Raw genomic sequence first — 57,671 nt, 5'->3', positions numbered from 1 at the left:
GTCCCCGGTCCGCCGAACATCGGGTTGATGCCGAGCACGAGCGCGACCAGGGCGAGCCTGGCCCTCAGCTCGGTGGCGGGATCCTGGTCCTCGGCGGTGATCAGCTGGAAGAGCTCCCTGACCTTCGCGCCGAGCGGGTGCATGACGCCGAACTTCTTCAGCGTCGGAACGTTCTGCTGGATGAACTGCATCTCCGGCCCGTGCTCGTCGTTGACGAGCGCGGAGAACCGGCGCAGGACCTCCTCCGTGGTCCCCTGTGACCTCGGCTGTTCCTTCGCCCACGCGAGCAGTTCGTCGAGGCCGTCGACCAGGTTCTCGACGAGGCTGTGGACGATGTCCTCTTTGGTCTTGAAGTGGTAGTACAGCGCGGCCTTCGTCACGGCGAGGCGCTCGGCGATCTCGCGCAGGGACGTCTTCTCGTACCCGTGCTCGGCGAACAGCTCCAGCGCGACCTGCTGGATGCGCTCTCTCGTGTCGCTGCGCCGCCCCGCCATGTCCAGCCCTTCCTGAGACCCTCTCAAACTTACTTGACGCCCGACTAGCAATCACTTACCGTTCCACCATACAAGATAACTAGCCGACCGGTAAGCAATCGGCGAACCGGGTGCTTTCCGGCCATTTCGGGCCTCCACACAGTCTCACAAGGGGAAATCATGACAACGACCGCTCCTGCGCCGGTGGGGCAACCCACCGACCGGCGCAGATGGTGGGCACTCGCGGTGATCGGACTGGCCCAGCTGCTGGTGATCATCGACATGACGATCATGACGATCGCGCTGCCGTCGGCGCAGCGGGAGCTGGGCATGTCCGACGCTGCCCGGCAGTGGGCGATCACGGGCTACACGGTGGCGTTCGGCGGCCTGCTGCTGCTCGGCGGACGGCTGGCCGACCGGCTCGGCCGCAAGAACACGCTGCTCGTGGGCGCCATCGGCTTCGCGCTCGCCTCGGCCGTCGGCGGTGCGGCGACGAGCACGGAGATGCTGATCGCGGCGAGAGCGGGCCAGGGTGTGTTCGCAGCACTGCTCGCGCCGTCGACGATCTCGCTGCTGACCACGACGTTCACCGAACCGCGCGAGCGGGCGCAGGTGTTCGGCATCTTCAGCGCGATCATGATGTCGGGCGCCGCGCTGGGTCTCGTCGCGGGCGGGGCGCTCGCGGAGTACCTCGACTGGCGCTGGTGCCTGTACGTCAACCTGCCGATCGCGGCGGTGGCCGCGGTGCTGGGCGTGTTCGTGCTGCCGAAGGTCGAGGGGCATCGCGACACCCCGCTCGACTGGATCAGCGCCGTGCTCGGCGGCGGCGCGATCGTCTCGCTCGTCTACGCGCTGTCGGAGGCGGCGGAACGCGGCTTCGGCTCGGGGCTGGTGCTCGGGTTGCTCGCGGCCGCGCTGGTGCTCGTGGCGGTGTTCGTGGCGAGGCAGGCGCGGGTGAAGGGACCGTTGCTGCCGCTGAGCGTCGTGACCGAGCGGTCGCGGGCGGCGGCGTTCCTCGGGGTGGCGTTCGCGGCGTTCGGCATGTTCGGGATGTTCCTGTTCCTGACGTTCCAGCTGCAGGCGATCATGGGCTACGGCGCGCTGCTGGCCGGGGTGGCGTTCCTGCCGTTCGTCGGGGCCAACGTGCTGATGTCGACGCAGGTGACGAGCAGGCTCGCGCCGAGGCTCGGGCCCAGGCCGCTGCTGGTGGGCGGGCTGCTCCTGCTGGCGGTGAGCATGGCGCTGCTGACGCGGCTGACGCCGGAGAGTTCCTATGCCGGCCTGCTGCTGCCCGCGGAGATGCTGCTCGGCGCGGGCGCGGGCCTGGTGATGCCCACGGTGGTGAACGCGGCGACGCAGGGGGTACGGCCGAAGGACGCGGGGGTGGCTTCGGCGTTCATCACGACGTCGCAGCAGGTGGGAGCCTCGCTCGGCACGGCGACGCTGAACACCATCGCGGCGAGCGCCACGGCCTCGGTCGTCGCGGGCGGAGCCGCCGCGACGGTGCACGGCTACGCGACGGCGAGCGGCTGGGCGGCCGGCGTCCTCGCGGTGGGCGCCGTGCTGGCCGGCGTCCTCTTCCGCCGTCCCTCACCCGTGCCCCAGCCGTCCCAGTAGCCACATCCAGGGGGTAGCAAGGGAGCTTTACTCCCGTTTTCCGGGAGCAAAGCTCCCTTGCTCACTTCGTGGCGGCCAGGGGTGGGCCCGACCGCAGTGAAGGCCACCTTCACTGCGTTGAACGCAGGCATGGTGGCCTTCACTGCAGAAGGGGCTCCCCCGGACGCTGCAGAAGGGGCTCCCCCCGGAGCTCAGGCGGCGACGTTGCGCAGGCCGTAGAGGGTGTGGGTGACGTGGGCACCGCGCTCGGCGATCCACGCCAGCGCCGCGTCGGCGCGCTGGCCTCGCACGCCGAGCCGGAAGCGCGCCACCGGGGTGTCACCGAAGCGCGTCAGGCCGCCGCCGATCGTCGCCAGCTCCACGTCGAAGCGGCCCGCCGCTTCGGGCAGGAGCGCACCGACCGCCGCGAAGCCCACCAGCACCACGTCCACGGCCAGGTCGTACTGCGCCACCTCCGCCCGCGATGTCTCGATCGCGGGCAGCAGCTGGTTGGCGATCTTGCTGCCGTGCTTGCCGAGCAGGCCCAGCACGTTGCCGCTCTCCAGCACCGCGCCGCGCTCCAGCAGGGCCACGTCGTCGCAGACGCGCCGCGCCACACTCGCGTCCGGCGTCGTCACCAGCACCGTCGCGCCCAGCTCGGCCCGCGCGCGATCCAGGACGGCCAGCACCGAGCCCGATTCCTCGGACTCCACGCCGCCCGTCGGGTCGTCGGCGAGCAGCACCGACGGACCCGCCGCGAGCGCCCTCGCGACGGCGACCCGGCGCCGCTGCCCCTCGGACAGGTCGCCGGGCAGCTGCGTGGCGCGCCGGGTCAGGCCGATGAGGTCGAGCAGGGTGCCCACCCGGTTGCGGCGCTGCGGGCCTTCGACGCCGAGCCGCTCCAGCGGCGCGGCCACGTTCCCGGCGACCGTGCGTTCCGGCTGCAGCCGGGTGTCGACGATCCCGAGCTGACGGCGCGCGTCCCGCAGCTTGCGGCCGTCCAGTGCGGCGGTGTTGAGCCCGTCGAACCGCACGACCCCGCGGTCCGGACGCTCCTGCAGCGCGATGCAACGTGCCAGCGTCGACTTACCGGCACCCGAAGGGCCGACCACGCCGTACAGCGAGCCCGCCTCCACGGCCAGGCTCACGTCGCGCAGCGCGACCACGGGCGCCCCGGTACTGCCGGCGGCGAACGACTTGCTGATGTTTTCGACGGTGATCACGACAAGCTCCAAGGCGACTCGAGGCACAGCGACACCCCGTCCGGATCTCAGACGGTCGCTGGAAAAGGGGTTGAGCGAGTGGGAAACGATCAGGCGGCAGCGGTGTGGCGACGACACGCGCTGACGGTGCGGCGGCCCTGATCGACGACTCGGCGCCTGGTGAGCATTCGCGAGCGATACACGGATCCTCCATCGCTCCTGGCGTTAGCACCTGCCCGCGGTGGGCGGTTGCTGCGACTTCGGCGAGCCAGGTCTCTCAGTCGCTCGGGATGGATGCCCTCAAAGTAGACCTGAATCGACCACGCGAACGCAAGCTCGCCGGTGTAGATCACACCTTTGCCGCAATAGCCGCGAACTGATCGACATCCAGCTGCTCCCCGCGCGTGCGGGGGTCGATCCCGGCGGCCGTCAGCAGCTCTTCCGCCCGGCCGGCGGAGCCTGCCCACGAGGCGAGTGCGGCGCGGAGTGTCTTGCGGCGCTGGGAGAACGCGGCGTCGACGAGTGCGAAGACCACGTCGCGATCGGCGTTCTCGGGCGGCTCTCCGCGTTCGAAGGCCACGAGCGAGGAGTCGACGTTGGGCACCGGCCAGAACACCGACCTCGGCACCGCGGCCACCTTGCGCGCCCTGCCGTACCAGGCGAGCTTGACGCTCGGCACGCCGTAGACACGGCTGCCCGGCCCGGCAGCCATGCGGTCGGCCACCTCGGTCTGGACCATCACGAGGCCACGGCGCAACGACGGCAGCTCGGCGAGCAGGTGCAGGACGACGGGAACGGCGACGTTGTACGGCAGGTTCGCGACGAGCGCGGTCGGCGCCTCGGCCAGGTCGTCCACCCGCACCCGCAGTGCGTCGGCGCCGAGCACGGTGAGCCGCTCCCGGGCGTCGGGCAGGTGGTGCCGCACGGTCTCGGGCAGGCGCCCGGCGAGCACGGGATCGATCTCCACGGCGATCACGCGCGCACCGGAGGCCAGCAGCCCGAGCGTGAGCGAGCCGAGCCCTGGCCCGACCTCCAGCACCACGTCGTCGGCACCGACCTCGGCCAGCTCGACGATGCGGCGCACGGTGTTGGCGTCGTGCACGAAGTTCTGGCCGAGCTTCTTGGTCGGCCGGACATCGAGCTCGCCCGCCAGCCCGCGGATCTCAGCAGGGCCGAGCAAGCCCGATGTCTCCGTCACCGGGTCAGTCTAGAACGGCTACGGGAGGCCCAGCTGCGACTGGCAGCTCGGCCACGCGCTGTAGCCGCCGCGGTCGTCGCGCACCTTCGTGGCGATGGCGATCTGCTGCTCGCGGGTGGCCTCGTGCGGGTAGGCCGCGTACTGGTCGCCGCCGTAGGCGTCCCACGTGCTCTTGTCGAACTGCAGGCCGCCGTAGTAGCCGTTGCCGGTGTTGATGGCCCAGTTGCCGGTGGACTCGCACTGTGCGAGCGCGTCCCACACGGCGCCGTCAGAGATCACGGGCTGCGGGGGCTCCTTGGTGCCCACCCGGATGACCCGGTCCTTCGCCGCCTTGATGATCTTGCTGGAGAGCTCCTCGCGAGCGATCTCGCGGTCGTTCTCCTTGGTGATGCGGTAGGTGACGATCTCCTCGCCGGGAACGCCCTCTTCCTCGACGATCTCGGTGCCCTGCTCGAGCTCCGGGTCCTCGATGGTGCGGACCTCGGGCTCGATGACCTCGGTCTCGTTGATCACCGAGACACCGGTGCGGCTGATGTGCACCGAGGCGCCGTCACGGATCTTGAACTCGAGCCCGCCCTCGATCTTGTCCTTGGGGCCGAGCGAGAGGTTGAGCTCCTTGAGCAGCTCCTCCGCGGTCACGGCGGTGGTGGAGAGCTCGCGCGGCTGGTTGCCACCGTCGAAGAGCGTGATGTTCTTGAGGGTCTTGACCTCGAGGGTCATGCCGTCGAGCGGTACCTCGCCGCCGACCGGCGTGGAGAACCAGGTGCCCTTCTGGTTGAGGTCCTGGAGGCCGAGCTGCTCCAGCGCCTCGCCGACGGTGGTGGCGCGGACCCAGGCCTCGCGCTGCTCGCCGTCGACGATCAGGTTGAGCTGGCGGCCACGCTCGAGCGTGATGACGCCGCCGTCGCCGACCGCAGCCTGCGGGGAGGGCGAGAGCGCGTCGTGGGCACCGACGGTGATGCCGGCGTCCTCCAGCACCTCGCCGACGGTGCCGCCGAAGCTGCGGACGGTCTGGCGCTCGCCGTCGACGTCGAGGGTGACGCTCTTGTTCATCGCGAGCGCCGCGGCGCCACCGCCCGTGAGCGTGATCATCACGGCGAGGACGGCGCCCTTGAGGAAGCGCTTCTTCCACGTCTTGACCGCGGTGGCGAGCCCGTCCTCGGGCTCCTCCTTCGCCTCGGCGGTGCGGTCGGCGCTCGCCTCGTCGGGAATGACGATCGGCGGCAGCATCGTGGTCTCGGCGTTGATCAGCTGGATGAGCTCGTCGACATCGATGTCCGCTTCGGACATGAGGCTGTCGGCGTCGGGGCCGAGTGCCGTCAGGACGTCGTGACGGGTGACGTGCGGGTCCGGCGAGAACTCGAAGTCGTCCAAGTCGCTCGGCCGGTCGAGCAGGGCTGTCGAGGCGCCCCCGGATCTCGGAGATGCGTCGAGACCCGCGTCAGCGCGCCCGTAGCTACCAGTCACAGGGTCGATCCCTTTCGCGTAAGGCCAGGACTCCCGCAGTCAGCGCCGTCCCTCACGTCCCGGAGGACGCTTCCCCGACGTACACCGACGTGACTGTGGGCCAACCGGCTGGCGGTTCGAAAACCACCACCCAGCACGGTCACGGGACAATAACGAAGGCTCGGGGGTTGTGCAAACACCCCTCGGAGTGTCGTGAGCTTCGTCACTCGGCCGGTTGATGTAGGCGCTTGCACGAATGTCGCAGTCCGTTCAACTCGAAGTAACGGACGGCAGTCGAAACACGCGTTCTGCGTTGGTACGTACGGCATTCGCGACCTCGTCGAGCGACTCGCCGCGCAGCTCGGCGAGTCCCCGCACGGTGTACGCCGCGCAGTACGGCTCGTTGGGCCTTCCCCGGAACGGGTGGGGCGTGAGGAACGGCGCGTCGGTCTCCACGAGGTACTGCTCCGAAGGGACCAGCCGCGCCGCCTCGTGCAGTGCCTTGGCGTTGCGGAAGGTCACGGTGCCCGCGAAGGACAGCACGTAGCCCGCGTCGGCGCAGCGCCGCGCCATCTCGGCGTCGCCGGAGAAGCAGTGGAACACCACGGTGTCCGGCGCACCCTCCTCCTCGAGGATGCGCAGCACGTCGTCGTGGGCCTCGCGGTCGTGGATCATCAGCGGCTTACCGATGCGCTTGGCGAGGTCGATGTGCCAGCGGAACGCCTCCTGCTGCGCCTCCGGTGGCGAGTAGTCCCAGTAGTAGTCGAGGCCGGTCTCCCCGACCGCCACCACGCGCTCACGCTGCACCAGCCGCTCCACTTCGGACCGGTCCGCGTCGCCGAAGTCCTTGGTGCGCGTGGGATGGATCGCCACGGCGGCGAACACGCGATCGTCCCACGTGGACGCCTCGGCGGCCCACCGCGCGGCGGCGAGGTCGTCGGCGACCGTCACCACGCGCTCGATCCCGGCTGCCTCCGCGCGAGCGAGCACAGTGGACAACTCGGCGGGCGTCTCCACCCCACAGGCGTCCAGGTGCGTGTGCGAGTCGATCGCGGGTGCCGGAAGTTTCTCCGGCACCGGCGGGCGCTCACGACTCAATGGGAGCCCAGTCCGGGCCGGTTTCGCCGAGCTTCGGGTCGAGCTTGGCGAACAGCGGCGTCGGCTTGGCCAGCGGGCGGCCCGCCTCGATCGGCACCGACTCCCAGCGCGCCTGCTCTGCCGCGTAGTCGCCGGTGAGGACGGGGTTCATCCGGCCGGCGATGTCGAGGTCCTCGACCTCCTTCAGCTCCGGCTGGGCCGCCCACACACCGGTGCCGCCGAGTGCCTCGTGCACCTTCTGCGCCGCGTGCGGCAGGAACGGCGTCAGCAGCGTGTTGGCGTCGGAGACCACCTGCAGCGCCGTGTGAAGCACGGTGTCCCGCCGCTCGGGGTCGTCCTTGAGCTTCCACGGCTCCTGGTCGGACAGGTACCGGTTGGCGGCCGACACCACGCGCATGGCCTCACTCGCGGCCTGCTTGAACCGCGACCGGCCCAGGTGCGCGCCCACGGTGTCGAACGCGGCACGGGAGAGCGCCTTGAGGTCCTCGTCGGCCTGCTTCGGCGTGTTCGGCACCGGCACGCCGCCGTTGTTCTTGTGCGCCATCGAGATCGAGCGGTTGACGAGGTTGCCCCACTCGTTGGCGAGCTCGAAGTTCGTGCGGCGCACGAACTCGTCCCACGTGAAGTCGGTGTCCTGGGTCTCGGGGCCGGCGACGCTGATGAAGTAGCGCAGCGTGTCGGGGCCGAACTCGCGCAGGAAGTCGTTGACGTAGATGACCGTGCCGCGCGAGGTGGAGAACTTCGAGCCGCTCATGGTGAGGAACTCGCTGGACACGATCTCGCCGGGCAGCGAGAGCCTGCCGTACGGGCCGGTCTCGCCGCCGTGGTCGCCCTCGCCGTTGTGGCCGAGCAGGAACGTCGGCCACAGCTGGGCGTGGAACGTGATGTTGTCCTTGCCCATGAAGTAGTAGGAGCGGGCGTCCGGGTTGTTCCACCACTCCTGCCACGCGTCCGGGTTCCCGGAGCGGCGCGCCCACTCGACGCTCGCGGAGAAGTAGCCGATCACGGCGTCGAACCACACGTAGAACCGCTTGAGCGGCTGGTCGCGCCAGCGGTCGAGCGGCACCTTGACGCCCCAGTCCAGGTCACGCGTGATGGGGCGCGGCCGCATGTCCTCGACGAGGTTGCGGGTGAAGTTGAGGACGTTGGGCCGCCAGTCGGTCTTGGTGGCCAGCCACTTGCCGAGCGACTCGGTGAACGCGGGCAGGTCGATGAACAGGTGCTCGGTCTCCACGAACTCCGGCTTCTCGCCGTTGATGCGCGAGCGGGGGTTGATCAGTTCGGCGGCGTCGAGCTGGTTGCCGCAGTTGTCGCACTGGTCGCCGCGCGCGCCGTCGTAGCCGCAGATGGGGCACGTGCCCTCGATGTAGCGGTCGGGCAGCGTGCGGCCGGTCGACGGGCTCACCGCGCCGGTGGTGGTGCGCGGCACGACGTAGCCGTTGCGGTGCAGCGCGAGGAAGATCTGCTGCACCACTTCGGCGTGGTTGCCGGTGGTGGTGCGGGTGAACAGGTCGTAGCTGAGCCCGAGGCCGCGCAGGTCCTCGCCGATCTGGCGGGTGTACTTGTCGGCGGTCTCCTGCGGCGTCAGCCCCTCCTTGTCGGCCTGGACGAGGATCGGGGTGCCGTGTTCGTCCGTACCGGACACCATGAGCACGCGGTTGCCGGCCATTCGCTGGTAACGGGAGAAGACGTCCGAGGGGACACCGAAACCGGACACGTGACCGATGTGGCGGGGCCCGTTGGCGTAGGGCCAGGCCACCGCTGTCAACACAGGGGTGCTCATACCCGTTTAGCCTACGGATGGCGTCTCAGTGATTTTCGCCAGGGAGTGGAGGCGAGGCCGGTGTCCGCGACGCGGTTGCTGGTGCTCGGTGTCGTGCGGATGTACGGCAGTGCGCACGGCTACCAGGTGCGGCGCGAGCTGCTGTCGTGGTCAGCCGACAAGTGGGCCAACGTCCAGCCCGGCTCGATCTACCACGCGCTCAAGAAGATGGCCGCCGAAGGCCTGCTGGAACAGGTGCGGACGGAGCCGTCGGGCGTGGGGCCCGACCGGGTCGGCTACCGGCTGACGGGCGAGGGCGAGTCGGAGTTCCTGAGGACGCTGCAGCAGCAGCTGGCGGACGTCGGCGACGACGTGAACGCGAGCGCGGGCTTCCTCGCGGCCGTGGCGTTCCTCCCCGCGCTCGACCGCGAGCGGGCGGTGAGCCTGCTGAAGTACCGGCTCACGCAGCTCAAGGGCAACGAGGCGAGCATCGCCGGACTGCTGGCACACGGCACGCAGTGGGGGCAGCCCCAGCACGTCAACGCCCTCTACCGGCTGTGGCAGGCGCAGCTCGAGACGGCCGTGAGCTGGACGAGGGACCTCATCGAGCGCTTGCGGGCCGGCGAATACGTGATGGCCGACGAGGGCCCGTCGTTCGGCTCGCCGGGACCAGGCCGCCCCGCCGTAATCAAATTTGACTAACCGCCGATGCTTGGGGAAGAGTGCGCGTGTTCCGCTAGTCAAATTTGAATAGCTAGGGGGTTCCATGATCAGGGCACGCGGCCTGGCGAGGCGGTTCACCGCCCGAGGCCGCACCGTCGACGCAGTGAAAGGCGTCGACATCGACGTCGCCGAGGGAGAGCTCGTCGGCTTCCTCGGCCCCAACGGCGCGGGCAAGACCACCACGCTGCGCATGCTCACCACGCTGCTGCGCCCGACGGCGGGCGAGGCCACCATCGGCGGCTGCGACCTGCGCAAGGACCCGCTCGGCGTGCGCAAGCGCATCGGCTACGTCGCGCAGGGCGGCGGCACCCATCCCGAATGCCGCGTCGGCGAGGAGATCGAACTACAGGGCAGGCTCTACGGGCTGTCGAAGGCCGGTGCTCTGCGGCGCGGCGCCGAGCTCACCGAGCAGCTCGACCTCGCCGGGCTGGACCACCGGCTCACCAAGACGCTGTCCGGGGGCCAGCGGCGCAGGCTCGACATCGCACTGGGCCTCATCCACGAACCAAAGCTGGTGTTCTTCGACGAGCCCACCACCGGACTCGACCCGCAGAGCCGCGCCAACCTCTGGGAGCACATCCGCCGCCTGCGCGCCGAGCAGGGCGTGACGCTCTTCCTCACGACCCACTACCTCGACGAGGCCGACTCCCTCTGCGACCGGATCCTCGTGATCGACAACGGGGAGATCGTCGCCGAGGGCACGCCCGACTCGCTCAAGGCCAGCGTGTCCGGCGACGGCGTGGTGATCGGTGTCGCCGAGGACTCCGCGCCGGCGGCCGCCGAGATCGCGGGCAGGCTCGACGGCGCCCACGAGGTGACGGTGACCGAGGACCTCGTGCGCTTCCGGGTGCCGAGGGGCGACACCGCGATGCCGGAGCTACTGCGCGCCCTCGACGCCGCGGGCATCCCGATGCGCTCGATGCAGGTGCAGCGCCCGACGCTCGACGACGTGTTCCTGACACTGACCGGCCGCACGCTGCGCGATGCCGAGACCGCGCCGGCGGGGGAGGTCGCCCATGTTGCGTGACAGCTGGCTGATCTTCCGGCGTGACTTCTCGCTGTCGATGCGCAACCCGGCCTGGATCATGATCGGGATCATGCAGCCGGTGTTGTACCTGGTGCTGTTCGGGCCGCTGATGGAGCGGGTCGTGGCGAACACGCCCGGCTTCCCGCCCGGCAGCAGCTGGGCGATCCTCACCCCGGCGCTCGTGATCCAGCTCGCGCTGTTCGGCTCGTCGTTCGCGGGCTTCGGCCTGCTCGCCGAGTTCCGCAGCGGCGTGGTGGAGCGGCTGCGGGTGACCCCCGCGAGCCGGGTGGCGCTGCTGCTCGGGAAGGTTCTCAACAACGCGCTGCAGACGATGATGCAGGCGATCCTGATCATCGTGCTGGCGTTCCTGGTGTTCGACCTCGACGCACCGTTCGGCGGCATCCTGCTCAGCCTCCTGATCGTGGGGCTGACCTCGGTCGCGCTGGCGTCCGCGTCGTACGCGCTGGCGTTGACGATCAAGAACGAGCAGGCGTTCCCCGCGCTGCTCAACGCGGTGCTGCTGCCGTTGCTGCTGCTCTCGGGCATCCTGCTGCCCATCACCACCGGGCTCGCACCAGACTGGCTTTACACGATCTCGCGGATCAACCCGTTCACGCACATCGTGGACGCCGAGCGGGCCAGCTTCCGTGGCGACGTGACGATGGACGCGTTGTTCACCGGCTGCGTGGTGCTCCTGGTGCTGACGGTGCTCACGGTTTTCTGGGGCGCCCGCACGTTCCGGAAGGAGAACGCCTGACCCTCGCCCCGGGTGAGAGACACGCCCTGGCAGTGAAGGCCACCATGCCCGCGTGGAATGAACACAGCGACGCGCCGCGTCTCCCCTTGGGTGGCGGGGGAGACGGGTGGGCGCAGTTAAGGTGGCCTTCACTGCATTGGCCGAGGTCAACCGGGGGGAGGGAAGGGCATGGAGGAGCAGGGCGAGGCGCGCGGCATGGACCTCTCGCTGCACGAGACCGTCGCCGACTGGTCCGCGCTGAAGGCGAGTTCGGTGTCGTTCGCGGCCATCACGGTCACCGAGAGCCTGAACTGGACCGACGACAACGCGGCGCGCCAGCTCGGCGACGCCATGCGGGCCGGCGTGCACGCCGGGATCCGGCACTACGCGCGGCCGGGAGCCGTACAGGACCAGGCGAAACACTTCGTGCGCACCGGCATGCCGCTCGGCGCCTTCGCTCCCGGCGCGCTCGCCCCCTCGATCGACGTCGGCGCCGACGGCGTGGACGACCGGTTCATCAAGTCGTGGATCAAGGCCGTCCGTAACGCCGCGGGCATCCGGCGGATCCTCGTGTACGCCGCCTACGAGGACTGGCTGCACCGCTTCCACCCTGACAAGTGGGCCGACAGCGAGGTGGTGCTGTGGCTCGTGCGGCACAACGGGATCCCGGGCAGGCCGGGCTGGTTCCACTCGCGACTCGGCCTGCACCAGCACAGCGCGGGCCGCCCCTTCGGCGCCGACGCGCTCGTCTACCCCTTCACGCTGTCGGACGTCCTGCTGTAGCGGGTTCGAGCCTGCTGTGGGTGAGAAACACGTTGTAGGGGCCCCACTGCGATACCAGGTAGTAGAGGTCTGGACCGTCGAGCGACCACGGGTGCAGGTACCCGCCGTACACCGCGGGGTACTCCTGCCCCGACACCACGACCTCGCCGTGCGTCCACGGCCCGGTGAGCCGCTCCGCCGAGCGCAGCACGATGCCCTTGCGACTCTCGTCGAGGTGCATCATCAGCCAGCAGCCGAGCCCCGAGTGGTAGCCGACCGACATCTCCCCGACCGGGCCGGCGAACACCGGCACCGCCGCCCGCTCACGACCGGACCAGCCCCGCCCGTCCCAGTACTCGTACGCACCCGTGTCGAGCAGGCCGGAGGGCTCCGCACGCGCGAGGTAGGCGTCGTCGTGCCTGCCGTTGGTGGTGCCGAAGAGATAGACGTGGCCTTCGGAGCGGGTGAACGCGCCGAGCTGGAACCGACTGCCGCCGCGGAAGTTGCCCCAGCGCGCCGAACGGGGTTTGTCCCACGTCCGTCCGCCGTCGGCGGAGACGGCGATGCCGGCGTGGTTGGTCCGCCACGTGCCGGGCGGCCCCCACCGCCGCACGGACATGTAGTGCACGTAGTGCCTGCCCTCGACCGCGATGCCGCCGTTGGGGATGACGGTGACCTCCTTGCCGCTTCCGGACGGGATCACCTGGCAGGCACCGCCGCCCTCGCGCTCCACGACGCCGTCCAGCGCGAGCCCCGACGTGAGGTCGGTGGCCGTGGAGAAGGCGAGCACGTTGCGGCGCCAGTCGGCCGTGCCTGGGCCCGCGCCGTTTCCGCACCAGCCCTCGCCGTAGGTGTCGCCGAAGAGCACGAACACCCTGCCGTCGCCGCCGTCCCACATGATGCCGAGGTCGGTGGCGACGACGCCGAACCGCTCGGCGGTGCGGTTGGGCGAGTCGGCGCCGGTCACCTTGGCCACGCGTGTCGTCTCTGTCACCCGGAACATCGGTTCCGACGGTAGTCGCGACGAGAATGTCCGGCATGTGGTTGACGCGGGCGGAGCTCCGATCGAGCGCGGCGCCGGGCGACGCGCTGCTGCTGCTCGCCCGCCGGGCCCGCGCACTCGGCCTGCCGGGTCCCGCCGCGCTGACCGGCGACTGGTTCGGCTCCCGCGCGGTGCTCGCCCCGACGCTGCCCACGCAAACGTTCACCGAGGTGGGCGAGGCACTGGCCGTCCCGGCGAGGCGGCCCGAGATCCGCGGCGCCCCCGAGGGGACGGTCGGCGGCGGCTGGTTCGGCTACCTCTCCTACGACCTCACCGATCCCTCCGGCAGGGCGGCCGCGCTGCCGAAGGCCGTGTGGGGCTGGGCGGACCACGTGCTGCGGCTCGACGCGGAAGGGCGCTGGTGGTTCGAGGCGCTGGTGCCCGACGGTGAACCGGCCCCGCACGCGCTCGCGGCCGAGCTGGCGGGCCTGCTCGGCGAGGCCGTGCAGGCACCGGCGTGGACGCCCACGGCGCTGGAGCACCCGCTGCCGGGGGGGCACCACGCCGCCGTCAAGGAGTGCGTGCACGCGATCGAGGCTGGTGAGCTGTTTCAGGCCAACATCTGCACGCGGTTCAGGGGCACGTTCGACGGCGAGCCGTCCGCGCTGTTCGCCGAGGGCGTGCGCAGGCTCCGGCCCGCTCGCGCCGCGTACCTGTCCGGGCGCTGGGGCTCGCTGGTCTCCCTGTCGCCGGAGCTGTTCCTCGCGCGCTCGGGCGGGCGCGTGCGGTCGATGCCGATCAAGGGCACCCGGCCCCGGCGTGGCCCCGGGGACGACACGCTGGCGAAACAGCTGCGGGAGTCGGTCAAGGACGTCGCGGAGAACGTGATGATCACCGACTTGGTGCGCAACGACCTCGGCCGCGTGTGCGAGGTGGGCAGCGTGCGCGTACCGGAGCTGCTGGCCGTCCGCGCGGCGCCGGGCGTCTGGCACCTCGACTCCACCGTGGAGGGTGTGCTCGCCGAGGGCCGCGACGACGCGGACCTGCTCGCGGCGACGTTCCCGCCCGGCTCCGTCACCGGTGCGCCCAAGATCCGTGCGCTCGACCTCGTCGCCGAGCTGGAGCGCACCCCTCGGGGGGTCTACACGGGCGCGATCGGGCTGGCCTCCCCCGTCGCGGGGCTGGAACTCAACGTCGCGATCCGCACGTTCGAGCTCCACGGGGGCGTCGTGGAGCTGGGGGTCGGCGGTGGCATCACCGCCGATTCGGACCCGGCGGCGGAGTGGCAGGAGTGCCTGGACAAGGCGGCGCCGCTGGAGCGCCTGCTCGCCTCCCCGCCCGGTCAGGCGTCGCGCCGGGCGGCGAGCGCGGCGTTGTAGAGCTCGTTCTTCGAGACCCCGGTGGCGGCGGCGACCTCGGCGGCGACCGACTTGAGCCGTTCCCCCGCCTCGACCCGGGCGAGCACGTCGCCGACGAGGTCCTCGACGTTCGCCCTGCGCGGGCCGGCGCCGGCCAGCACGACGGTGATCTCGCCCTTCACGTCGCTCTCGGCCCACGCGGCCAGCTCGGCGAGCGAACCGCGGCGGACCTCCTCGTAGGTCTTGGTCAGCTCCCGGCACACGGCGGCCCTGCGCTCGCCGCCGAGCGCCTCCACCGCCTCGGCGAGCGTCGCGGCGAACCTGCGGGGCGACTCGAAGAACACCGTGGTCCGCCGCTCGTCCGCCAGCTCGGCGAGCCACCTGCCACGCTCCCCCGGCTTGCGGGGCACGAACCCCTCGAAGCAGAACCGGTCGGGCGGGAGCCCGGAGAGTGCGAGCGCGGTGGTGACGGCCGAGGGCCCCGGTATGCAGGTGACGGGCAGGTCCTCGTCCGCGCACGCGGCGACGAGGCGGTAGCCGGGGTCCGACACGCTGGGCATCCCGGCGTCGGTCACGAGCAGCACGGTCTCGCCCTCGCGGAGTGCGTCGAGCAGCTTCGGCAGGCGGGCGGACTCGACGTCCTCGTAGAAGCTCACCACCCGGCCGGCCGGGGTCACACCGAGCGCCGTGGCCAGCGAGCGCAGGCGCCGGGTGTCCTCGGCGGCGATCACGTCGGCGTCGGCCAGCGCCTCGGCAAGGCGAGGGGAAGCGTCACGGGAGTCGCCGAGCGGGGTCCCGGCCAGTACGAGAGGCACGCCCCGAGGCTAATCTCCGCCTTCACCTGCCCGCCCGTAGGATCGGGCCTCGTGACCGCACTCCTCACCCGCACGCCGGGCGGCGTGGGCCCCGAGCCGGGGCGGACACGGCGGCCACCGAGCGACCGCGAGGCCACGCTGCTGGGCAAGCCGATGCCCACGGACCGGCTGCGCGCGCTCGTCGTCACCCTCGTGCTCACCGCCATCGGCGGGTTCGTGCGGCTGCAGAACCTCGGCTTCCCCACCGACAAGGGGACGCCGGTCTTCGACGAGAAGCACTACGTGCCGCAGGCGTGGCAGATGCTGCGCAACGGCGGCTACGAGGACAACTACGGCTACGAGCTGGTGGTGCATCCGCCGCTGGCGAAGCAGCTCATGGCCGTGGGCGAGTGGATCTTCGGCTACAACGGCGTCGGCTGGCGGTTCAGCGCCGCCATCGCCGGCACGTTGATCATCCTGCTGACCATCCGGATCGCGCGGCGGCTGACGCGGTCGACGCTGCTCGGCGCCATCGCCGGGATCCTCGTGATCTGCGACGGCGTGCTGCATCTGCAGTCGCGGATGGGGATGCTCGACATCTTCATCGCGGTGTTCGTGCTGGCGGCGTTCGGCTGCCTGCTGCGCGACCGCGACCAGGTGCGCGAGCGGCTCGCGGTGGCCGTGCGCGAGGGCTGGGCGGACGAGTCGCCGTTCGGGCCCCGGCTCGGGTTCCGCTGGTGGCGCTTCGGTGCCGGGGTGATGGTGGGGCTCGCCACGGCCGTGAAGTGGTCGGGCATGTACTGGGTGCTTGCGTTCGGGCTGCTGTGCCTGGCCTTCGACGTCGCCGCGCGGAAGGCCGCGGGCGTACCGCGGCCGTGGATGGGGGTGCTGCGCCGCGACCTGGCGCCCGCGTTGTGGGGCATCGGCGTGATCTCGGTGCTCGTGTACCTGAGCAGCTGGTGGGCGTGGTTCGCGAGTGAGACCGCGACCGACCGGCACTACATGGAGATCCAGAACGAGGCGGCCGGGGCGTTCGGCTTCGTCCCCGGCGCGCTGCGCTCGCTGATCGCGTACACGTTCAACGTCCTGGACTTCCACGAGAGCCTGTCGACGCCCGCGGGCGATCCGCATCCGTGGGAGTCGAAGCCGTGGACGTGGCCGATGGGGCTGCGCCCGATGCTCTACTACTACGAGTCGGGTGGCGGCACCGCGGCGGGCTGCGGTGAGACGGAGTGCGTGCGGGCGACGATGCTGGTGGGCACGCCCGCGATGTGGTGGCTGGCGTTGCCGGTGCTCGGCTGGGGCCTGTGGCGGTCGGTGTTCCGGTCGGACTGGCGCTACGCGGCCGTGCTGGTGGGCTACTTCGCGGGCCTGCTGCCCTGGTTCGTCAACCTCGACCGGCAGATGTACTTCTTCTACGCGACGCCGATGGCGCCGTTCCTGGTGCTGGGGCTGACGCTGGTGCTGGGGCAAGTGCTCGGCAGAGCGCGGGACGGTTTCGAGAGGCGCGGCACCGGGCTGCTCGCGGTGGCCCTCTACACGGGCCTGGTGGTGGCCAACTTCGTGTGGCTGTGGCCGATCCTGAACGGCGACTCGATCACCACGGAGCACTGGCAGTCGGAGCTGTGGCTGCCCTCGTGGCGCTAGCCCACGCGTCACCCGAGGTTCCCCGCCCGCCGTGCAGTGAAGGCCACCATGCCTGCGTGGAATCAGACTCAGCGGCGCGGAGCGCCTCCGTCTGGGTGGTGGAGGGAGACGGGTGGGCGCAGTGAAGGTGGCCTTCACTGCGTCCGCCGCGCCCGCGCAAGCGGCTCCCGCCCCCAGTCGGTGAGCAAGGGAGCTTTACTCCCGGAAAACGGTAGTAAAGCTCCCCTGCTCCTCGCTGGAACGGGGCTCAGCGGCCGCCAACGGAGCCCTCACTGCACCTTGGGCACGACCCTGGTGACCGGACCGTCGGGCGACTTGCCCACTCGCGCCAGCCAGCCCTCGACCTCGCGGCGCACCGCATTGAGGGTCGGCCGGTTGCGCGGCTGCGGGTCGAGCGACGCGATGAGCAGCCGCGCGTGGACGCTCTGCCTCGGCAGCTGGCTCGGCGGCTCCGCTCGCGCCGCCGCCATCAGCGCAGCCATCGGCGTCTCCCTCGTGCCCCTGGGCGGGTAGCCCGACAGCGCGTAGCTGACCGTCGCCGCGAGCTGCCACGCGTCCGACGCCGGGCTCGCGGGCGAGCCCGCCGCCGTCTCCGGTGCCGTGTAGTCGGGCGTACCGATCATCATCCCGGTCGCCGTGAGCTTGGAGTCGCCCTTGCTGCGCGCGATGCCGAAGTCGATCAGGTGCGGCAGGCCCTCCGGGTCCACGATCACGTTCGACGGCTTCATGTCGCGGTGCAGCACGCCCTTGTCGTGCGCCGCCGACAGCGCGCTCGCCAGCGTCGCCCACAGCCTGCCGGCGGAGACGTCGTCGAGCGCCCCACCGGTGTCCACGGCCTCGGCGAGCGACTGGCCGTGCAGGTACTCCATCACGAGCGCCAGCCCGTCCGGCTCCTCGACCAGGTCGTACACCCGCACGCAGTTCGGGTGGTTGAGCATCGCGAGCGCCCGCGCCTCGCGCTGCATGCGCTCCTCGGTGTCCCGGTCCGGCGCGTGGGCGATCTTCAGCGCCACCGTGCGGCCGAGCTGGGTGTCCTGCGCCTCCCACACGGTGCCGAACCCACCGTGACCGAGCCGGCGGATCCGCTTGAACCGGCCGCTACCGGCATCCGTGGTGCCGGGCATCGGGCCGGGCACGGCGGCAAGCGCACCGGCGGCTTCCGGCGACGGCGCCACCGACGTCGGCGGGTACTGCTTCTGCGGCGGCGGAGGAGGCACCTCCGAGGGAGGCGGCGGCACGTACGGCGGGGGCTGCTGCGACGGCTGCGGCTGACGCGGCGGCTCCGGCCTCGGCTTCGGCTCCGGCGGCCGGTCGGAGTTCTGGATCACCGACCAACTCGGCGGGCCGACCAGCGCCACCGGGATCACCCCGAGCACCGTGACGGGCAGGAAGCCGAGCCACAGGTGCACGGCCGTGTTCGCCTCCACACCCACGCTCATCAGTGCGAACGCGACGAACGAGCCCCACATGAGACGCCCGGGCCACTTCGGGCCGCGGCGCAGCGCGACGCGGCCGAGCAGCATGATCGCCAGCAACGCCAGGATCGGCAGCCCGACCAGGCCGCCGAGGTAGTAACCGTAGGCCAGCACGCTGTCGGACGGGTAGAAGAGCGTCTCGTAGATGTTCTGACCACCGCCGAGGTACTCGCTCTGCACGCCGACGAAGCAGTACTCCCTGGCCAGCGAACCCGCCTCACCCGTGGTGAGCCCCCCGGTACCGCCCGCGAACACGTCCCGGTAGACGCTCGACACGCCCGTCGCCAGCAGCAACGGCAGCAGCAGCACGAACACCAGGCTGATCCCGGCGATCGCGATCAGCGCGGGACCGCTGTAGCGGTTGCCGGTGAACTTGCGCACCAGCGCCACGAGCATCGCACCCGCCACCGGCGACAGCGCGATCAGCGCGCCCGCCATGCTCGTCGCCCACACCCAGTCCCCCGGGCAGAAACCCGGTTGGAAGAGTCTGTGCGCTAGCGAAAGCAACGCGCTAGCGATCGATTCCACCCTCGCTCCTCGGCCGGTCGGCTCTGTTCGCACCAGAGTATGTCGAGTCCTCCCTTCCAGGACGCAGGCGGTGCGCACCGGGTTCGCTGCGTGCACTGATCGCACGAACGTTCTACGGTCTCAAGGCACGGACTCGATGACGAGGAGGCAGTCACGATGGGCGCGTATGCCGAGATCTACCAGCGCAGCCTCGACGACCCCGAGGGCTTCTGGCTGGACGCCGCACGAGCCATCACGTGGACCCGCGAGCCGACCCGCGCACTGGACTCCTCGAACGCACCGCTGTACCGCTGGTTCCCCGACGGGGAGCTCAACACCGCCTACAACGCCCTCGACCGGCACGTCGAGCAGGGCCGCGGCGAGCAGCCCGCCCTGATCTGGGACTCCCCGGTCACCGGATCGCAGCGCACCTACACCTACGCCGACCTGCGCGACGAGGTCGCGAAGTTCGCGGGCGCGCTCGACTCGCTGGGCGTGACCAAGGGCGACCGCGTGATCATCTACATGCCGATGGTGCCCGAGGCCGTGATCGCGATGCTCGGCTGCGCGCGCATCGGCGCGATCCACTCGGTCGTCTTCGGCGGGTTCGCGCCGAAGGAGCTGGCCGCCCGCATCGAGGACGCGAAGCCGAAGGCGATCGTGGCCGCCTCGTGCGGGATCGAGCCGAGCAGGGTCGTCGAGTACAAGCCGATCATCGACGCCGCGCTGGCCGCCACCGAGCACCAGCCGGACCGGGTCGTGGTGTTGCAGCGCGACGCCGTGCGCGCCGAACTGGGCGAGCGCGACGCCGACTGGACCGAGCTCATGGCGACCGCGTCACCGGTGGACTTGGTGCCCGTCGCGGCGACCGACCCGCTCTACATCCTCTACACCTCCGGCACCACGGGTAAGCCGAAGGGCGTCGTGCGCGACACCGGCGGGCACGCCGTGGCGCTCGCATGGTCGATGGGCGCCGTCTACGACATCGAGGCGGGCGACGTGTGGTGGACCGCCTCCGACGTGGGCTGGGTCGTCGGCCACTCCTACATCGTCTATGCGCCGCTGCTGATCGGCGCCACGACGGTGCTCTACGAGGGCAAGCCGGTCGGCACCCCGGACGCGGGCGCGTTCTGGCGGGTCATCTCCGAGCACGGGGCGAAGGCCCTGTTCACGGCGCCGACGGCGCTGCGCGCGGTGAAGCGGGTCGACCCGGAGGGCAAGGAGACCGCGGCCTACGACCTCACGCGGTTCGGCACGCTGTTCATGGCGGGCGAGCGGCTGGACCCGGAGACCTACCACTGGGCGCACGACAAACTCGGCGTCCCTGTGGTCGACCACTGGTGGCAGACCGAGACCGGCTGGCCGATCGCTGCCAACCTGCGCGGGCTCGAGCCGATGCCCGTCAAACCGGGGTCGGCGACGATGCCGGTGCCGGGCTGGGACGTGCGGATCCTCGGCCAGGCCGGCGAGGAGCTGCCCGCGGGGCAGGAGGGCGCGATCGCGATCAGGCTGCCGCTGCCGCCTGGCGCGCTGCCGACGCTGTGGGGCGACGACGAGCGGTACAAGGAGGCGTACCTGTCGCGGTACGAGGGCTACTACCTCACCGGCGACTCCGGATACCGCGACGAGGACGGCTACCTGTTCGTCATGGGCCGCACCGACGACGTGATCAACGTGGCGGGCCACCGGCTGTCGACGGGGTCAATGGAGGCTGTGCTCGCCGCGCACCCCGCGGTCGCCGAGTGCGCGGTGATCGGCGTGAAGGACACACTGAAGGGCCAGCTGCCGCGCGGTTTCGTGGTGCTCAAGGCGGGCGTGGACATCCCGGAGGAGAAACTGAGGGAGGAACTGGTCGCGGCGGTCCGTGCCGACATCGGCCCGGTGGCGGCGTTCCGGGACGTCTCGGTGGTCGAGGCGCTGCCGAAGACCCGCTCGGGGAAGATCCTGCGCAAGACGATGCGGGGCATCGCCGACGGCCGCGACGAGCCCGTGCCCTCGACGATCGAGGACCCGAACGTGCTCACCGCGCTGCGCTCGATCCTGCGCCCGGAGTGAATCCACCCCCGGGTGGGCGAAACACGGCCTTCTCATGCGCTGCATGGGGGAGTTGTGGGCCTTCGACGAGCAGGCGATCCGGTGCCCGGACGAGTACGCACCGGACGGCGTGCTGGTGCTGACCACGGACCCGAGCCCGGCGCCCCGATAAAGCTGTGGGAGCTGCGCGACGGCCCACGAGCGGTCGTGGGGTACACGACCTTCACGGCATTCGCGGCGTCGGCCGGAGCGGGGGAACCGTTCCGGCGGTTGACGACTACGAGGAGGCCGCGCCGGGCGGCGACCTGGTGTACGTGCCGTCCCGACCGGCCAGGCCCGGTGTCACGGAGATCGGCCTCGAACCGCAGCGGTGCCGGAACAGGACGACGATGCTGGCCTACACCTCCGCGCGGGCACTCGAGGCGGGGTGCGGTCCGCACCAGCCGTGAGTGGCGATGCCGGCCCGAGCGCTCGACGCGGTGCTCACCGAGTGCGGCGCCGCGCAGGTGTCGCTCAACAGCCCGCATTCCACCCGCGCGCCCAACGACACGACAGGACCTGACCGGCACGAGTGTCCACCGAACGGCGGATGTCTGGACCAGTATTGGTCTATACCTTTTACTCCACCTGCTCCTTCCCCATCGGAGGTGCTCCGTGCGTCAACGCAGGACAATTCTCGGCCTGCTCGCCACGGCCGTGCTGTGCCTACCGGCGGTCCCGGCCGCGGCCACGCAGACGGGCCACGGTCCCGGCCCGGAACGCGAGCTCGGCGACGTGATCCCCGTGCCCGCCGAGGTCGAACCCAACTCCAGAACCGATTTCACGCTCGGTCCGCACACGTCCATCCGCACGCAGGCCGGTTCGGCCGAGGCCAAGCGCGTCGGGCGGTACCTCGCGGGCGTGCTGCGCCCCGCGACCGGCTACTCCCTGCCCGTCGTGTCCTCGGACCGACGGGGCTCCGCCATCTCCCTGGTGCTGAGCAAGCACGAACCGAAGGTCGGCGACCAGGGTTACCGCCTCGACGTCGGCAGGTCCGGCGTGACGATCCGGGCCAGGACCGGCGCCGGGCTGTTCGCGGGCGCGCAGACGCTGCGCCAGTTGCTTCCCGCGCGGATCGAGGCCGACCGCACGGTCCGGAGGGCGTGGACGGTGCCCGGCGGGACGATCGTCGACAAGCCGCGCTTCGCCTACCGGGGCGCGATGCTCGACCTTGCCAGGCACTTCCACGAGCCCGCCGAGATCAGGTCCTACATCGACGAGCTCGCCCAGTACAAGATCAACCACTTGCACCTGCACCTGACCGACGACCAGGGCTGGCGCATCCAGATCGACAGCTGGCCGAAACTCACCACGGTCGGCGGCGGACCCGGCACCGGCGTGGACGGCGAGGGCCCCGGCTTCCTGACCAAGGCCGAGTACGCCGATCTGGTGGCCTACGCGGCGTCCCGCTACATCACGATCGTGCCCGAGATCGACATGCCGGGGCACACCAACGCGGCACAGTCGACCTACGCCGAGCTGAACTGCGACGGGGTCGCGCCACCACCGCGCACGGACATCGAGGTCGGGTACTCCTCGCTGTGCATCGGCTCGGAGACGACGTACCGCTTCGTGGAGGACGTGATCCGCGAGCTCGCCGCCATGACACCCGGGCCGTACCTGCACATCGGGGGCGACGAGGCGCACGCGACTACCGACGAGGACTACCGGACGTTCATGAACCGCGTGCTGCCGCTGGTGGAGAAGTACGGCAAGCAGGCGTTCGGCTGGAACGAGGTCGCGCAGGCCGACCCGCCCGCGTCGGTGGTGCCGCAGTACTGGGGCACGACCACGGAGAACGCCGACCTCGCCGAGGCCGCCGCACGGGGCAACAAGGTGATCATGTCGCCGGCCAACAAGTCGTACCTCGACATGAAGTACGACGCGAACACGCCGCTCGGCCTGCAGTGGGCCGGGTTCATCGAGGTGCGTGACGCCTACGAGTGGGATCCCGGCAGCCACGTCACCGGGGTCGGTGAGCAGTCGGTCCTCGGGGTCGAGGCGCCGTTGTGGTCGGAGACCCTGCGGAGCATCGACGACATCGAGTTCATGGCGTTCCCCCGGCTGCCCGCGATCGCGGAGCTCGGCTGGTCGCCCCGCGCGAGCCACGACTGGGAGTCGTTCTCGCAACGGCTCGCCGAACAGGGGCCGCGCTGGGAGCAGCGGGGCGTGGACTTCTACCGCTCGCCGCAGATCGACTGGCCGTGACCCCGACCGCCCGGGCCGTGCGCCGCACGGTCCGGGCGTGATCCGGCCCCGCCCGGCGATGTAGACACCGTCTACCCGCGTTTGGTAGACATTGTCTACTAGCTGAACGGAACATGTCGGAGAGTTGAATGGGTTACCAACGCTTCGTCGCGCTCGGTGACAGCTGCACCGAAGGTCTCGACGATCCCTACCCGGGCAGAACCCACTACCGGGGCTGGGCCGACCTGGTCGCCAGCCGGTTCGCTCAGGATGAGCCCGGCTTCCGTTACGCCAACCTCGGTGTGCGCGGCAGGCGGCTCGACCAGATCGTCGTCGAGCAGATCCCCACCGCCATCGACCTGCGCCCCGACATCGTGGCCCTCTTCGGCGGCGGCAACGACCTGATGATCTCGCGGTCGTTCAGCTCCGAGGTGGTCGCGCGGCGAGTCAGGGCGGCCGTGCGCCTGCTCACCGACGCCGCGCCCACCGTCGTGGTGTTCACGCTCAGCGACATCTCCTCCCGCATGCCCATCGTGCGCCGGATGCGCCATCGCATCGAGGCGTTCAACGACGCCGTCCGCGCCGCCGCCGACGACTACGGCGCGGTGCTCGTCGACCTGTGGCCCGACGAGGCCGCGCAAGACCTGCGCTACTTCGGCCCCGACCGGCTGCACCTGAGCGAGCTCGGCCACCGCAGGGTCGCCGCGCACCTGCTCAAGACGCTCGACGTCCCGTTCGACCTGAGCTGGCTCGCCCCGCTGCCCGGCGACCCGGCCGAGCCGAACCTCCTCGCCCACGCGAGGTGGGTGTGGGGCTCGGTGCTGCCGTCCGCCAGGACGCGTGTGCTCAACTACCTCACCGGCCGCTCCTCCGGCGACGGCTTCGTGCCGAAACGTCCCGAGCTGCTGCCGCTCACCGACGAGCTGGGGACATGGACACGGAAACCGATCCCAGGCAACGCCTGATCGCGAGCGCCACCGCGCTCCTCGCCGACGAGGGCGTGGAAGCCGTCACCCTCCGCCGGATCGCACGCGAGGCCGGAGTGTCGCACGGGGCGCCGCTGCGCCACTTCACCGGCCGCACCGCGCTGCTCTCGGCCGTCGCGACGACCGGTTTCGCCGAACTGCGCGAGCGCGGCGAGCGCATCCCGGGCGCCTCACCGAGAGAGCGGCTGCTCGCGATGTGCCGCTCCTACATCGAGTTCGCCCTCGCCAACCCGGCGATGTTCGAGCTGATGTTCCGCCACGACCTCATCGACGCCGCCGAGCCCGAGCTGTCGAGCACCAACAGCGCCGTGTTCGAGGACTTCAGCACTCTCGTCGGCGAGACACAGGCCGAGGGCTGGCGCCCTGGCACGGACGGGCGACTGCTCGCGGCGTCGCTGTGGGCGGCGCTGCACGGGCTGGCGGAGCTGTGGTTGTGGGGCGGGCTCGGCGACACGCTCGGCGCGGGCGACGTGGACGCCGCGCTGGCCGTCACCCTGGAGACCTACCTCGGTTGAGCCCGGCGGCCACGGTGTCCAGCACCCCGCGCCAGTGCCCCCGCTGGCGGAGCCGCTCGTCGCCGTCGGCCAGCCATTCCTGGTGAAACCGCAGCACCGTCCGGCCGCCCGCGTCGCTGACGGTGACCTGCACGGTGGTGTCGTGATCCCAGCCGCGCGGTCGCCACGTGAGCCGCACCCGGTCGTTGACGTGAAAGCTGCGCAGCTCGCCCGTGGTGCCCTCGGCGGTGGTGTAGGTGTCGCCCTTCCTCGTGCCGAGCACGGCGCCCTCGCCGAGCCAGGCCGTGATCCCCTCGGGGCTGGTGAGGTAGGCCCACACCGACTCGAGCGGATGGGGCACCGTCCTCGACACCCCGATCTGGAACCCCACGTCCTTCGTCTGACCGACCACCATGATGACCCCCTTCGTCGTGGAGCCCATTCTGCCGCCGACCACCGACAAAAACCGGTCAGCCGAGCTCGCGCCGGATCGCCGACCACGCGGCGAGCACGTGCTCGCGTTCGGTAGCCGGTGCACCGATCGCCATGCGCAGCAACACGTTGCCGTTCGCCTTCGTGTGGCTCAGGTACAAGTCGCCGGAGTCGTTGAGCCGTTCCAGCAGCGCCAGGGTCGCCGCGTTGGCGTCCGCTGTGGACAATCCCGGCCACCGCGGCCGGAAGCAGACGAGCCCGAACGGATGGTCCTGGCGCAGCTCGAAGCGCTCGTCGGCGGCGACCAGCGCGGCGAACTCGTCGGCCAGCGCGATCCCCTTGTGGACGTGCTCGCGCAGGCCCTCGGCGCCGTACCAGCGGATCACCGACCACAGCTTGAGCGCGCGGAAGCGCCGCCCCAGCGGGATCTGCCAGTCGCGGTAGTCGATCACCTCGCCCGACGCGCTCGCGGCGTTGCGCAGATACTCGGGCAGGATCGACAGCGCCTCGATCATCGGCGCGCGGTCGGCCAGCCACAGCACGGAGCAGTCGAAGTTGGTCAGCAGCCACTTGTGCGGGTTGGTGACGTAGGAGTCCGCGTACTCGGCGACGCCGTCGTTGATCCAGCGCAGCTCGGGGCAGATCGCCGACACCCCGGCGTAGGCGGCGTCGACGTGCAGCCACACCCCGCGTGCCCGGCACACCTCGCCGATGCGGCGCACCGGGTCGATCGCCGTGGTCGAAGTGGTGCCGATCGTCGCGCACACCAGCGCCGGCACGGCACCGTCGGCGACATCGGCGGCAATCAGCTCGTCCAGGTGAGCCGGATCCATCGCGAGCGTGTGCTCGTCGACGTTCACCGCCCGCACGTCACCCGCGGCGAGCCCGGCGATCCGGCCCGCCTTCTCCAGCGACGAATGGGTCTGAGACGACACGTACACGGTGCGCCTGCGTCCCTCACCGCCCGCGCGCCGCAGCGCGGCCAGCAGCGCGACGAGGCTCGCGCTCGACGCGGTGTCCTGGATGACGCCGCCGCCCGCCGAGTCGGTGCGGAACCCCTGCGGAAGCCCGAGCAGCTCGGCGAGCCAGTCGACGACGAGCGACTCCAGCTCCGTGCACGCCGGGCTCGTCGCCCACACCATTCCCTGCACGCCGAGTCCCGACGACAACAGGTCGCCGAGGATCGCGGGACCGCTGGCGTTGGCCGGGAAGTAGGCGAAGAAGCTCGGGTGCTGCCAGTGCGTGACGCCGGGCAGGATCGCGCGGTCGAGGTCGGCGAGCACGTGCTCGAACGGCTCGCCCTCCTCGGGCGGGCGCTCGGGCAGCGCCGAGCGGACGTCGCCGGGTTTCGCCTGCGACCGGACCGGCCTCGACTCGATCGACGCGAGGTAGTCGGCGATCCAGTCGACCACCCGCTTGCCGTATTCGCGGAACTCCTCGGGAGTCATGTGCCCGGCCATGCCGCGAGGGTAGCCGTCGCTTGACCTTCACACCGGTGTCAACGCCTAGCGTCGCTCCGTGATCGACCAGGAGACGCTCGACGGCAAGGTCGCGATCGTGACCGGCGCGGGCTCGGGCATCGGCAGGGCCACCGCGGTGGCGCTCGCCGACGCGGGAGCGCTCGTGCTCGGCACCGGCAGGCGTGCCCCGGCATTGGCCGAGACCGTTCGGCTGCGGCACGGTATCCGCTACCACGTGGCCGACGTCAGGGACCCGGCCTCGGCACAGGAGGTGGTGGCCGCCGCGTTGGCGACCTGGAACCGGCTGGATGTGCTGGTGAACAACGCCGCCGTGTTCGCCTCGATGCCGCTGGCGGAGACCGACGCGAGCCGGGTCGCCGATCTGCTCGCCACCAACATCACCGGACCCACGCTCCTCGCACAGGCCGCGTTGCCGTCCCTCACCGCCGCAGGGGGCGCGATCGTCAACGTCTCGAGCACCTTCGGCCACCGGCCGTCCCCGGGCGCCGCGCACTACGGGGCGTCGAAGGCCGCGGTGGAGCACCTCACCCGAAGCTGGGCGGCGGAGCTCGCCGGGGCCGGCGTGCGGGTCAACGCTGTCGCGCCGGGGCCGACGGAGAGCGATGCGCTCGCCGCGTCGGGCCTGTCCGCCGAGGCGATCGAGGAGGTCAAACAGGCCGAGCGCGAGCGCATTCCGCTCGGCCGCCGCGGCGAGCCGGAGGAGGTCGCGGAGTGGGTCGTGCGCCTCGCCGCGCCCGGCTGGGTGACCGGACAGGTGCTCACCGTCGACGGCGGTCTGGAGCTCACCTGACGCCGTCGGCCCACCCGCTGGTCAGTAGGATGGCCCGCATGTCACAGCCCGTAGCCAAGGTCTCCTTGACCGGCATCAAGCCGACCGGCGAGCCCCATCTGGGCAACCTGATCGGTGCGATCCGTCCGGCGCTGCAGCTGGCTGAGCAGTACGACTCGGTCTACTTCATCGCCGACTACCACGCGCTCACGACGGTGCGCGACCCCGAGCTGCTCCGGCACTACTCGCGCTCGGTCGCCGCGACGTGGGTGGCCGCGGGCCTCGACCCGACCAGGACGACGTTCTACGTGCAGTCCGACGTCCCCGAGATCTTCGAGCTCAACTGGGTGCTCTCCTGCGTCACCGGCAAGGGCCTGATGAACAGGGCACACGCCTACAAGGCGGCGCGCGACCGCAACGTCGAGGCGGGCGAGGAGCCCGACGCCGGCGTGAACATGGGCCTGTACAACTACCCCATCCTCATGGCCGTGGACATCCTGATCATGGAGTCCGACGTGGTGCCGGTGGGCAAGGACCAGGTGCAGCACGTCGAGTACGCGGCCGACATCGCGGGCAGCTTCAACCACCTCTACGGCAAGTCGTACTCGTTCAAGGTGCCGAAGGCCATCATTCCCGACGCGGGCACCGGCCACACGCTGCCCGGCCTCGACGGCCGCAAGATGAGCAAGTCCTACGACAACACCATTCCGCTGTTCCTGCCGGAGAACAAGCTCAAGAAGCTGGTGCGGCGCATCCCCACCGACAGCACGCCGGTGGAGGACCCGAAGGACCCGGACAGCTCGTCGGTGTTCCAGATCCTGGAGCAGTTCGCACCGGCCTCGGCCGCCGACATCGTCGCCGACACGCGCAAGCGCCTGGAGGCGGGCGGCATGGGCTGGGGCGAGCTGAAGAACGTGCTGTTCGAGGTGCTCAACACCGAACTGGGCCCGCTGCGGGAACGCTACGACGCGCTGATGGAGCCGGGCAGCGAGCTCGACACGATGCTCGCCGAGGGCGCGGAGAAGGCCCGCGAGCGGGCAGGCCGCGTGCTCGGCTCGGTGCGCAAGGCCATCGGCGTCGGCAAGTGACCCCCGCGTGACGTGCGGCCACTGAACCCCGGCGAGCCCTCGCACGTCGGCCGGTACCGCCTGCTTGCCTCGCTCGGCGCGGGCGGTATGGGCCGGGTGCTGCTCGCCGTGGCGCCGGACGGTCGCCTCGCCGCGGTCAAGCAGATCCATCCCGCGTTCGCGCACGACGACGGCTTCCGGAGCCGGTTCGCGCGCGAGGTGGAGGCGTCCCGGCTCGTCTCCGGTGCCTACACCGCTGCGGTCATGGACGCCGACCCCTCGGCGCACACGCCGTGGCTCGCGTCGGTCTACGTCGCCGGGCCGTCGCTGCGCGAGGCGGTCGACGCGGCGGGCCCGCTCCCGCCGGACTCGCTGAGGTACCTCACCGCGGGGCTGGCCTCGGCGCTGGCCGACATCCACCGCGCCGGGCTCGTGCACCGGGATCTCAAGCCCAGCAACGTGTTGCTGACCGCCGACGGCCCGCGCGTGATCGACTTCGGCATCGCACGGGCGGCCGAGGGCGACTCCGAGCTGACGCGCAGCGGCTCCGTGGTCGGCTCGCCCGGCTTCATGTCCCCCGAGCAGGCGGAGGGCGGCCCGCTCACGCCCGCGAGCGACGTGTTCTCGCTCGGCGCGCTGCTGGTGATGGCGGCGACCGGGCAGAGCCCGTTCGCGGGAACGTCGGCGCCGCAGACGCTCTACAACGTCGTGCACACCGAGCCGGACCTGACCGCTGTGCCCGCGGAGATCCGTGCGCTGGTGGAGCCGTGTCTCGCGAAGGAGCCCGCCGACCGGCCGACGCCGGCGCAGCTGCTCGACCGGCTCGGCCCCGCGGCGCCGAGCGCCCAGCCGTGGCCCGCCCCGGTGCACGAGCTGATCCGGGCACAGGAGGCCGAGGCGAGGGCCGCGCTGGTCGAGCCCTCGGCACGGCGTCGATCTCCGGTGCTCGCCGTGGTCGCCGCCGTCGTGCTCGTGGTCGGTGGTGTGCTCGCGGCGACGCTGCTCGACGTCACGAGGTCCTCCCCCGGCACGGCGGTACCGGTCGCCCAAGGCGGCACGAGCACGACGACACCCACGAGCACCGGGCCGCCGGCCCCGCTCAGCGCGGCGGGATTGCGTTCCGTCGACCCGTGCCGCGTGCTCGGCAGCGAGCTGAAGCCGAAGATCGACGTCCATTTCTTCAGCTGCACCTACGAGGCGCCCGACGGGCGGTGGCTGGACCTGCAGCTGGGCGACCGCGTTCCCTCCGACGCCGCGGTGACCGACGAGATCGCCGGGCTGCCCGCGAGCGTCGGGCCCGCCAAGGGCGAGGGCCGGTGCACGGCGATCGCGCTGATCCCCGACCAGGAGACGCACGGCGTCAGCGTCACCACCTCGCCCGGCGTCGGCGACGCCCCTGAGGCGGACCCGTGCGGCACCGCGCGGAACACCCTCACCGAGGCGATCGGCGCGCTGCGCCAGGGCGGCGCGGGCTGGCGGGACGCGAAGGGCACGCTCGCGACCGTCGACCCGTGCTCGCTGACCGACGACGCCGAGGTGGGCGAACTCTTCGACGTGGTGATCGGAACCGAGCCGGACGGTCTGCACAGATGCTCGTGGGACGTCGGCGGGCCCGTGGACATCACGCTCGAACGGGCGGTCCAGCCCGGCAAGGGCGGGCTGGACGAGTCGCCGGTGCGGGTGGGCGGACGGACCGTGTACCAGCAGGCGAACCCGGCCCCGGGCAGCCCGTCCTGCCAGGTCAGCTGGGCGCACATTCCCGTCGAGGAGGGCTTCACCGAGGTGGTGCGCGTGAAGTACTACGCGCTGGGCAGCGGAGCCGACGTGGACGACGAGTGCGGGAAGGTCCATCGGCTCGCGGAGCGGATCATGCCGAGGTTGCCGCAACCATGAGGGCACTGCGACCGGACGAGGCCGGGCCGATCGGGCGGTACCGGCCGGTCGCCGCCGTCGGCGAGGGCGGCATGGGCCGCGTGCTGCTGGCCCTCGCGCCGGACGGGCGCCTCGCCGCGGTGAAGCAGATCCATCCGGAGTTCGCACACGACCCGGGTTTCCGCGACCGGTTCGCGCACGAGGTGGACGTCTCGCGCCGCGTGTCCGGTGCCTACACCGCCGCCGTCATGGACGCCGACCCCGCGGCCGAGGCGCCGTGGCTCGCCTCGGTGTACGTCGCCGGACCGTCGTTACGGGAGGCGGTCGAGGCCGCGGGACCGCTGCCGCCGGCGTCGCTGAAGTACCTCGCCGCCGGGCTCGCCGCCGCGCTGGCCGACATCCACCGCGCCGGGCTGATCCACCGCGATCTCAAGCCCAGCAACGTACTGCTCACCTCCGACGGTCCCCGCGTGATCGACTTCGGCATCGCGCGGGCCGTGGAGGGCTCCGACCTCACCAGCACGGGCGCGGTGATCGGCTCCCCCTCGTTCATGTCGCCGGAGCAGGCCGAGAGCGCGCAGCTGACCCCGGCGAGCGACGTGTTCTCTCTCGGTGCGCTGCTCGTCATGGCAGCGACGGGGCACGGTCCGTTCACGGGCGAGACGGCGCCGCAGACGCTCTACAACGTCGTGCACGCCAAGCCGGATCTGAGCGCCCTGCCACCCGAGATCCGCGCGCTCGCCGAACCGTGCCTCGCCAAGGACCCGGCGCGGCGCCCGACGCCGGAACAGATCCTCGACTTCCTCGGCCCGGTCACCCCCGGTGCGTCGCCGTGGCCCTTCGCCGTGGGGCAGCTGATCGCGCGGCAGGAAGCCGAGGTGCGCGCGGTGCTGTCATGGCCGGCTCCGCTGCCGCCGGTGCCCCCGCCCGCTCCACGGCGCCGCCCGTGGGCGATCGCGGCGCTCGGCGCGGCGGCCGTACTGGCGGTGGGCACGATCGTGGCCGTGAACCTCGGCGGTGACGAGCAGCAGCCCACCACGCCGCAGGCGACGCGCTTGCCGGTGGAGCGGGCGTTGAGCGCGGACCGGCTGCGCGGCACCGACCCGTGCGCGGTGCTCGACGGTGCCCGAGTACAGGGCGCGGGCGTGCTGACGGCGGGGGAGGAACCGCTCTACCTCAACCGCTGCACATACGAGACCGCGGACGGCGAGCAGCTCAAGCTGATCATCGGCGAGCCGGTGGAGGCGACGGGTGCCGAGGCCGGTACCGGGATCGCGGGCAGGCCGGTACTGCTGAGCGGGCTCACAGGCGGGTGCGAGGCCACCATCCAGCTGCCGAACGAGCGGGAGCTCGGCATCCGCACCGAGGACTCCTCGGGCGGCTCCTGTGAGCGCGCGCAGGCGGCGCTGCGGGTCACCGTGCAGCGGCTGCGCGACCGAGCTGGGGAGTGGGACCTTCCCAGCGACAGCGCCGTTCCCGTCGACCCGTGCTCCCTTGTGGACGATGCCAGGGCGCGCGAGGTGCTCGGGCCCGTCACGAAGACCACGCTCACGCGGCTGCACGAGTGCGAGTGGACGGCGGGCGGATCGCTGTCGCTGACCGTCGAACAGAGTTATCCCGGCATCCTGCCCGAGGAGGGCTACCGGCCCGTCGACCTCTCCGGTGTGCGGGCCTACGTCCGCGAGGTCAGCCCCGAGTCCTGCGCGCTCACGTGGGACCACCGCGACCTCGACGCCGACCGGACGGAGAACGTGCGCATCGCCTACCACGCGGGCCGCGCGGGCGGGGTCTGCCAGAAGGCGCAGGCGTTCGCGAAGGCCGCGATCAAGGGGCTGCGCGACTCCTGAGCCGTCAGCGCAGCGTGGGCAGCCCGGCCGCGAGGGCGGCGAGCCCACGTTTCAACGTGGGCGTGAACGGCAGGCACGCGGCGGCGAGGTCCGGGTTCTGGGCGTAGACCTCGACGAGCACCGGCGGTGGGTTGGCGGCCGGGTAGAGCATGCTCGCCAGTACGGTGGCCAGCCCCACGAGTTCGATGCCCTCCTGCTCGGTCAGCTCCAGCCGCTCCGCCACGACCGAGCCGAGGGCGGCGACGACGCCGAGCACGCCGCGCTTGAACTCGGCGGCGGCGGGCACGGACGCGTTGTGCTCGAGGGTGGTGGAGGTGTGGCCGAGGAGGTCGCAGAACAGCGGCCGGTCGGCGAGCGTCTCGGCGAGGGTGTCGATGACGTCCGCACCGTCGCCCAGGCGCCGCGTGACCTCGTCGGCCCACTCGCGCCAGCACTCGATCGCGAGTTCGAGGTAGATCTCCTCGCGCGTGCCGAAGTAGCGCACGACGTTGGACTTCGCGAGCCCGACAGCCGCGGCCACGCTGCCGAGGCTCACATTGCGTACCCCGGACTCGATGGCCAGTTCGCGGGCCGCCGCGAGGATGGCGTCGCGCCGCTGTTGCTTGTGCTCCGGCCTTCTGGCCCGCACGAACGTCGACTCAGCCATATCCGGTCCAGTATAGGTCCCGACTTAACAGAACGCCGTCCTCTTGTTAACGGAACATCGTTCTGTTAATTTGGCCATACCGGACCGAACGAAGGGGATCGACGTGGTCGAGGTGCGCTTGCGCGTGAACGGAGCGGATGAACCGCTCGACATCCAGCCACAGGTCAGCCTGCTCGACGCGCTGCGCGAGCACCTCGGCCTCACCGGCACCAAGAAGGGCTGCGACCAGGGCGCCTGCGGCGCCTGCACGGTGCTCGCCGACGGCGAGCGGATCAACTCCTGCCTCGCGCTGGCCGTGCAGTACGAGGGCAGGGAGATCACCACCATCGAAGGCATCGACCACCCGCTGCAGGGCGCCTTCGTACGGCACGACGGCTTCCAGTGCGGGTACTGCACGTCGGGCCAGATCTGCTCGGCCGTCGGGATGCTCGCCGAGCACAAGGACGGCATGCCCAGCGCCGTCACCGAGCACGCGCCGGCCGGCGAGCTGTCCCCGGCGGAGATCCGGGAGCGGATGAGCGGGAACCTGTGCCGCTGCGGCGCCTACAACGGCATCGTCGAGGCGATCCAGGAGGTCGCGCGATGAGGACGTTCTCCTACGTCAGGGCTCCCGACGTCGAGACGGCGCTGCGGGCCGTCGCGGACGAGCCGAACGCGAAGTTCCTCGGCGGCGGGACCAACCTCGTCGACCTGATGCGCGAGAACGTCGAGCGGCCCGACGTGGTCGTGGACATCAGCAGGCTGCCGCTCACCGGCGTCGAGGAGTTGCCCGGCGGCGGGGTGCGGATCGGCGCGCTCGTCCGCAACAGCGCCCTCGCCGCCCATCCGCTGATCCGCACCCGCTATCCCGTGCTGTCGCAGGCGATCCTGTGCGGCGCCTCGGCGCAGCTGCGGAACATGGCGACCGTCGGGGGCAACCTGCTGCAGCGCACCCGTTGTCTCTACTTCTACGACGGCGCTTCGGCCTGCAACAAACGCGAGCCCGCCAGCGGCTGCGCGGCGATCGGGGGCTTCACCCGCAACCACGGCGTGCTCGGCGTCAGCGAGCACTGCATCGCGACCCATCCGTCGGACCTGTGCGTGGCGCTCGCGGCGCTCGACGCGGAGGTCGAGGTGGAGAGCACGCGCGGGACCCGGCGCATCCCGCTCACCGGGTTCCACCGGCTGCCCGGCTCCACGCCACACGTCGAGTCCGCGCTCGAGCCGGACGAACTGGTGACGGCCATCGAGCTGCCGGCACCGATCACGGAACGTTCGCGCTACCGCAAGGTGCGCGACCGGGCGTCGTACGCCTTCGCACTGGTGTCCGTGGCCGCCGCGCTGGAGACCGGCGGCGGCACTGTCACCGCGGCGCGGCTCGCGCTCGGCGGCGTCGCGCCCAAGCCCTGGCGGGCCGTGGAGGCGGAACGCGTGCTGCTCGGCGCACCGGCGACCGAGGAGTCCTTCCGCGCCGCCGCCGACGCCGAACTCGCCGCCGCGACCGCCCAGGACGGCAACACCTTCAAGATCGAGCTCGCGCGGCGCACGATCGTGGCGACCCTGCGCGACCTGACAAGCGACGGGAGCGCGACGTGACCCGGACCCTGCCGAGAACATCAGAACCCGCTGTCGGCAAGCCCATCGACCGCGTCGACGGCACCGCCAAGACCACCGGCGCGGCAAGGTTCGCCGCCGAGCACCCCTACCCCGGGCTCGCCCACGCGGCACTCGTGCACGCCACGATCAGCCGCGGCCGGATCACCGCGATCGACACCACCGAGGCGGCCGCGATCCCCGGCGTCGTCACCGTGCTCACGCACCACAACGCCCCCGCGCTGAAACCACCGCGCAAGGTCAGCCCGCTGGACCTCAGCACGATGGCCTCCGGCACGTCGGTCGCCTACCTCAACACCGACGAGGTGCACTGGGACGGGCAGCCGGTGGCCGTGGTCGTCGCGGAGACCCTCACGGCGGCCCGCGAGGCGGCGGCACTCGTCAAGGTCGTCTACGCCCCGATGAGGTCCACAGTGGACTTTCTGGCCGAGGAGCCGAACGCACGGCCGCAGAAGGGCAACCTGCTGATGTCCGGCTCGGCGAAGAAGGGCGACGCCGAGGCCGCGCTCGCGACAGCACCCGTACGGGTCGAGGGACGGTTCACCACGCCTCCGCATCACCACAACGCGATCGAGCCGCACGCGACCACGGCGGTGTGGGACGGCGACCGGCTGACCGTCCACGACGCGACACAGAGCATCGACTGGCTGCGCTCCCACCTCGCACTCCGGTTCGACGTCCCGGCGGAGGGCGTGCGCGTGATCGCGCCGTTCGTCGGCGGCGGGTTCGGCGGGAAGGCCATGATCTGGCCGGGCACCATCCTCACGGTCATGGCCGCGCGCGCCACCGGAAGGCCGGTGCGGCTACTGCTGACCAGGGAAGGCGTGTACCGCACGGTGGGCGGGCGCACGCCCTCCACGCAGCGGGTCGCGCTGGGTGCACGCACCGACGGCAGGCTCACCGCGCTCGTCCACACCAGCGTGACGTACACCGGGCGGGTCGGCGGCAGCCCGGAACAGGTCACGTCGCAGTCGAAGCACGTCTACGACGCCGAGAACATCCTGGTGCGGCAGAACCTGGTGGAGCTGGACCTGATCTCCAACACGTCCATGCGCGCACCCGGCGACGCGATGGGGACCTTCGCGCTGGAGGCCGCGATCGACGAGCTGGCGTACGAACTGGGAATGGACCCGATCGAGCTGCGGATGCGCAACGAGCCGGAGCGCAATCCGATCGACGGCAGGCGCTTCGCCAACCGGAACCTGCGGGAGGCGTACCGGCTCGGGGCCGAACGGTTCGGCTGGGCCGACCGGACCCCGGAACCGGGATCGATGCGCGACGGCCGCTGGCTCGTCGGCATGGGCGTGGCCACGGCGTTCCACCCCGCGTGGCAGTTCCTGGCCAACGTCACGGTGCGCCTCTCCGTCGACGGCACCGTGCTGGTGCGCTGCGGCTTCCAGGAGATGGGCATGGGCGGCGCCACGGCGCAGGCGCAGATCGCCGCCGACGCACTCGGCGTGCCGGTGGAGTCCGTGCGTGTGGAGTACGGCGACTCGACGTTGCCGCTGAGCCCCGCCGCCGGTGGGTCGATGCAGACCGCGAGCGTGGCGAGCAGCGTGCTGGCCGCGTGCCAGAAGCTGCGGCGGAAACTGGCGAAGCTCGGGCCTCCCGGGGAGACCCCCGCCGCGGTGCTGGCCCGCGCGGGCGTGCCGTCGCTGGAGGCGTCCGTCGGCTCGGACTCCCGCCTCGGCAGGCTCACCGGGCAGGCGCGGTTCCTGGCGAAGCTCCTGCGCGACCAGCGGCGCTGGATGAGGGCCGCGAGCGGCGCCCAGTTCTGCGAGGTCCGTGTGGATCCCGACACCGGCGAGACGCGGGTGTCGCGCTGGACGGCGGCGTTCGACGTGGGGCGGGTGATCAACGCGAAGACCGCCGTGAGCCAGCTGCGGGGCGGCATCGTGATGGGCATCGGCATGGCGCTGTCCGAGGAGACGCTCGTCGACCCGCGCACGGGCCGGATCATGAACCCCGGCCTGGGCGAGTACCACGTGCCCGTCCACGCCGACATCCCGCCGATCGACGTCGCCTACCTCGACGAACCGGACCCGACGATGCCTCTCGGTCTCATCGGCGTCGGCGAGGTGGGCATCACGGGAGTCGCGGGCGCGATCGCGAACGCCGTCCACCACGCCACCGGCAGGCGGATCCGCGACCTGCCGATCACGCTGGACAAGCTGTTGTGATCCAGTCGGTCGCATCGCGAGCCGGTCAGCTGGCCGGTCCAGGTGACCGGACTGTCCAAAGCGGAGCTCGCGCTTGAAACGGTGACGCCGGGCGGCGAGGCGGCAGCTCGGCCTCGCGATGGCCCTGCTGGGCAACCACGCCGAGCGGGCACAGGTCCACGCGGCGGCGCACGACCTGCTCGGCTAACCCGGCGAGGCCCGCGAACACCGGGCCGCGGCCCGCATCGAGCGGGCCGCACGGCGTGGCCTCGGTGATGTACGGTTCACCGAGGCCACGCGGGACGGGACGCGGGCGAACCGGCGTAAGCTCCCCGCCTTCACCCTCGCGTCGCGTACGGGCTCAGGTTCAGCACTCCTCCAGCGAACCACCGTCGCTGAGGTAGTCGTCGTTGAACCAGCCCTGCTTCTGGGTGCCCGCGACCCGGCCCCAGGTCCAGGAGTCCCCGCCGTCGGTGATGACGTAGCAGTGGTAGTAGATCTTCGTGCCGCGTGGCTCCTGGCCCCACGCCTCACAGCTCGTGTGCGGGCCGCTGCGGCGCTTGAGCCAGTCGGCGTCGACGTACCCGTGATCGGCGTCCTTGTTGGAGTGCGAGTGGCTGCAGCTCATCGTCGACACGGCGTCGCCGGTCTCGGCGGGCGCGGCGGCGGCCGAGGCCACGCCCGCGAACATCAGCGTGGCGGCGGAAAGCGCGGCCAGCACGGCCAGCCGCCTCGTTGTGTGCTGCTGCATGGTTCTCCCCCTTCTTCGGTCCGGGCCGGAGGCCCGGTGTGGACGAACGCCAGTGTTTCGGCCGCGGGGCTGCCGTCGCCATGCCTTTTCACTGGAGCGAAAACCGTTCTGGCGGGGTCCTTGCGACGGTGACCTAACCTTCAGGGGTGAGGGTTGGGAACGGGGGTGCCCGGGCCGAGGAGGCGGAACGTTCGCGGGCACGGTCCGCCCACCTGACTACCGGGCTGCTGGTGGCGGTCGCGCTGCTGCTGGTTTGCGTGGTGCTGAGCCTGCTGACCGGTTCGCAGCCGGTGGCGATCGGCGAGGTGCTGAGGGTGCTGTTCGCGGACGATCGCAGCGAGCCCGCGATCATCGTGCACGACCTCCGGATGCCGCGCACCGTGGTGGGCATCTGTGTGGGGATCGCGCTCGGGCTCGCGGGGGCGCTGATGCAGTCGCTGACCCGCAACCCGATCGCGGACCCCGGGGTGCTCGGCATCAACGCCGGCGCCGCGTTCGGCGTGCTGGTCGCCATCGTCGGCCTCGGGATCGGGGACTTCACCGGCTACGTGTGGTTCGCGTTCCTCGGTGCCACCCTCAGCACCACGCTGGTGTATCTCATCGGCAGCAGGGGCAACGACAGCGGCGCACCGGTGCGGCTCGCGCTCGCCGGGACCGCCGTCGGCGCTGCGCTGGTCTCCGCTGTCGAGGCGATGGTCTTCCTCGACCCGAAGGCGTTCGACGAGTACCGGTTCTGGATCGTCGGCGACATCGCGAAACCGGAGCTGTCCGTGGTCGGTGAGCTGCTGCCCTTCCTGCTCGTCGGCGCGCTCGTGGCACTGTCCCTCGGACCGCGGCTCAACGCGATCGCGCTGGGCGACGAGCTGGGCACGGCGCTCGGCGTGGGGCTGCCGCGGACGCGGTTGCTGGCCGGGTTCTCGGTGCTGCTGCTGGCCGGTCTGGCCACGGCCGTGGCGGGCCCGATCGGGTTCGTCGGGCTGGCGGCCCCGCACCTGGCGCGCGCGGTGACCGGACCGGACCAGCGTTGGGTGCTGCCCTACGCGGCCGTGCTGGGCGCCGTGATGGTGCTGCTCGCCGACGTGGCTGGACGCGTGGTGCTGCCCTCCGGCGAGCTGCGCGTGTCGATCCTGACCGCGATCGTGGGCGCGCCGTTCTTCGTCGTACTGGTCCGGCGCAGGCGGGCGGCCGCATGAGCACGAGAACCGTTCGCGTGCCGGGCTTCTCGGTGCGCTACTCCTCCCGGCCCGCCGCGGTGACCGGTCTGCTCGCCCTCCTGCTGCTGGTGCTGACGGGCTACGCGTTGACGGTCGGGAAGCTGCCCGTCTCCCTCGGCGACGCGCTCGGGATGCTCGCCGGCGAGCCCGGTCCGTCCGGAGTGGACTATGTCTTCTGGGCGGTGCGGCTGCCGAGGGTGGTCACCGCGGTGCTGGTCGGCGCCGCGCTCGGGGTGAGCGGGGCGATCCTGCAGAGCCTTTCCCGTAACCCGCTCGGCAGCCCCGACGTGCTCGGGTTCGCGGGCGGCGCCGCGACCGGGGCGTTGCTGCAGATCCTGCTGATCGGCGGCGGCGCGCTCGCCGTGGCTCTCAGCGCGCTCACGGGCGCGTTCGTCACGGCCGCGGTGGTGTACCTGGTGGCCTACCGCAAGGGAGTGCCGGGGCAACGGCTCGTATTGGTCGGGATCGGCATCGGCGCGCTGCTGCTGTCGCTGAACCGCTACCTGCTGATCACGGCCGAGGTCGACGACGCGTTCCGGGCCGCCGTGTGGCTCACCGGGAGCCTGCTCGACCGCACGTGGGACCACGTCACGATCGCCACCGTCGCCGTGGCCGTGCTCGTGCCCGCGTCGGTGTTGCTGTTGCGCAGGCTCGCGTTGCTGGAACTTGGCGATGAGCTCAGCACCGGACTCGGCGTCCCGGTGGGCCGGACGCGGTTGCAGCTGTTCGTGGTGGCCGTGGGTCTCGCTGGAGCCGCGACGGCGGCGGCGGGCCCGGTCGCGTTCGTCGCGCTGGCGGCGCCGCACCTCGCGCGCCGGCTGCTGCGCCCGGCGGGTCCGAGCGTGGTGGGCTCCGGGCTGGTCGGCGCCGTGCTGTTGCTCGCCTCGGATGTGGCCGCACAGCAGGTGTTTCCCACGGGGGAGCTGCCCGTCGGCGTCGCCACCGGGGTGCTCGGCGGCGTGTACCTCGCGACGTTGCTCGGCAGGCACTGGAGCCGCGGGCCCGGCCTGAGCGGGTGACGGCGTGGCCTCTCACGCGAACCTGGGCACCAGCCGCTCCAGATCGTCGAGCAGTGCGCCAGCCGCGGACGTGGACGCACCGTCCCACCACGACACTCGCGGCACCTCGAACACCTTGCCGGCCCGCACCGCGGGCAGCCGCCGCCACAGCTCGCCCTCGGTGTACCTGCGGAACGTGCTGGAGACCTGGCCGCCCTCGAACGCGCCGCCCCCGCTGAAATGAATGAGCACGTCGGCGTCGGCGAGCCGGCTCACCTGTTCCGGCGAGAGGCTGGTGTAGGTGTCCTCGGGCTGCGCGGGTGTGCTGGACTCGGTGCGCCGGACCCCGGCGTCGGTGAGGATCCGCGAGGGGAAGATGATCGAGTCGGTGACGATCCGCAGCTCGTCGGTGGTGAACCGCAGCAGCGCGACCTTCTTGCCCGCCAGCACGTTCTCGTGTGCGGCCCGGAACCGCTCGGCGCGGGTCCGGTACTCGTCCAGCCTCCGCTGCTGCGCGCCGCGGACGCCGTAGACGTCGGCGACGGTGAGCGCGGACTCGTGCCATTCCACGGCATCCCGGGTGTTGGCATAGGCGACGGTGCTCGCCAGCCCGGCCAGCGCGTCGTAGTTGTCCTGCAGTGACGCGGTGTTGCCGACGATGAGGTCGGCGCCGAACCCGGCGAGCCGCTCCACGTCGACCTGGCCGAACCCGAGGTGCTCGAACTCGCCGTGCCCGCCGGGAAGGTAGCCGGGAACCGGCGGGTCCGCGTCGAGCGTTGCCGAGGCCACGAGCGGGACGCCGTGTTCGAGTGCGACCTGCAGCGCCTGTCCGGGGTCGAGCGCGATCACCCGTCGAGGGGAGCGTGGCACGTCGGTCTTCCCGTAGGGGTGCGTCACCGGTTTGGTGTCCGCTGTGGACTGTCCTCGCGGGGTGTGGCGCGCGGGCCGCACGCGCTCAGTCCCAAGGCCGCGAGACCGGCCAGCACCGTACGTCTTCCCAGCAGGGAAGCGGATCTTTCCACAGGTGTCCTCCGCGGGCGGGGGTGGCAAGGGCTCAGTCGCCGAAGGCCTCGGCGAACTTGGTCCGGCGTACGGTGTCGTCTTCCAGTGGGCAGGTGATGCAGTAGCCGTGCTCAGGGTCGGCGCGGTAGTCGAAGCAGCAGGTGCCGCGCACCGCCCACGCGCCCCGTGGCTGGTCGGGCTGGAACCAGAACAGCCGTGGTCCTTTCCGGATCGGTGCGCCCGCGGCGAGCAACGCGGTCGTGAGCCGCTCGCTCCTCCTCCATGCCTGGTCCAGGTCGTTGCCGAGTCCGCGCGCCGGGTTCAGCATGTAGAAGTTGAGCATGTCCACGACGTATCCCCACAGCGTGCGGCGCCCGACCCTGGTGTGCGCACTGAGTGCGTCGATCACCGGTCCGAACAGATTGATCATAAGTACGCTTGTCCACTCGTCGAGGTGCGGAACCGGCCTTCCCAGTCCACCACGTCCTCCCGCCACAACCGGTGCAGCAGGTGGTAGTTCTCGATGGCCAGCGGGATGCCGTCCCGGATCTCCTTGCCGAACCACGGGTAGACCGGCGCGGTGTTGCCCCGACCGAGCATCAGGTCCACCCTGCCGTTCGCCAGGTGCTGCAGCATCGCGTAGTCCTCGGCGATCTTCACCGGGTCGTTGGTGGTGATCAGGGTCGTCGAGGTGGACAGGATGATGCGCTCCGTGCGCGCGGCCAGGTAGCCGAGCATGGTGGTCGGCGAGCTCGGCACGAACGGCGGATTGTGGTGCTCGCCGGTCGCGAACACGTCGAAGCCGGCTTCCTCCGCATGCCGCCCGATCGTCATGATCGCGTGGATGCGCTCGTGCTCGCTGAGCGCGACGCCGGTATGGGGGTCGGGATTGAGGTCGCCGACGCCGAAAATGCCGATCTGCACTGCCGCTCCTGGGGTTCACCTGGATCTTCGGACGGAACAAGCGGCCGGTTCGCGATGTTCCCGGCGAAACCCGCCCCACGCGTGACGTCGCTCGCATAGCCTTCCCCCCGTGGATCGCAAGAGCAGGCTGGAGCGGCGGGAGCAGCTGGACGAGCTCACCGCGCGGACACGGTACGAGGCCAGGCTGCACCTGGACAAGCAGCGAGCAGCTGGCGCGTACGACCCGGTCGAGGACGTCTTCGCCCCGCGCACGACGAATGTTCGGCGCTGGTCGAGCACCGGCGGCCGCTGCCGAGGTGGGAGCGGCAGCTGCTGGACCGCTACACCAGGCGGCTCCACGGCGCCGCCGTCCTGCGCGCGGTGGACGACACCCCACGGGATGCCGCGGCCGCCGCCGAGGTGGCCGGCCGGTTCGGCGCCGGGCCGCTGGACGCCTTCCGTGACGACATCGCCCGCCTGGTGCCCGCATCCGGCGACACCGGCGCGAAGTTCGACATGCAGCGCAGGGCGTGCTCAACGTCTTCCGGCTGGCGATCGGCGCGTCCGGGGCGGCGTGGCCGGACCGGGACGACGTGACCACCACCACCGCGCACACCGTGCTGACCTGCTCGCAGAAGTTCCTGAAGCGGCGACCGTGGCACGTGCTGATGCCGGTCTACCGCGTTCGCGGGCTGCGCGTCTGGAAGCTCTAGCTCAGTCACCCGAAAACCAGCACCAGGGACGATGACCTGGGCGCGGTCCGGCAGGCCCGGCCGTACTGGTGCTGCAGGCGCCGGAAGACGAGGGGCTGCGGCGGGCGTCGCGCGACGCCCACGCGGTGCATGGCGCTGCGCGATCGTCTCCGGGCGGCGCCGTCGGCATACGACGGGTTCCGGTTCCTGCTCGCGGTGGGCTTCTGCTGGCTGCACGCCGGGGCCTTGGCGGATGGCCTTCGGTGCCCTGGGATCTGCTCGCGAAGTGCCGCTGGCGCGCGGCCTCACACCCGCCGGTCGCCCCGGCGGGAACAAGGCCGAGGGTGATCGCGTTGTCCCCACCATGGCCGACTACGCCGAACGTGTACTGGCCGCCGCGAACACCATCGCGGTGGTCGGGCTGAGCCGCAACCCATCGAAGGCCGCGCACTCGGTACCCGCGAGCCTGCAGGCCGCGGGCTTCCGCATCATCCCGGTGCATCCCGAGGCCGATGAGCTGCTCGGCGAGAAGGTATACCGCTCGCTGAAGGACATACCGGAGCCGGTGGACCTGGTCGATGTGTTCCGGCCGGCACCGGAGGCCCCTGGCATCGCCGAACAAGCCGTGGCCATCGGGGCGAAGGCGTTGTGGCTGCAGCAAGGGATCATCTCCACCGAGGCGCGCCGGATCGCCGAGACCGCGGGCCTGGACTATGTCGAGGACCGGTGCACCGCCGTGGTGCGGGCGATCGGCCGGATCACCAAGCCTTGACCGTCGTCGGCGCGAGGCTCACCGCGGCGGGCCGGCGGGTGGCACCGCATTGCTCTCGACGACCTCGGCGAAGAAGCGGGCGCTGTCCTTGATCGTGCGCCGTTGGGTCTGGAAGTCGACGTGCACCAGGCCCCATCGCTCCGAGAACCCCCGCTCCCACACGAAACCATCCATAACGGACCAGGCGAAGTAGCCACGCACGTCGGCGCCATGCTCGATCGCCGCGTGCACCGCGCGCAGGTGCTCGGCGAAGTAGCGGGTCCGGTTCGGATCGCGTACCCGACCATCGTTATCGACGGTATCGGCGAAGGCGGCTCCGTTCCCGATGACGATGAGCGGAATCCCGCCGGCATAGCGATGCAGCCACCGCAACAGATCCAGCAGCGAGCCGGGATCCTGCTCCGCACCGGAGGAGGTCAGCCGGCCACGCGGCGGCAGTATGTCCACCCCGCGCAAGCCCGGCAGCGGCCTATCGCCCACCGCGCGCGGATCGGGCAGCGGGGCGATCCTGGTCGGCGCGAAGTAGTTGACGCCGAGCCAGTCGGTCCGCGTCGCGATCGTGTCCAGATCCCCGTCCCGGATCACCGGCGCCAACGCGTCCAGGTACGCGACATCGGACAGCACGTCGGCCGGTATCCCCTGCCCAGTACCGGATCGAGGAAGAACCGGTTGCGGATCCCGTCGAATCTGCCGGCGGCCTCGCGATGTTCCTGATCGTCCACGCCGGTCAGCACCGGTGAGAAGCTCAGCGCGATGGCGAACGTCTGCTCCGGTGTCGCCTCGGCCCGTAACGCTTCCACGGCGAGGCCGTGCGCCAACAACTGGTGGTGGGCCGCGACAAGCGCGGCGCCCGGCTCGGTCACCCCGGGCGCGTGTTGCCCGCTGCCGTAACCGAGAAACGCCGAGCAGAACGGTTCGTCGATCGTCGTCCAGTGCCGCACCCGATCGCCGAGCACATCGTGCATCGCGATCGCGTAGTCCGCGAACCGCGCGGCGGTGTCGCGCGCCAGCCAACCGCCCTCGTCTTCCAGTGCCTGGGGCAGGTCCCAGTGATAGAGCGTGACCACGGGTGCGATGTCCCACCCGAGCAGTTCGTCGACGAGCCGGTCGTAGCAGGCGAATCCCCTTGGTTCCCGGCGCCTGCCGTCGGACCTCACCCTCGGCCAGGACGCCGAAAACCGGTAGGCGGGCAGGCCGATCTCGTCCATCAGCGCGATATCCTCGGCGTACCGGTGAAAGTGGTCGCACGCAACGTCACCGTTGGCACCGTCGACAACGTTGCCCTGGGCCGAGGTATATGTGTCCCAAATGGACGGACCACGGCCTGCTTTCCGTACCCCGCCTTCGATCTGATATGAAGCCGTCGACGCCCCCCCCCCCCCCCCCCCCGTGAAAGCCGAGGGGGAATTGGAGAAGTCCGTTACCTATAGAAAGCGCATTCTCACTCGTCGGACCTTCCGGACTCGCCGTCGCCTCGTCACCGACGAGTCCGGCGATGCCGAACGCAATGCCGGAATTCGGGTGAGCCAGGGGTGCTGTCACCGATAAAGGTCCGTCCGCCTTCGCGAAGTAGTTCTTCCCGACCCGATAGAGGATCGAAGTCTAGACGATCTCCGCCGAGGAGGCGAGCTTCGCCCTCGGCGACGACTACTTCGGCTCAGGTATGTGCACCCCACCCGAAACATATTTCGCGTGGCTCAATTTTACACCTAGAAAACGTTATCCGTCCGCGACCGTCACCGAACCCGTCAATCGGCCTCCACCAGGCGCGCGGCCGCTGCCCGCAACGAAGCCAGCGGAACGACTTCCCGCACCAGCCCCCGCTGCTGCGCCTGCAGCGCCGTCAACGGGTTACGCATAGTCGGTTCATCACCGCACAGCGTACGCACCGCCGAACCCCAGTCGACGGACAGCGGCGGCCGGCCTGCCAGGTCGTCGGTGACGCACGGCTCGAAGAAGGACGCGTTCTGAGCAGCGATGACCATGTCGGCGTCGCGCAGGAAGCGGAACGATTCCCGGCACGCGATGCCATTCACGGTCACGATCACGCGTTTGTCGACGCCGCATTCCTTCGGGCTAATCGGCACCGCGTCGAACACCGGCTTCGGCGGATCGGTTCGGTCGAAGCCGATACAGAACGCCTCGACCCCGGCCGCCGATAACACGATCGTGTGAACGTCCGGATCCTGTTGCGCCAACGACCAGACTTCACGCAGTTGCGCGGCCATCACCGAATCGATCGCGTTCAGCACCCTTGTCCGATTCAATTTCACCCAGAGAACCCCGCCGGCCTGCTCACACAGCACGTTGGCGAACGTTTCGATGTCCGAAGCCAGATGACTCCGCATGCACACCACCTACCTCTGGTTCGGTGACAGGACCGGGCACGAACGCCGCAGGCCACGAACGCCGAGTTGGCCGATTCGGGCACCCAGTTGGCCAGTTCTGGACAAGCCGACCGCCTTTCGTCCGTGCCGCGCTCGCCCGCACGGACAGCACCCGCAAACTTGGTGCCCGCACCAGCAAAGTCGGCGCCCGCACCAGCAAAGTCGGCGCCGTAAAGCGACTTCGTTCAGTGAACGATTCGAACCCACCTACGAACATCCGGAAAAACTACGGAAGTTGATTGCCCGGCACCGGGCTACCGTGTCGCTTGGCCGCGCACCGACGGCCGTGCCGACCCTGCGGAGGTAGACGCAAATGCACGTCCCATTCACCGTCGCGGACTTCCTGTACCGGGGTGAGACCGGCTTCGCCGACAGTGTGGCCGTGATCGACGAGCCGAACCAGCCGGCGGAAAGCGTCGAACAGGTCACCTATCGCGATCTCGGCGATCGGGTTCGCGCATGGCAGGCGGGCTTCGACGCGCTCGGAATCGGCACCGGCGAGCGGGTGGCGGTGGTCAGCCACAACTCCGCGCGCCTGCTCGAACTCCTGCACGCGGTGCCTGGCAGCGGCCGGATCTGCGTACCGATCAACTTCCGGCTCGCCAGGGACGAGGTCGACTACATCGTCCAGCACAGCGGCGCGTCCGTACTGCTCGTCGATCCGGAACTCGAGGAAGCGCTGGCCGGCATCGAGGTACCGCACCGGTTCGTGCTCGGCAAGCAAACCGAGACGGAACTGATGCGGTTCGGCACCGAGCCGGCGCCATGGGCGTCACCGGACGAGAACGCGACGGCTACCATCAACTACACCTCGGGCACCACCGCGCGGCCAAAGGGAGTACAGCTCACCCACCGCAACATCTGGGTCAACGCGGTCACGCTGGCCATGCACACCAGGGCCTGGGAGCGCGACGTGTACCTGCACACGCTGCCGATGTTCCACTGCAACGGCTGGGGGATGCCGTTCGGGCTGGCCGGGCTCGGCGCCAAGCAGATCCTGCTGCGCAAGGTCGACGGCACGGAGATCCTCCGCCGGGTCCAGCAGCACGGTGTGACACTCATGTGCGGCGCGCCTGCGGTGTGGAACGCGGTGCTCGACGCCGCACGGCGGTGGGACGGCGAGATTCCCGGCCGCGACCGGGTGCGCATCGTATGCGCGGGTGCCCCACCGCCCAGCAGGACGATCGCTCGCCTCGGCGAGGAGCTTGGCTGGGAGTTCGTGCAGATCTACGGCCTGACCGAGACCTCCCCGCTGCTGACCATCAACCGGTCCCGCCCGGCGGACGACGCCCTTCCCGCCGAGGCACGCGCGCGCAAGCTCTCGCGTGCCGGGGTCCCAGCGCTGGGGACACGGCTGCGGATCTCCGATTCCGGCGAGGTGCTGGCTCGCGCGAACGTGGTCATGGACGGCTACTGGAACAACCCCGATGCCACCGCGGATGCCGTGCGGGACGGCTGGTTCCACAGCGGCGACGGCGGCACGATCGACGACGAGGGGCACCTGACGATCTCGGACCGGAAGAAAGACGTGATCATCACCGGCGGCGAGAACGTGTCCTCGATCGAGGTGGAAGACTGCATCTTCGCGCACCCTGGAGTGGCCGCGGTGGCGGTGATCGGCGTGCCGGACGAGAAATGGGGAGAGACGATCAAGGCGCTGGTGGTCAAGGCCGACGGCGAGGAGGTCACCGAAGCCGAGATCATCGCGCACTGCAAGCAGCAGCTGGCCGGGTACAAGGCGCCGACCTCGGTGGAGTTCCGCGACTCCATCCCGCAGACGGCCACCGGGAAGATCCAGAAGTTCAAGCTCCGTGAGCCCTACTGGAAAGGGCTGCAGCGCAAGGTGAACTGAGCGGCCACGGGCACGGCGCGGTCGATCCCGAAGTGCCCTGTCCAGGGTGATTGTTCCGGAAAACTCATCTGTGTGGTGCCGGTGACCACGCCGCAGTTCGCATTCACGCGTACGCCATCTGCAGACGTGCGTACACAGAGCGCGGACACGCGCGCACAGTTTGCGAACACGCGGACACAGAGCGCGGACACACGCACGCCGGCGCCGGCGATCTCGGGGATCGCCGGCGCCGTCGGCGTCAGTCGAGCAGGCCGGCCTCGCGCGCCACCCTGGTCAGTTCCGCCCTGGTCCTGACCAGCAGCTTCCGCTGCACGCTGGCCCGGTGGCTCTCTACCGTCCGCGGCGAGACGCGGAGCTCGTCGGCCACCTCGGAGTTCGTCAGCCCGGCGGCGATGAGCTTGAGCACTTCGAGCTCCCTCGACGACAGAATGTCCACGTCCACCGTCGGATGGCATTCGACGTCCCGAGAAATCGCTTCCTCGCGCACGTAGGAGACGAACTTGTCGTCGGCCATCACCGCGTGCAGGACTTCGATGAGCTCTTCCTCCAGGCATTCCTTCGTGATGTAACCCCTGGCACCGCGAGTTTTCGCCTTCTCGACATAGCCTCTGGCGCCGTACATGCTCAACATCACGACGTTGGTGCTCGGCGAGATAGCGGCGATGGACTCCAGCAGATCGAGCCCACTGCCGTCCGGCAGCCGGATGTCCACCACAGCCAGCTCCGGGCGGAACTGCTCGATCGCCTCGACGAGCAGTTTCCCCGTCGGGGCGGCGGCTCTGAGCTGGAAGTCCGGCGTGCCCTCAAGGATCCGGCGAATCCCGGAACGGATAATGCCGTGGTCGTCGCACACCACTACACCAATCATCGTCTGGTCGGCACCTCCACCATCACGGTCGTTCCCTGACCAGGCTGGGAGTCGACGGTCAACCGGCCACCGGCCAGCCGCGCCCGCTCCCGCATACCGGTCAGCCCGAGCGACCTGCCCTGCCTGTTCCGATCGACATCGAATCCAATTCCGTCGTCCTCGACGACAACCCGCACGGTGTCACCGGAGGACACGAGCACAACGCTCGCCTCGGTGGCGCGACTGTGCCGGCCGACATTGGTCAGCGCTTCCTGAACGATGCGAAAGAGCGCGGTTTCCACCGACGGCGGGATCCGCCCCTCCTGCCCGGCCACGCTCAGTTCGAACCGGATCGGGAAGATCCGGCGGCAGTCCTCGACGAACTGCTCGATACAGCCGGCCAGGCCGAGGTCGTCCAACCCGGACGGCCGCAGCGACCACGCCACCGTGCGAACCGATTGAATCCCTTGCCGGACAATGCTCTTGACGTCCACGGTCAGGCTGCGGGTGGTGTCGTCGCCGACTTTCTCCAGCTTGCCGAGCCCGTCCATGATGCCGGCGAACAGGTGCCCGAACTCGTCGTGCAGGTCCCGCGCGATCCGGTCGCGCTCCGCCTCCTGCACTTCGACGATCCGTTCCATGGACTCACGGCGTAGTCCTTCCCGTTCGATGACCGCCCCCGCGAGGGCGGCCAGCACCTCGACGGTCGGCTCGTGCTGATCACCCTCGCCAAGGGGAAACGCCGCTACCACCGATCTGGCTTCCACACCGTCGGTCATCACCCGCTTGGCGATGCGTTCGGTCCGCTTCATCTCCCGGACCTCGCAGACCGGCGCCGGTTCCTCCGTGGCGGACCGCGGCGACTCCCGTCCGTCGGCGTTCTCCGGCACCCTGGCGATCTCCACCCGGCGCGCGGTGGTCGTGGCGGCGGTCGCCTCCCGGAGCTTCTCCAGCACCTCGTCGACGTCGTCCGAAGCGACGATGCTGCCGACGGCGTTGACCAGCGCCTGGTGCCGCGAGGAATCGCCGACCGTCGGCATGACCCGCGAGGACACCGCCTCGACGATTCCGCGATCCACCCGCACGCCAAGCGGCCGGCACATTTCCGATGCGGGACGCAACCGGGCGAGCGCGCCCCGCCGCGATTCCACCCAGGCCAGCTCAGCCACCAGGGAGCAGGCGGCGAGCTCACCGTCCGCCCGCGCTCGGGCCGCGCTGCGCACCGCAGCGCGCAGGATCCACCTTCCGCGCCACTTGTGCCCCTGCGCGAATGACATCACCGCCCATTCCCGCAGCACCCCTGGCCGCTCGGCGCGGTAGATGAGCGCCGAGCGCATGGCACGGGCGAGCTGGCGGCGGGCGAGCTTGGCCCTGCTCCGCCGCTCCCCTGCCCACCATGCCGGCGCCTTGTCGTGCCACAGTCGCAGTACCTGCAGGTGTGAGGTCACAATGGGCGCGAGGAACAGGTTCCTGACGCCCCCCTCGCGGAGGGACTCGCTGGCGTTGCGGAACGCCTCCACCGCATGCTCGTACTGTTCCGAATAGAAAAGCCGCCAGCCCCGTGCCGCCTGCAGCATCGCGGTGGTGTGGTGATCGTCCGAATTGGTCTGCCTCAGTTCACGGGCGATCGTGTCCGCGCTGACGTCGCTCGGCAGGCAGCGGGTCCAGATCGCGAGCGCGGTGCCGGCGCCGATGCGGTCGCCGATCCGCTTTCCCTCCCAGTAGGTTTCGCGCGCGATCACCCCGGCTTCGTGCAGCCTTCCCTGCCGGTAACGGCACAACGCCTTCTGCCACCGCGCGGCGATCTGCTCCCAGCGGTCACCGACAACGTCGAATGCGGTGATCGCGGTGTCGAACGCCTCGATCGCTTCGTCGTACCGGTCGGCCGCGTGCAGCACGAAGCCCCGAAAGTGCTGCGACTGCGCGATTCCCCAGTCCTCATCCTCCGCCTGGCGAAGCCGAAGCGAACGCACCGCCAGCCGGAGCGCAACCGTCGCGAGCACCGGCGTGATGCCGGCGATGCACACCGCCGCGGTGGAATAGGCCTGCGACTGTTCCCGCATGCTCCCGCTGGCCCTGGAGGTTCGCAGGGTGCGCAGCATCGCCCAGATCACCCAGGTCGGTGATCGCGCGAACCACCACTCGTACACCAGCCGGTTGTAGATGCGCGCCGCGAGCCGGGCCCGCTCGCCACCCGCCCTCGTCCTGCGCCGTCGGAGTCGCCGCGTGCACAGCCCGATGGCCAGCAGGAACAGCTCGCCGATGCAGGACGCCGCCACCACCCAGGCGCGTTCCGGTATCCCCAACCCGAGATGCCGCATGCCCTGTTTCATCCAGTCGGCGGCGTCCTCAAGCCGGCCGGTCTTGAACGCCAGTTCCCCGAGCAGGGTCGCCACCCTGGCCGATTCGAGACCGTCCAGTGAGCTCGCCGCGTCGTAGGCGAGCGACAGTTCCTTGGCCGCGAGGTCGTAATTACCCAGCAGCATGTGGACCGCGCCGAGGCCGCTGTACACCCGGAACTTGTCCAGCTCGCTGACCGTCTCCCGGAGTTGGAGCCCTGCCTCGGCAATCTTGAAATTGCTCTCCGCGACGTCGAGCGCGTGCTGCCGCAGGCCCGCTTCGCCGGCACGCACCGCATACGGCATGGCCAGATCGAGCTGTCCGGCCCGATCGAAGTGATACGCGATCTCGTAGTCGCTCTGCGCCTCGGCCGACCGTTCGAGCGCCTGCGCGGCCCGGCGATGCAGGTCCCGCCGGCAGTCGTCTGTCAACGACCGCAGCACCGCGTCCCGAAGCCGGTCATGGGTGAACACGAAGCTGCCCTCGCCGTGATCGGGAACCCGCCGGAGAATCCCGCGATCCATCGCCTCCCGGAGCAGAAGATGCGCTTTTCTCGTCCCGACACCGAGGGCTTCGCACAGCAACGAGGACGAGAACTGGCGGCCCAGAACGGAACCCTGCCGCACCGCCTGCTTGGTATTGTCCGGTAACCGATCGAGCCGGGTGGAGACGAAGACATCGGCTCGCGCGCGCTCGCGCCCGCCGACGGGAGGAAGCGGGCGGGGCTGGGAGAGCAGCGGAAGGGAACGCATCTCGTTCTCGTCGACCACCCAGCGATCCCCGTCGCGGACCAGCGCGGACGAATCGATGAGCGCGCGGAAGACCGACAGCGTCTCCAGCGGATTACCCCCGGAGTAGCTGATCACGTACGGGATGATCTCCTCGGGGAGCCGGTCACCCACCGATCGGACCAGCTCCTCGGTGTCCGAAGAGGACAGTGGTTGCAGTTCGAGGAAGTCGGCGCTGGCGTGGCCCCAGGTCTTCACCTGCGCGACGGCTTCCGGCCGGCAGGAACAGATCAGGGAGAAATGCGCTGCCGGCTCCGTCCCGCGCGAGATCGCCGACGCCAGTTTGGCGAGCACCTGCCAGCTGAGGTCGTCGGCCCACTGGCAGTCGTCCACGATGAGCACCCCGGGCCGCGCCTTGGTGAACACCGCTTGGAAGAGGCGGGCGACGGCGGTCGCGACGGCCGAGGCCGAGCCGTCAACCAATGCCTCGCCGGCCAGCCCGGCCACCGGCAGATCGGCGAACAGGCCGGAGAGCCCCGGCACCAGTTCGATCACCGGTGGCAGCAGCTCACCCATCTCGCGGGCAACCTGCGCGGCCTCGGCCGGGTGGCTCCGTAGGTAGGCCATGATGTCCCGCAAGGGTTCCGCGAACAGCCCGAGCGGGCGTTGCGCCGCGTAGTCGAACGCACCGCCACGCAGGACGGTCACGCCCGCGCCGTCGGCATGCCCGGCGACCGCATCGAGCAGGCGGCTCTTACCGACCCCGGACTCGCCGCTCAGGCACACCACCGCCCCGGCGGAACGGGCGGCGCCCTTCACGTAGGAGGTGAGTTTGTCGAGCTCCGCACGCCTGCCGACGAGCGGCGGCTCGACGTAGGCGAACGTGCCGCCGCTACGCGTCGTGGCGGCCGGCACGTAGCGGGTCTCGCCGATGCTGGTCGCTAGCACCGCCTCCACCCCGGCCAGCGCGTCCTCGGCGCTGGCATAGCGCTGCTCCGGCGAGGGGTTGAGCAGCTTCAGGAAGATCGGCCGCAGCGCCGGCGGTACGCCAACCACGGCCAGCAGGTGAGCCAGCCCCTCCTGGCTGATGTTGCGTTCGGTGGCCTGCGCGCGCAACGCGCTTGCGGTGCGGTTCCGCTCGGCTGCGGATTCGAGGAGGACCCGGCCGCAGGCGTAGATGTCCGCGGCGAAACCGACCGTTCTGCGCGTATCCCCACCGTGCTCGGGCGGCAGGTACCTGCCGTCGGCGGAGTCGACGGGGTGTGTGGTCGCGGCCAGCTGGGTGCGGGTGACGCTCGCGTCGAGCAGGACGAGCTGGCCGGTTTCCTCGGTCAGTATGATGTTCGCCGGTTTCAGCCCGCCGTGCGCGATCCCCATGCCGTGCAACTGCGCGAGCGTGAAGAACAGCTCGCACATCAGCTGCAGATGGGCATCGATCGACGGGCGCGGGTCCTGCGCGGCCCATTCCCTGATGTCCCTGCCTGCCACGAACGGCCGGGTGAGGATGACCTGCTCGGGGCTGGTGCTCGCGATCCTGGTCGGCACCAGGTGCGGCAGCCCGGAACTCCACATGACGTCGAGCTCCTGGGCGAGCCAGTCCCAGCTCCACGGCCAGGTCACCGAGAGGTCGAGCCGCCGGACCACGATACGATCCCGCGCGTTTCCCGAGACACCGAGCGCCGTGCTTATTCCCCGCGTGGTACGCAGGGCCCGAACGACTTCGATTCCGTCGTCGATCCGCACAGGATCTGGCGTCATTGCCGTGCTCCCAGTCTTGTCCACCAACAATCTCGGTCGCCGCTATCCGGCGGAGCGTGGACCGGCTGTTGATCGAATATAGCCAATGGTGCGCTGGATCACAATTGCCCAGCCTGTCCCGTCACACACGTTCACGCATGTTCGTTGCGCAGAACTGTGTTCAAAAACGGCAGAACTGTGTTTAAGAAGCATCGTCTTCCCGGCGGCCGGACAATGTGTGACAATGCGTGAGCCCGGCGCCGTTTCGGCGCTTGTCGCGATTGTGCGCGCGTCCGCATCGGCCGAGCGCGCGGGTCGCCTCGCATGCCGCGACCAGGTTCCGCGGCAGTCGCTTCGAGCTCAGTAGCCGACCGGAATCAGCGTGCCGAGCCCGGCCACCGTGAGCACCGCGGCGACCACGTAGCAGGCCCTTGCACCACGGCGCATGGTCCGCGATCGCCGTTCGCGTTCCCTCGACGACAACCACGGCGGCACCCGGTTCGCGTTGCGGCGGCCCCACCTGCCGAGCAGGACGAGCGCACCGGCCATGGTCAGCAGCGCCACGCCGCTCGCGATGGTCATCGCGGCGGCCCGGCAGGCGCCGGAGCGTTGCCGGGGATGGAGTCGTCGCCGGGCGGGGCGTCCGGGTCGGCGGGCAGGTACCGGTCGGCATACTGCACGTCGGCCCGCTTGATCTGCTCCGCCAACCAGTCCCGCCAGACGCGCAGCGACTTCTCCAGCAGCAATGTGTCCTTCAACCGGCCCTTGACCTGCTCGAACTCGGCCGGGATCGGCGGAAGCACCTGCTCAACCTTGCCCACGTTCCAACCGTGCTCGTTCTGCACCGGGCCGAACACGGTGCCTGGCCGCGCGCTGAATGCCGGTCCGCGGTAGCTCTCGTCCAGCTGGTCGCTGCTCAGCTCGCCGAGGTCTCCGCCCGCGGTGCGCGTGGAGTCCAGGCTGGTTCGGGCGGCCACGTCCTCGAACGTCGATCCGCCACGGATGTCGGCGAGCACCTGATCGGCTTCCTCCTTGGTGCGCACCACGATATTGCGCAGGTGCCGGCGCTCCGGCGTGCCGAGCTGCGCACGGCGCTGGTCGAAAGCCTGCCGCACTTCCTCGTCGGTGACCGTTTGCCCGGCGGTGACCTGATCGAACAACTGGTTCAGCGCGAGCTGACGTTTGATCTCGGTCAGCACGGCTTGTTCCGAGGTTCCGGCATTACCGAGTGCGCGAACGAATTCGTCCCGCGCGGACGGACCCTCGCCAATCTGCTGAGCGATATACCGGGAAAGCACATCACGCGCCGTCTTGTCCGCGATCGTAATGTTTTGCGCCCGCGCGGCATCGTCCAAAACAATGCTGACCGCTTGCGCTTTCGCGCCGTCCCGCCAATACCGATCCAGCGCATTGGCGTCCGTCGGTCGCTGCACGCCGTAAAGCGCCCGAAGCGTATCCATTTCCTTATTCACATCGTCGACCGTGACCATTTTGTCACCGACGCGGAAAGCGACGCCATCCGGCAGTTCGCCCGATTTCCACCAGAAGTAACCCGCCGTGCCGCCACCGAGCAGGAGCACGAGCACCACCGCGAGCAGCGCCCTCGCCCGCTTCGTTCGCGGAACCCGCAACCGGCCGCCCACGGTGACCACCCGCCGCAGCCGGCCCGACCGCCCGGCGGTAGCGTCCTCGGCCCCCTCGGCCCCCTCGGCATCGCCGGTGTCTTCGGGCTGCGCAGTGTCCGCGGTGTCCACTGGGCCGGCACTGGGCTCGTCGCCGTCAGTGGACTCCTTTATAGACAGTTCATCGACTGGTTCGGTTCCTTCGTCCAGCAGCGATGTCTGATTCCGCTCGGTCTTCATCCCATCACTCCCACGGTGGACTTCTTGGACGTCTCCGGCCGGAAGGCGGCCTCCGGTCTGCGGTGCTCCCGCCGCACGGTCACCGCGACCACGCAGGACGCGGAGAGCAGCGCGAGGATGACCGAACCCGCGAGCAGGAGGCCGAATTCACCGATCACGGCGAGCCGCGACGCGACAAGGACCGCGTAGCCGACGGCCGAGGTCGCGGTCGCCAGCAGCACCGAGCGAAGCAACCGCCTGCTGCCCCGCCTAGCCGCTTCGGCGAGCAGCACGGTGAACTCGCACCCGATCGCGGTGGTCAGCGACCCCAACGCCACCGTCACCGGGCTGAGCGGGATTCCGGTGAGCCACAACGCACAGAACCCGGCGCCGGTGGCCATCGCACCCGCGGCCACCGCGCGAACCGCGTCGGAACGCCGGCGCAACCCGATGAGCAGGATGATGCCCGCGGCACCGATACCGGCGAGATTGCCCCAGATCCGGTCCGCGGACACCATGTCCTGCGCGGTCACCGCCACCACCGGCAGCCCGGCGAGCTCCGTGCGGTAGCCGGGCGGAGCCGGCGGCAGGCTCGCCAGCACCTCATCGCGTAACCGTTGCAATGCACCGAGATCGTTGATCTCGACGCCGAAGCTCAGCACCGCGACCTTGCCGTCGTTGCGGATCACCGAACCGACCAGATACGGCGGGAGCAGCCGCAGCGCCGAGGTGAGTTGCTCACCGGTCGGCGCCGGACCGAGAAACTGCAGCAGGGAAACCGGCGACACCACCGGCTGCATTTGCTCGCCGTGCGCGGAGATCACGGTCGCCTCCGCCCGCCGCATCCAATCGAACGCCTCGACCGAGCGCACGTCCTCGCCGCGGATCACGATGTCGAGCTCACCGGAGGAACCGATCTTCTGCTCCACGTGTTCCGCATCGGCCAGCGCCGGCAGGCCGTCCGCGAAACTCCGGAAGTCCGATCGCAGTGGCAAACCCGGCAACAGCGCCCAGCCGGCGATTGCCGCCACCACCACGATCGCGCTCACCCCGAAGCGCACACCCCTGGTCGACGGCGGCCAGACCAGCGGAGCGCTCGACCGTCCCGGGGCGTTCGGTGCCGGGGCACCGGCGAGCCATGGCGCGAGCGCCAGCCCGGTGAGCGCGGCGAAGAGCACCCCGACCGACAGCGCCAGCCCGAGATCGCGCACGAACGGCAACGGCGAAAGCATCAGCGCGGCGAAACTGGCCGAGGTGCCAGCGGCCACCGCCAGCACGGTGCGCCGGCGGGCCCGTTGCGCGAAATACATCGGATAGAACGCGCCGATGCCCAGCAGCACCGAGAGGAACGCCAGCACACCGAGGGACAGCGGCCGATCGAGCCAGCCGAACACGGCGACGGTGAACCCGGTGGCGAGCAGCGCGGTGAGCACCGGACCCAACCGCCGGCTACGCCGTGTCCACGGCGTGCACAGGAAACAGGCGGCGACCGCGATCACGGCGAGCCCGCCGAGCAGCGGAATCTCCTTCGCCACCTGCTCCCCCACCCCGGAGGCGACCGCCGGGACCCCGGAGACCGTGGTCGCCTTGGTCTGGATGCCGGCATCCGCGACCGCCTGGCGTATCCCGGCCACCAGCTTCCTGGTGCCATCGGCCTCGATCCCTTCCCTCGGCCGGACCAGGATCGCGATCGAGTCGGCGGAGGGAACCACGAAATGCCACTGTGGCCGTGGCTGCCCGTCGGCGTTGTAGACCACGGTGCCGACAAAATTCGGGTTGCGCAGCGTGGGCAGCCCGGCGGGCAACCCCTGGACCAGCAACGGCCCGTACCGCGCGTCGAACGCCTGCACCGCCTTTTCACCCGCGCTCGCGGCGGCCTTGTCGCTCGCCCCGGACTGCTTCGCGGCCGCCTGCGCGGCGGCACGGTCGGCGTCCCGCCTTCCGGTCAGCTCCGCCAGGAACTTCTGTGCCTGGCCGGCAATCTGGTTCACGATCGTCGCCGGCCCGTACACGGCGGCCACGTCCGGTAGCGTGGACAGCCTGCCTTCCAGCTGGAGGACCTTCTCGATGTTGTCCTCGTTGAGCAGTTGCCGCTCGCCATGGGACTCCAGCAGCACCACCACCGGGTCGCCGCCGAACGATCCGGCCAGCTCGCTCAGGCTGGCGACCGACGCGTCGCCGGACGGCAGGAACGACTCGACCCCGGTCTCCATCGTGGACCTGGCAAGGCCGCCGAGTAACGCTCCCGCCGCGAGCACCGAGCCCACCGCGATCGTGACGCCCTTCCGCGTCGGGCGAACCCGTAGCCGCAACAGGCCGATCAGCCTCCGCACACCGCGCCGCGCCACCGCTTAGTTACCTTCCCTTTCCAGGCGCGGGTACGGCCGATCCTCCGGGCCAGGGTTGTTCAGCGTTCCTGGCGACGGATACGGGTTGTATTTGTTCAACGGACCGATCGAGCTGTAGTTGAGCGGAAGTCCCTTGACGCTGTACTCGTCCAGGATCGGGTACACGTTCCAGTACTTGCCGTTGGCATCGCCGTTGGCGACACTGTCGCCCCAGTTCGTGAAATAGCCAGCGATCTCCGGCCCGTACGGCCGCAGGTAGGCCAGCATGGGGTTGACGTCGGACATCGCCACCCGCGCGTTGGGAATGAGCCGGCGCAGGTCGGTGGAGAACTGCGGGACCCTGGTCAGCGTGCCGGGGGACTTGTTCAGCACGCCGTCGAGGGAGGGCAGCAGGCCGCGCAGATCGGCCGAGGTGGCCGGCAGCTCCGTGAGCGCGGCGCTCAGTGCCGGCGCCGCCGCGTTGAGATTTCCCGCGACCGGCGCCAGCGAGCCGGACAACCGGTTCAGCCCGGCGCTCGCCTGCTTCGCGGTGTTCATCAGGTCGGGGAGTTTGCGAACGACGTCCTCGATCTGCCCGGCACCACCCGCGGTCGCCTTGCTCAGCTCGTTCGCGTTCTGCACCATCTGGGCGATCTGGCCCTGGCGGCTGTCCAACGCGGCGAGCAGCGTGGCGCTGTTGCCGGCGAGCTGGCGCAGATCCTCGGACTGCGCGGCCAGCGCGCCGAGTGCGTCCTCCCCCTGCCTGCCGAGGTCACCGAGCCCGGACAGCGCGGCGGACAGGTCCCGCTTGGTGCCCTCGGTACCGGCGCCGAGCGACCGCACGCTGCTCGCCAGCGCGGCCCTGGTGTCCCCGTCGATGCTGGTTAG

44 protein-coding genes, 3 pseudogenes and 1 riboswitch (1 of these 48 running past the window's edge) are annotated in these 57,671 nt (G+C 70.5%); of the genes and pseudogenes, 23 read left to right on the top strand and 24 right to left on the bottom strand.

Going from position 1 to position 57,671, the window contains the following annotated elements; translation table 11 throughout:
- Nucleotides 1-494, bottom strand: the 5' portion of a protein-coding gene (locus BA062_RS33205) for a TetR/AcrR family transcriptional regulator (protein ID WP_110343092.1). Its footprint begins 61 nt before the window's first position; the window shows 494 of its 555 coding nt (coding positions 1-494); it begins with the start codon at nt 492-494; its stop codon lies off the left edge, out of view.
- Nucleotides 495-653: 159 nt separating this feature from the next.
- On the opposite strand from BA062_RS33205, the gene BA062_RS33200 reads away from it, so the two are divergent.
- Nucleotides 654-2,090, top strand: a complete 1,437-nt coding sequence (locus tag BA062_RS33200; protein ID WP_110343091.1) for an MFS transporter — start codon at nt 654-656, stop codon at nt 2,088-2,090.
- 191 nt (nt 2,091-2,281) lie between these two features.
- On the opposite strand, the gene BA062_RS33195 is transcribed toward BA062_RS33200, so the two are convergent.
- The 5 genes from BA062_RS33195 to metG form a co-directional block, all read right to left on the bottom strand.
- Complete coding sequence (locus tag BA062_RS33195) at nt 2,282-3,292, bottom strand: methionine ABC transporter ATP-binding protein (RefSeq protein WP_168214164.1); 1,011 nt, start codon at nt 3,290-3,292, stop codon at nt 2,282-2,284.
- Between the two features lie 186 nt (nt 3,293-3,478).
- Nucleotides 3,479-3,568: riboswitch (SAM riboswitch) on the bottom strand.
- 52 nt (nt 3,569-3,620) lie between these two features.
- A complete protein-coding gene (gene rsmA / locus BA062_RS33190; protein ID WP_110343089.1) occupies nt 3,621-4,469 on the bottom strand; it encodes a 16S rRNA (adenine(1518)-N(6)/adenine(1519)-N(6))-dimethyltransferase RsmA in 849 nt (282 codons plus the stop codon).
- A gap of 18 nt (nt 4,470-4,487) precedes the next feature.
- On the bottom strand, nt 4,488-5,864 hold the full coding sequence (locus tag BA062_RS33185) for a resuscitation-promoting factor (protein ID WP_110343150.1): 1,377 nt from the start codon (nt 5,862-5,864) through the stop codon (nt 4,488-4,490).
- 321 nt (nt 5,865-6,185) lie between these two features.
- Nucleotides 6,186-7,013, bottom strand: a complete 828-nt coding sequence (locus BA062_RS33180; RefSeq protein ID WP_110343088.1) for a TatD family hydrolase — start codon at nt 7,011-7,013, stop codon at nt 6,186-6,188.
- Entirely contained in the window at nt 7,003-8,796 is a 1,794-nt protein-coding gene (metG, locus tag BA062_RS33175; RefSeq protein ID WP_110343087.1) for a methionine--tRNA ligase, read from the bottom strand. Before metG ends, BA062_RS33180 begins: the two co-directional genes overlap by 11 nt.
- Before the next feature lie 60 nt (nt 8,797-8,856).
- Here metG and BA062_RS33170 point away from each other — a divergent pair, with 60 nt between their 5' ends.
- The 4 genes from BA062_RS33170 to BA062_RS33155 all read left to right on the top strand — a co-directional run bounded on the left by BA062_RS33170 (nt 8,857) and on the right by BA062_RS33155 (nt 12,044).
- Nucleotides 8,857-9,477, top strand: a complete 621-nt coding sequence (locus tag BA062_RS33170; RefSeq protein ID WP_110343149.1) for a PadR family transcriptional regulator — start codon at nt 8,857-8,859, stop codon at nt 9,475-9,477.
- A gap of 64 nt (nt 9,478-9,541) precedes the next feature.
- A complete protein-coding gene (locus BA062_RS33165; protein WP_110343086.1) occupies nt 9,542-10,525 on the top strand; it encodes an ATP-binding cassette domain-containing protein in 984 nt (327 codons plus the stop codon).
- The gene (locus BA062_RS33160) at nt 10,515-11,282 is read left to right on the top strand and encodes an ABC transporter permease (protein ID WP_110343085.1); all 768 of its coding nucleotides are present in this window, start codon (nt 10,515-10,517) and stop codon (nt 11,280-11,282) included. The genes BA062_RS33165 and BA062_RS33160 overlap by 11 nt, the downstream gene beginning before the upstream one ends.
- A 168-nt stretch (nt 11,283-11,450) precedes the next feature.
- On the top strand, nt 11,451-12,044 hold the full coding sequence (locus tag BA062_RS33155) for a GH25 family lysozyme (protein ID WP_110343084.1): 594 nt from the start codon (nt 11,451-11,453) through the stop codon (nt 12,042-12,044).
- Here the strand turns inward: BA062_RS33155 and BA062_RS33150 are convergent.
- On the bottom strand, nt 12,019-13,026 hold the full coding sequence (locus BA062_RS33150; protein WP_110343083.1) for a glycoside hydrolase family 183 protein: 1,008 nt from the start codon (nt 13,024-13,026) through the stop codon (nt 12,019-12,021). The genes BA062_RS33155 and BA062_RS33150 overlap by 26 nt on opposite strands.
- A 35-nt stretch (nt 13,027-13,061) precedes the next feature.
- Here BA062_RS33150 and BA062_RS33145 point away from each other — a divergent pair, with 35 nt between their 5' ends.
- A complete protein-coding gene (locus BA062_RS33145) occupies nt 13,062-14,384 on the top strand; it encodes an aminodeoxychorismate synthase component I (RefSeq protein ID WP_110343148.1) in 1,323 nt (440 codons plus the stop codon).
- Here the strand turns inward: BA062_RS33145 and rsmI are convergent.
- Nucleotides 14,348-15,178: a 16S rRNA (cytidine(1402)-2'-O)-methyltransferase gene (rsmI, locus tag BA062_RS33140; protein WP_110343082.1), complete on the bottom strand. Its 831-nt coding sequence runs from the start codon at nt 15,176-15,178 to the stop codon at nt 14,348-14,350. The genes BA062_RS33145 and rsmI overlap by 37 nt on opposite strands.
- A gap of 51 nt (nt 15,179-15,229) precedes the next feature.
- Here rsmI and BA062_RS33135 point away from each other — a divergent pair, with 51 nt between their 5' ends.
- Nucleotides 15,230-16,804, top strand: coding sequence for a dolichyl-phosphate-mannose--protein mannosyltransferase (locus BA062_RS33135; protein ID WP_110343081.1), 1,575 nt, complete (start codon nt 15,230-15,232; stop codon nt 16,802-16,804).
- 269 nt (nt 16,805-17,073) lie between these two features.
- Here BA062_RS33135 and BA062_RS33130 read toward each other — a convergent pair whose 3' ends face one another.
- On the bottom strand, nt 17,074-18,807 hold the full coding sequence (locus tag BA062_RS33130) for a serine/threonine-protein kinase (protein WP_110343080.1): 1,734 nt from the start codon (nt 18,805-18,807) through the stop codon (nt 17,074-17,076).
- Nucleotides 18,808-18,933: 126 nt separating this feature from the next.
- On the opposite strand from BA062_RS33130, the pseudogene BA062_RS33125 reads away from it, so the two are divergent.
- From BA062_RS33125 to BA062_RS33110, 4 genes and pseudogenes are all read left to right on the top strand, one after another.
- Nucleotides 18,934-20,841: pseudogene (locus BA062_RS33125) on the top strand (propionyl-CoA synthetase); the annotation flags it as partial.
- A gap of 633 nt (nt 20,842-21,474) precedes the next feature.
- On the top strand, nt 21,475-23,067 hold the full coding sequence (locus tag BA062_RS33120; RefSeq protein ID WP_245960125.1) for a beta-N-acetylhexosaminidase: 1,593 nt from the start codon (nt 21,475-21,477) through the stop codon (nt 23,065-23,067).
- A 128-nt stretch (nt 23,068-23,195) separates the two neighbouring features.
- The gene (locus BA062_RS33115) at nt 23,196-24,011 is read left to right on the top strand and encodes an SGNH/GDSL hydrolase family protein (RefSeq protein WP_110343078.1); all 816 of its coding nucleotides are present in this window, start codon (nt 23,196-23,198) and stop codon (nt 24,009-24,011) included.
- Nucleotides 23,978-24,547, top strand: coding sequence for a TetR/AcrR family transcriptional regulator (locus BA062_RS33110; protein WP_110343077.1), 570 nt, complete (start codon nt 23,978-23,980; stop codon nt 24,545-24,547). The genes BA062_RS33115 and BA062_RS33110 overlap by 34 nt, the downstream gene beginning before the upstream one ends.
- Here BA062_RS33110 and BA062_RS33105 read toward each other — a convergent pair.
- Together BA062_RS33105 and BA062_RS33100 are read right to left on the bottom strand one after the other, a co-directional pair.
- On the bottom strand, nt 24,522-24,941 hold the full coding sequence (locus BA062_RS33105; RefSeq protein ID WP_110343146.1) for an SRPBCC family protein: 420 nt from the start codon (nt 24,939-24,941) through the stop codon (nt 24,522-24,524). The genes BA062_RS33110 and BA062_RS33105 overlap by 26 nt on opposite strands.
- Before the next feature lie 55 nt (nt 24,942-24,996).
- On the bottom strand, nt 24,997-26,406 hold the full coding sequence (locus BA062_RS33100; RefSeq protein ID WP_110343145.1) for a pyridoxal-dependent decarboxylase: 1,410 nt from the start codon (nt 26,404-26,406) through the stop codon (nt 24,997-24,999).
- A gap of 70 nt (nt 26,407-26,476) precedes the next feature.
- On the opposite strand from BA062_RS33100, the gene BA062_RS33095 reads away from it, so the two are divergent.
- From BA062_RS33095 to BA062_RS33080, 4 genes are read left to right on the top strand one after another with little or no spacing between them, the layout of a single operon-like run.
- Nucleotides 26,477-27,229, top strand: coding sequence for an SDR family NAD(P)-dependent oxidoreductase (locus BA062_RS33095; RefSeq protein WP_110343076.1), 753 nt, complete (start codon nt 26,477-26,479; stop codon nt 27,227-27,229).
- A gap of 38 nt (nt 27,230-27,267) precedes the next feature.
- Nucleotides 27,268-28,296 (top strand): tryptophan--tRNA ligase, encoded by a 1,029-nt coding sequence (locus BA062_RS33090; protein WP_110343075.1) that lies wholly within the window; start codon nt 27,268-27,270, stop codon nt 28,294-28,296.
- A gap of 12 nt (nt 28,297-28,308) precedes the next feature.
- Nucleotides 28,309-30,168: a serine/threonine-protein kinase gene (locus BA062_RS33085; protein ID WP_110343074.1), complete on the top strand. Its 1,860-nt coding sequence runs from the start codon at nt 28,309-28,311 to the stop codon at nt 30,166-30,168.
- Nucleotides 30,165-31,994: a serine/threonine-protein kinase gene (locus BA062_RS33080; RefSeq protein ID WP_110343073.1), complete on the top strand. Its 1,830-nt coding sequence runs from the start codon at nt 30,165-30,167 to the stop codon at nt 31,992-31,994. Before BA062_RS33085 ends, BA062_RS33080 begins: the two co-directional genes overlap by 4 nt.
- A 4-nt stretch (nt 31,995-31,998) precedes the next feature.
- On the opposite strand, the gene BA062_RS33075 is transcribed toward BA062_RS33080, so the two are convergent.
- Nucleotides 31,999-32,640, bottom strand: coding sequence for a TetR family transcriptional regulator (locus BA062_RS33075; RefSeq protein ID WP_110343072.1), 642 nt, complete (start codon nt 32,638-32,640; stop codon nt 31,999-32,001).
- A gap of 103 nt (nt 32,641-32,743) precedes the next feature.
- On the opposite strand from BA062_RS33075, the gene BA062_RS33070 reads away from it, so the two are divergent.
- The 3 genes from BA062_RS33070 to BA062_RS33060 are packed head-to-tail and all read left to right on the top strand — an operon-like array spanning nt 32,744 to nt 36,413.
- Nucleotides 32,744-33,226: a 2Fe-2S iron-sulfur cluster-binding protein gene (locus BA062_RS33070; protein WP_110343071.1), complete on the top strand. Its 483-nt coding sequence runs from the start codon at nt 32,744-32,746 to the stop codon at nt 33,224-33,226.
- Nucleotides 33,223-34,215, top strand: coding sequence for an FAD binding domain-containing protein (locus BA062_RS33065; RefSeq protein WP_110343070.1), 993 nt, complete (start codon nt 33,223-33,225; stop codon nt 34,213-34,215). Before BA062_RS33070 ends, BA062_RS33065 begins: the two co-directional genes overlap by 4 nt.
- Nucleotides 34,212-36,413: a xanthine dehydrogenase family protein molybdopterin-binding subunit gene (locus BA062_RS33060; RefSeq protein WP_110343069.1), complete on the top strand. Its 2,202-nt coding sequence runs from the start codon at nt 34,212-34,214 to the stop codon at nt 36,411-36,413. The genes BA062_RS33065 and BA062_RS33060 overlap by 4 nt, the downstream gene beginning before the upstream one ends.
- A 346-nt stretch (nt 36,414-36,759) precedes the next feature.
- Here the strand turns inward: BA062_RS33060 and BA062_RS33055 are convergent, their stop codons facing one another.
- Nucleotides 36,760-37,143 carry an SH3 domain-containing protein gene (locus BA062_RS33055; protein ID WP_146240120.1) on the bottom strand — a complete coding sequence of 128 codons (384 nt, stop codon included), beginning with the start codon at nt 37,141-37,143 and terminating at the stop codon, nt 36,760-36,762.
- 146 nt (nt 37,144-37,289) lie between these two features.
- On the opposite strand from BA062_RS33055, the gene BA062_RS33050 reads away from it, so the two are divergent.
- A complete protein-coding gene (locus tag BA062_RS33050; RefSeq protein WP_210407072.1) occupies nt 37,290-38,336 on the top strand; it encodes a FecCD family ABC transporter permease in 1,047 nt (348 codons plus the stop codon).
- Nucleotides 38,333-39,376, top strand: a complete 1,044-nt coding sequence (locus BA062_RS33045) for a FecCD family ABC transporter permease (protein ID WP_110343067.1) — start codon at nt 38,333-38,335, stop codon at nt 39,374-39,376. Before BA062_RS33050 ends, BA062_RS33045 begins: the two co-directional genes overlap by 4 nt.
- 12 nt (nt 39,377-39,388) lie before the next feature.
- Here the strand turns inward: BA062_RS33045 and BA062_RS33040 are convergent, their stop codons facing one another.
- The 3 genes and pseudogenes from BA062_RS33040 to BA062_RS33030 all read right to left on the bottom strand — a co-directional run.
- Entirely contained in the window at nt 39,389-40,252 is an 864-nt protein-coding gene (locus BA062_RS33040) for an ABC transporter substrate-binding protein (RefSeq protein WP_168214163.1), read from the bottom strand.
- A 157-nt stretch (nt 40,253-40,409) separates the two neighbouring features.
- Nucleotides 40,410-40,766, bottom strand: coding sequence for a (2Fe-2S)-binding protein (locus tag BA062_RS33035; protein ID WP_210407071.1), 357 nt, complete (start codon nt 40,764-40,766; stop codon nt 40,410-40,412).
- Nucleotides 40,767-40,798: 32 nt separating this feature from the next.
- Nucleotides 40,799-41,281: pseudogene (locus BA062_RS33030) on the bottom strand (LLM class flavin-dependent oxidoreductase); the annotation flags it as partial.
- Nucleotides 41,282-41,790: 509 nt separating this feature from the next.
- On the opposite strand from BA062_RS33030, the gene BA062_RS40765 reads away from it, so the two are divergent.
- Together BA062_RS40765 and BA062_RS33020 are read left to right on the top strand one after the other, a co-directional pair.
- A complete protein-coding gene (locus BA062_RS40765; RefSeq protein WP_245960124.1) occupies nt 41,791-41,973 on the top strand; it encodes a hypothetical protein in 183 nt (60 codons plus the stop codon).
- A gap of 343 nt (nt 41,974-42,316) precedes the next feature.
- Nucleotides 42,317-42,724 carry a CoA-binding protein gene (locus BA062_RS33020; protein WP_110343064.1) on the top strand — a complete coding sequence of 136 codons (408 nt, stop codon included), beginning with the start codon at nt 42,317-42,319 and terminating at the stop codon, nt 42,722-42,724.
- 18 nt (nt 42,725-42,742) lie between these two features.
- Here the strand turns inward: BA062_RS33020 and BA062_RS33015 are convergent.
- Both BA062_RS33015 and BA062_RS33010 read right to left on the bottom strand, forming a co-directional pair.
- A pseudogene (locus BA062_RS33015) lies at nt 42,743-44,073 on the bottom strand (glycoside hydrolase family 1 protein).
- Between the two features lie 399 nt (nt 44,074-44,472).
- Nucleotides 44,473-45,072, bottom strand: coding sequence for an enoyl-CoA hydratase/isomerase family protein (locus tag BA062_RS33010; protein ID WP_210407070.1), 600 nt, complete (start codon nt 45,070-45,072; stop codon nt 44,473-44,475).
- A 352-nt stretch (nt 45,073-45,424) separates the two neighbouring features.
- On the opposite strand from BA062_RS33010, the gene BA062_RS33005 reads away from it, so the two are divergent.
- A complete protein-coding gene (locus BA062_RS33005) occupies nt 45,425-46,963 on the top strand; it encodes an AMP-binding protein (protein ID WP_110343063.1) in 1,539 nt (512 codons plus the stop codon).
- 238 nt (nt 46,964-47,201) lie between these two features.
- Here the strand turns inward: BA062_RS33005 and BA062_RS33000 are convergent, their stop codons facing one another.
- The 6 genes from BA062_RS33000 to BA062_RS40040 all read right to left on the bottom strand — a co-directional run.
- Entirely contained in the window at nt 47,202-47,816 is a 615-nt protein-coding gene (locus BA062_RS33000; protein ID WP_210407069.1) for a response regulator transcription factor, read from the bottom strand.
- An 11-nt stretch (nt 47,817-47,827) separates the two neighbouring features.
- Complete coding sequence (locus BA062_RS32995) at nt 47,828-52,621, bottom strand: AAA family ATPase (RefSeq protein ID WP_210407068.1); 4,794 nt, start codon at nt 52,619-52,621, stop codon at nt 47,828-47,830.
- A 354-nt stretch (nt 52,622-52,975) separates the two neighbouring features.
- Nucleotides 52,976-53,197, bottom strand: coding sequence for a hypothetical protein (locus BA062_RS32990; protein WP_245960123.1), 222 nt, complete (start codon nt 53,195-53,197; stop codon nt 52,976-52,978).
- A complete protein-coding gene (locus tag BA062_RS32985; RefSeq protein ID WP_110343060.1) occupies nt 53,194-54,477 on the bottom strand; it encodes a peptidylprolyl isomerase in 1,284 nt (427 codons plus the stop codon). Before BA062_RS32985 ends, BA062_RS32990 begins: the two co-directional genes overlap by 4 nt.
- Nucleotides 54,474-56,804: an RND transporter family protein gene (locus BA062_RS32980; RefSeq protein ID WP_110343059.1), complete on the bottom strand. Its 2,331-nt coding sequence runs from the start codon at nt 56,802-56,804 to the stop codon at nt 54,474-54,476. Before BA062_RS32980 ends, BA062_RS32985 begins: the two co-directional genes overlap by 4 nt.
- 3 nt (nt 56,805-56,807) lie before the next feature.
- A partial coding sequence (locus BA062_RS40040; protein WP_110343058.1) for an Mce/MlaD family protein occupies nt 56,808-57,671 on the bottom strand: 864 nt, incomplete at its 5' end.

Origin of the sequence: Prauserella flavalba (assembly GCF_003202235.1) — a bacterium.
Classification (GTDB): domain Bacteria; phylum Actinomycetota; class Actinomycetes; order Mycobacteriales; family Pseudonocardiaceae; genus Prauserella_A; species Prauserella_A flavalba.
This window is presented reverse-complemented; position numbering and strand designations above follow the sequence as displayed.

Bases quoted from the DNA above. Each gene is read 5' to 3' on its own strand.
- BA062_RS33165 (WP_110343086.1), top strand. From the start codon at position 9,542: ATGATCAGGGCACGCGGCCTGGCGAGGCGGTTCACCGCCCGAGGCCGC.
- BA062_RS33155 (WP_110343084.1), top strand. From the start codon at position 11,451: ATGGAGGAGCAGGGCGAGGCGCGCGGCATGGACCTCTCGCTGCACGAG.
- BA062_RS33145 (WP_110343148.1), top strand. From the start codon at position 13,062: ATGTGGTTGACGCGGGCGGAGCTCCGATCGAGCGCGGCGCCGGGCGAC.
- BA062_RS33065 (WP_110343070.1), top strand. From the start codon at position 33,223: ATGAGGACGTTCTCCTACGTCAGGGCTCCCGACGTCGAGACGGCGCTG.
- BA062_RS32985 (WP_110343060.1), bottom strand. From the start codon at position 54,477: ATGAAGACCGAGCGGAATCAGACATCGCTGCTGGACGAAGGAACCGAA.
- BA062_RS32990 (WP_245960123.1), bottom strand. From the start codon at position 53,197: ATGACCATCGCGAGCGGCGTGGCGCTGCTGACCATGGCCGGTGCGCTC.
- BA062_RS33020 (WP_110343064.1), top strand. From the start codon at position 42,317: ATGGCCGACTACGCCGAACGTGTACTGGCCGCCGCGAACACCATCGCG.
- BA062_RS33010 (WP_210407070.1), bottom strand. From the start codon at position 45,072: ATGCGGAGTCATCTGGCTTCGGACATCGAAACGTTCGCCAACGTGCTG.
- BA062_RS33045 (WP_110343067.1), top strand. From the start codon at position 38,333: ATGAGCACGAGAACCGTTCGCGTGCCGGGCTTCTCGGTGCGCTACTCC.
- metG (WP_110343087.1), bottom strand. From the start codon at position 8,796: ATGAGCACCCCTGTGTTGACAGCGGTGGCCTGGCCCTACGCCAACGGG.
- BA062_RS33105 (WP_110343146.1), bottom strand. From the start codon at position 24,941: ATGGTGGTCGGTCAGACGAAGGACGTGGGGTTCCAGATCGGGGTGTCG.
- BA062_RS33200 (WP_110343091.1), top strand. From the start codon at position 654: ATGACAACGACCGCTCCTGCGCCGGTGGGGCAACCCACCGACCGGCGC.
- BA062_RS33110 (WP_110343077.1), top strand. From the start codon at position 23,978: ATGGACACGGAAACCGATCCCAGGCAACGCCTGATCGCGAGCGCCACC.
- BA062_RS33090 (WP_110343075.1), top strand. From the start codon at position 27,268: ATGTCACAGCCCGTAGCCAAGGTCTCCTTGACCGGCATCAAGCCGACC.
- BA062_RS33005 (WP_110343063.1), top strand. From the start codon at position 45,425: ATGCACGTCCCATTCACCGTCGCGGACTTCCTGTACCGGGGTGAGACC.
- BA062_RS33150 (WP_110343083.1), bottom strand. From the start codon at position 13,026: ATGTTCCGGGTGACAGAGACGACACGCGTGGCCAAGGTGACCGGCGCC.
- BA062_RS33100 (WP_110343145.1), bottom strand. From the start codon at position 26,406: ATGACTCCCGAGGAGTTCCGCGAATACGGCAAGCGGGTGGTCGACTGG.
- BA062_RS33160 (WP_110343085.1), top strand. From the start codon at position 10,515: ATGTTGCGTGACAGCTGGCTGATCTTCCGGCGTGACTTCTCGCTGTCG.
- BA062_RS33075 (WP_110343072.1), bottom strand. From the start codon at position 32,640: ATGGCTGAGTCGACGTTCGTGCGGGCCAGAAGGCCGGAGCACAAGCAA.
- BA062_RS33080 (WP_110343073.1), top strand. From the start codon at position 30,165: ATGAGGGCACTGCGACCGGACGAGGCCGGGCCGATCGGGCGGTACCGG.
- BA062_RS33055 (WP_146240120.1), bottom strand. From the start codon at position 37,143: ATGCAGCAGCACACAACGAGGCGGCTGGCCGTGCTGGCCGCGCTTTCC.
- BA062_RS33115 (WP_110343078.1), top strand. From the start codon at position 23,196: ATGGGTTACCAACGCTTCGTCGCGCTCGGTGACAGCTGCACCGAAGGT.